55 protein-coding genes (2 of these 55 running past the window's edge) are annotated in these 56,909 nt (G+C 70.9%); 35 read left to right on the top strand and 20 right to left on the bottom strand.

Annotated features, from left to right (window positions below):
• The 9 genes from E0500_RS38045 to E0500_RS38005 form a co-directional block, all read left to right on the top strand.
• Positions 1-922, top strand: the 3' portion of a protein-coding gene (locus E0500_RS38045) for a family 43 glycosylhydrolase (protein ID WP_131560917.1). It extends 593 nt beyond the left edge of the window; 922 of the gene's 1,515 nt are visible here — the last part of the coding sequence; its start codon lies beyond the left edge, outside the window; its stop codon occupies positions 920-922.
• A 174-nt stretch (positions 923-1,096) separates the two neighbouring features.
• On the top strand, positions 1,097-2,014 hold the full coding sequence (gene ltnD, locus E0500_RS38040; RefSeq protein WP_131560915.1) for an L-threonate dehydrogenase: 918 nt from the start codon (positions 1,097-1,099) through the stop codon (positions 2,012-2,014).
• Position 2,015: 1 nt separating this feature from the next.
• A complete protein-coding gene (gene otnK, locus E0500_RS38035; RefSeq protein ID WP_131560913.1) occupies positions 2,016-3,296 on the top strand; it encodes a 3-oxo-tetronate kinase in 1,281 nt (426 codons plus the stop codon).
• Positions 3,293-4,039 (top strand): aldolase, encoded by a 747-nt coding sequence (locus E0500_RS38030; protein ID WP_258573759.1) that lies wholly within the window; start codon positions 3,293-3,295, stop codon positions 4,037-4,039. Before otnK ends, E0500_RS38030 begins: the two co-directional genes overlap by 4 nt.
• Before the next feature lie 75 nt (positions 4,040-4,114).
• Complete coding sequence (locus E0500_RS38025) at positions 4,115-5,422, top strand: MFS transporter (RefSeq protein ID WP_131560911.1); 1,308 nt, start codon at positions 4,115-4,117, stop codon at positions 5,420-5,422.
• 121 nt (positions 5,423-5,543) lie between these two features.
• Positions 5,544-6,347 (top strand): 2-oxo-tetronate isomerase, encoded by an 804-nt coding sequence (otnI, locus tag E0500_RS38020; RefSeq protein WP_131560909.1) that lies wholly within the window; start codon positions 5,544-5,546, stop codon positions 6,345-6,347.
• Positions 6,344-7,390: a D-erythronate dehydrogenase gene (denD, locus tag E0500_RS38015; protein ID WP_131560907.1), complete on the top strand. Its 1,047-nt coding sequence runs from the start codon at positions 6,344-6,346 to the stop codon at positions 7,388-7,390. The genes otnI and denD overlap by 4 nt, the downstream gene beginning before the upstream one ends.
• Before the next feature lie 10 nt (positions 7,391-7,400).
• Positions 7,401-8,153 carry a FadR/GntR family transcriptional regulator gene (locus E0500_RS38010; RefSeq protein WP_131560905.1) on the top strand — a complete coding sequence of 251 codons (753 nt, stop codon included), beginning with the start codon at positions 7,401-7,403 and terminating at the stop codon, positions 8,151-8,153.
• Positions 8,154-8,366: 213 nt separating this feature from the next.
• Positions 8,367-8,990 (top strand): hypothetical protein, encoded by a 624-nt coding sequence (locus E0500_RS38005; RefSeq protein ID WP_131560903.1) that lies wholly within the window; start codon positions 8,367-8,369, stop codon positions 8,988-8,990.
• 96 nt (positions 8,991-9,086) lie between these two features.
• Here the strand turns inward: E0500_RS38005 and E0500_RS38000 are convergent, their stop codons facing one another.
• A complete protein-coding gene (locus E0500_RS38000; protein WP_131560901.1) occupies positions 9,087-10,214 on the bottom strand; it encodes a sorbosone dehydrogenase family protein in 1,128 nt (375 codons plus the stop codon).
• 353 nt (positions 10,215-10,567) lie between these two features.
• Here E0500_RS38000 and pqqA point away from each other — a divergent pair, with 353 nt between their 5' ends.
• Genes pqqA through pqqE form a run of 5 tightly spaced genes read left to right on the top strand, consistent with a single transcriptional unit; the run spans position 10,568 to position 13,789 of the window.
• Positions 10,568-10,705, top strand: a complete 138-nt coding sequence (pqqA, locus tag E0500_RS37995) for a pyrroloquinoline quinone precursor peptide PqqA (protein WP_131560899.1) — start codon at positions 10,568-10,570, stop codon at positions 10,703-10,705.
• Positions 10,706-10,714: 9 nt separating this feature from the next.
• On the top strand, positions 10,715-11,623 hold the full coding sequence (gene pqqB / locus E0500_RS37990) for a pyrroloquinoline quinone biosynthesis protein PqqB (protein WP_131560897.1): 909 nt from the start codon (positions 10,715-10,717) through the stop codon (positions 11,621-11,623).
• Positions 11,620-12,333 carry a pyrroloquinoline-quinone synthase PqqC gene (gene pqqC / locus E0500_RS37985; RefSeq protein ID WP_131560895.1) on the top strand — a complete coding sequence of 238 codons (714 nt, stop codon included), beginning with the start codon at positions 11,620-11,622 and terminating at the stop codon, positions 12,331-12,333. The genes pqqB and pqqC overlap by 4 nt, the downstream gene beginning before the upstream one ends.
• Positions 12,330-12,632 carry a pyrroloquinoline quinone biosynthesis peptide chaperone PqqD gene (gene pqqD / locus E0500_RS44570; protein ID WP_309505286.1) on the top strand — a complete coding sequence of 101 codons (303 nt, stop codon included), beginning with the start codon at positions 12,330-12,332 and terminating at the stop codon, positions 12,630-12,632. The genes pqqC and pqqD overlap by 4 nt, the downstream gene beginning before the upstream one ends.
• Positions 12,629-13,789, top strand: a complete 1,161-nt coding sequence (pqqE, locus tag E0500_RS37975) for a pyrroloquinoline quinone biosynthesis protein PqqE (protein WP_131560893.1) — start codon at positions 12,629-12,631, stop codon at positions 13,787-13,789. The genes pqqD and pqqE overlap by 4 nt, the downstream gene beginning before the upstream one ends.
• Positions 13,790-13,826: 37 nt before the next feature.
• Here the strand turns inward: pqqE and E0500_RS37970 are convergent, their stop codons facing one another.
• A complete protein-coding gene (locus E0500_RS37970; protein ID WP_131560891.1) occupies positions 13,827-14,528 on the bottom strand; it encodes a FadR/GntR family transcriptional regulator in 702 nt (233 codons plus the stop codon).
• 256 nt (positions 14,529-14,784) lie between these two features.
• Between E0500_RS37970 and E0500_RS37965 the strand changes: the two genes are divergently transcribed.
• The 4 genes from E0500_RS37965 (at position 14,785) to E0500_RS37950 (ending at position 19,239) form a co-directional block, all read left to right on the top strand.
• Entirely contained in the window at positions 14,785-16,026 is a 1,242-nt protein-coding gene (locus E0500_RS37965; protein WP_131560889.1) for an aminotransferase class V-fold PLP-dependent enzyme, read from the top strand.
• 62 nt (positions 16,027-16,088) lie between these two features.
• A complete protein-coding gene (locus tag E0500_RS37960; protein ID WP_131560887.1) occupies positions 16,089-17,390 on the top strand; it encodes a sugar ABC transporter substrate-binding protein in 1,302 nt (433 codons plus the stop codon).
• Between the two features lie 2 nt (positions 17,391-17,392).
• Entirely contained in the window at positions 17,393-18,406 is a 1,014-nt protein-coding gene (locus tag E0500_RS37955) for a carbohydrate ABC transporter permease (RefSeq protein WP_131560885.1), read from the top strand.
• Positions 18,403-19,239, top strand: a complete 837-nt coding sequence (locus E0500_RS37950; protein WP_131560883.1) for a carbohydrate ABC transporter permease — start codon at positions 18,403-18,405, stop codon at positions 19,237-19,239. The genes E0500_RS37955 and E0500_RS37950 overlap by 4 nt, the downstream gene beginning before the upstream one ends.
• 34 nt (positions 19,240-19,273) lie before the next feature.
• On the opposite strand, the gene E0500_RS37945 is transcribed toward E0500_RS37950, so the two are convergent.
• On the bottom strand, positions 19,274-20,776 hold the full coding sequence (locus tag E0500_RS37945) for an alpha/beta hydrolase (protein ID WP_131560881.1): 1,503 nt from the start codon (positions 20,774-20,776) through the stop codon (positions 19,274-19,276).
• An 84-nt stretch (positions 20,777-20,860) separates the two neighbouring features.
• The gene (locus tag E0500_RS37940; protein ID WP_131560879.1) at positions 20,861-21,619 is read right to left on the bottom strand and encodes a class I SAM-dependent methyltransferase; all 759 of its coding nucleotides are present in this window, start codon (positions 21,617-21,619) and stop codon (positions 20,861-20,863) included.
• Between the two features lie 165 nt (positions 21,620-21,784).
• On the opposite strand from E0500_RS37940, the gene E0500_RS37935 reads away from it, so the two are divergent.
• Complete coding sequence (locus E0500_RS37935) at positions 21,785-23,857, top strand: discoidin domain-containing protein (RefSeq protein ID WP_220141732.1); 2,073 nt, start codon at positions 21,785-21,787, stop codon at positions 23,855-23,857.
• A gap of 91 nt (positions 23,858-23,948) precedes the next feature.
• Complete coding sequence (locus tag E0500_RS37930; protein ID WP_131560875.1) at positions 23,949-24,545, top strand: TetR/AcrR family transcriptional regulator; 597 nt, start codon at positions 23,949-23,951, stop codon at positions 24,543-24,545.
• Here the strand turns inward: E0500_RS37930 and E0500_RS37925 are convergent.
• The 7 genes from E0500_RS37925 to E0500_RS37895 all read right to left on the bottom strand — a co-directional run bounded on the left by E0500_RS37925 (position 24,535) and on the right by E0500_RS37895 (position 33,366).
• Entirely contained in the window at positions 24,535-25,143 is a 609-nt protein-coding gene (locus E0500_RS37925) for an ATP/GTP-binding protein (RefSeq protein WP_131560873.1), read from the bottom strand. The genes E0500_RS37930 and E0500_RS37925 overlap by 11 nt on opposite strands.
• Positions 25,130-25,486, bottom strand: coding sequence for a DUF742 domain-containing protein (locus E0500_RS37920; protein ID WP_131560871.1), 357 nt, complete (start codon positions 25,484-25,486; stop codon positions 25,130-25,132). Before E0500_RS37920 ends, E0500_RS37925 begins: the two co-directional genes overlap by 14 nt.
• 1 nt (position 25,487) lies before the next feature.
• Complete coding sequence (locus E0500_RS37915) at positions 25,488-25,919, bottom strand: roadblock/LC7 domain-containing protein (RefSeq protein WP_131560869.1); 432 nt, start codon at positions 25,917-25,919, stop codon at positions 25,488-25,490.
• 14 nt (positions 25,920-25,933) lie between these two features.
• Complete coding sequence (locus tag E0500_RS37910; RefSeq protein WP_131560867.1) at positions 25,934-28,432, bottom strand: nitrate- and nitrite sensing domain-containing protein; 2,499 nt, start codon at positions 28,430-28,432, stop codon at positions 25,934-25,936.
• 216 nt (positions 28,433-28,648) lie between these two features.
• Complete coding sequence (locus tag E0500_RS37905; protein WP_181587361.1) at positions 28,649-29,680, bottom strand: substrate-binding domain-containing protein; 1,032 nt, start codon at positions 29,678-29,680, stop codon at positions 28,649-28,651.
• Positions 29,681-29,944: 264 nt separating this feature from the next.
• Complete coding sequence (locus tag E0500_RS37900) at positions 29,945-32,038, bottom strand: 3-hydroxybutyrate oligomer hydrolase family protein (protein WP_131571374.1); 2,094 nt, start codon at positions 32,036-32,038, stop codon at positions 29,945-29,947.
• A 14-nt stretch (positions 32,039-32,052) separates the two neighbouring features.
• The gene (locus E0500_RS37895) at positions 32,053-33,366 is read right to left on the bottom strand and encodes a CitMHS family transporter (protein ID WP_181587360.1); all 1,314 of its coding nucleotides are present in this window, start codon (positions 33,364-33,366) and stop codon (positions 32,053-32,055) included.
• A 143-nt stretch (positions 33,367-33,509) separates the two neighbouring features.
• On the opposite strand from E0500_RS37895, the gene E0500_RS37890 reads away from it, so the two are divergent.
• The 7 genes from E0500_RS37890 to E0500_RS37860 all read left to right on the top strand — a co-directional run bounded on the left by E0500_RS37890 (position 33,510) and on the right by E0500_RS37860 (position 41,253).
• The gene (locus tag E0500_RS37890; protein WP_131571379.1) at positions 33,510-34,532 is read left to right on the top strand and encodes a LysR family transcriptional regulator; all 1,023 of its coding nucleotides are present in this window, start codon (positions 33,510-33,512) and stop codon (positions 34,530-34,532) included.
• A gap of 56 nt (positions 34,533-34,588) precedes the next feature.
• Positions 34,589-35,812 (top strand): CaiB/BaiF CoA-transferase family protein, encoded by a 1,224-nt coding sequence (locus E0500_RS37885; protein WP_131571382.1) that lies wholly within the window; start codon positions 34,589-34,591, stop codon positions 35,810-35,812.
• A 25-nt stretch (positions 35,813-35,837) separates the two neighbouring features.
• Positions 35,838-36,803: a CoA ester lyase gene (locus tag E0500_RS37880; RefSeq protein ID WP_309505285.1), complete on the top strand. Its 966-nt coding sequence runs from the start codon at positions 35,838-35,840 to the stop codon at positions 36,801-36,803.
• Between the two features lie 464 nt (positions 36,804-37,267).
• Positions 37,268-38,176, top strand: a complete 909-nt coding sequence (locus tag E0500_RS37875) for a 5-dehydro-4-deoxyglucarate dehydratase (RefSeq protein ID WP_131561943.1) — start codon at positions 37,268-37,270, stop codon at positions 38,174-38,176.
• Positions 38,173-39,441, top strand: coding sequence for a glucarate dehydratase family protein (locus tag E0500_RS37870; protein WP_131561941.1), 1,269 nt, complete (start codon positions 38,173-38,175; stop codon positions 39,439-39,441). The genes E0500_RS37875 and E0500_RS37870 overlap by 4 nt, the downstream gene beginning before the upstream one ends.
• A gap of 173 nt (positions 39,442-39,614) precedes the next feature.
• Positions 39,615-39,947: a DUF779 domain-containing protein gene (locus E0500_RS37865; protein WP_131561953.1), complete on the top strand. Its 333-nt coding sequence runs from the start codon at positions 39,615-39,617 to the stop codon at positions 39,945-39,947.
• Positions 39,948-40,023: 76 nt separating this feature from the next.
• Positions 40,024-41,253, top strand: coding sequence for a phosphodiester glycosidase family protein (locus E0500_RS37860; RefSeq protein ID WP_131561939.1), 1,230 nt, complete (start codon positions 40,024-40,026; stop codon positions 41,251-41,253).
• 13 nt (positions 41,254-41,266) lie between these two features.
• Here the strand turns inward: E0500_RS37860 and E0500_RS37855 are convergent, their stop codons facing one another.
• The 6 genes from E0500_RS37855 to E0500_RS37830 all read right to left on the bottom strand — a co-directional run bounded on the left by E0500_RS37855 (position 41,267) and on the right by E0500_RS37830 (position 46,690).
• On the bottom strand, positions 41,267-41,461 hold the full coding sequence (locus E0500_RS37855) for a hypothetical protein (RefSeq protein ID WP_131561937.1): 195 nt from the start codon (positions 41,459-41,461) through the stop codon (positions 41,267-41,269).
• Positions 41,462-41,587: 126 nt separating this feature from the next.
• The gene (locus tag E0500_RS37850) at positions 41,588-42,451 is read right to left on the bottom strand and encodes a phosphatidylinositol-specific phospholipase C/glycerophosphodiester phosphodiesterase family protein (RefSeq protein ID WP_131561935.1); all 864 of its coding nucleotides are present in this window, start codon (positions 42,449-42,451) and stop codon (positions 41,588-41,590) included.
• A 244-nt stretch (positions 42,452-42,695) separates the two neighbouring features.
• Positions 42,696-43,781 (bottom strand): acyl-CoA dehydrogenase family protein, encoded by a 1,086-nt coding sequence (locus E0500_RS37845; RefSeq protein ID WP_309505335.1) that lies wholly within the window; start codon positions 43,779-43,781, stop codon positions 42,696-42,698.
• Between the two features lie 59 nt (positions 43,782-43,840).
• Entirely contained in the window at positions 43,841-45,025 is a 1,185-nt protein-coding gene (locus tag E0500_RS37840) for an acyl-CoA dehydrogenase family protein (RefSeq protein ID WP_131561931.1), read from the bottom strand.
• 20 nt (positions 45,026-45,045) lie between these two features.
• On the bottom strand, positions 45,046-46,023 hold the full coding sequence (locus E0500_RS37835) for an NADPH:quinone oxidoreductase family protein (RefSeq protein ID WP_131561929.1): 978 nt from the start codon (positions 46,021-46,023) through the stop codon (positions 45,046-45,048).
• Between the two features lie 79 nt (positions 46,024-46,102).
• A complete protein-coding gene (locus E0500_RS37830) occupies positions 46,103-46,690 on the bottom strand; it encodes a helix-turn-helix domain-containing protein (RefSeq protein WP_131561927.1) in 588 nt (195 codons plus the stop codon).
• 78 nt (positions 46,691-46,768) lie between these two features.
• Between E0500_RS37830 and E0500_RS37825 the strand changes: the two genes are divergently transcribed.
• The 5 genes from E0500_RS37825 (at position 46,769) to E0500_RS37805 (ending at position 51,482) form a co-directional block, all read left to right on the top strand.
• Positions 46,769-47,722, top strand: a complete 954-nt coding sequence (locus tag E0500_RS37825; RefSeq protein ID WP_131561925.1) for an NAD(P)/FAD-dependent oxidoreductase — start codon at positions 46,769-46,771, stop codon at positions 47,720-47,722.
• A gap of 29 nt (positions 47,723-47,751) precedes the next feature.
• Positions 47,752-49,290 (top strand): ATP-dependent DNA ligase, encoded by a 1,539-nt coding sequence (locus E0500_RS37820; protein WP_131561923.1) that lies wholly within the window; start codon positions 47,752-47,754, stop codon positions 49,288-49,290.
• Entirely contained in the window at positions 49,287-49,763 is a 477-nt protein-coding gene (locus E0500_RS37815) for an NUDIX domain-containing protein (protein WP_131561921.1), read from the top strand. Before E0500_RS37820 ends, E0500_RS37815 begins: the two co-directional genes overlap by 4 nt.
• Before the next feature lie 71 nt (positions 49,764-49,834).
• The gene (locus E0500_RS37810; RefSeq protein WP_131561919.1) at positions 49,835-51,220 is read left to right on the top strand and encodes an NADP-dependent succinic semialdehyde dehydrogenase; all 1,386 of its coding nucleotides are present in this window, start codon (positions 49,835-49,837) and stop codon (positions 51,218-51,220) included.
• Positions 51,221-51,245: 25 nt separating this feature from the next.
• Positions 51,246-51,482, top strand: coding sequence for a DUF6213 family protein (locus E0500_RS37805; protein WP_131561917.1), 237 nt, complete (start codon positions 51,246-51,248; stop codon positions 51,480-51,482).
• A gap of 19 nt (positions 51,483-51,501) precedes the next feature.
• Here E0500_RS37805 and E0500_RS37800 read toward each other — a convergent pair whose 3' ends face one another.
• Complete coding sequence (locus E0500_RS37800; RefSeq protein ID WP_131561915.1) at positions 51,502-52,173, bottom strand: transcriptional regulator; 672 nt, start codon at positions 52,171-52,173, stop codon at positions 51,502-51,504.
• Between the two features lie 189 nt (positions 52,174-52,362).
• Complete coding sequence (locus E0500_RS37795) at positions 52,363-53,589, bottom strand: acyl-CoA dehydrogenase family protein (RefSeq protein ID WP_131561914.1); 1,227 nt, start codon at positions 53,587-53,589, stop codon at positions 52,363-52,365.
• A gap of 169 nt (positions 53,590-53,758) precedes the next feature.
• Between E0500_RS37795 and E0500_RS37790 the strand changes: the two genes are divergently transcribed.
• Positions 53,759-54,400, top strand: a complete 642-nt coding sequence (locus E0500_RS37790) for a TetR family transcriptional regulator (RefSeq protein WP_131561912.1) — start codon at positions 53,759-53,761, stop codon at positions 54,398-54,400.
• A gap of 145 nt (positions 54,401-54,545) precedes the next feature.
• Here the strand turns inward: E0500_RS37790 and def are convergent, their stop codons facing one another.
• The gene (gene def, locus E0500_RS37785) at positions 54,546-55,085 is read right to left on the bottom strand and encodes a peptide deformylase (protein ID WP_131561910.1); all 540 of its coding nucleotides are present in this window, start codon (positions 55,083-55,085) and stop codon (positions 54,546-54,548) included.
• Positions 55,086-55,232: 147 nt separating this feature from the next.
• Between def and E0500_RS37780 the strand changes: the two genes are divergently transcribed.
• Together E0500_RS37780 and E0500_RS37775 are read left to right on the top strand one after the other, a co-directional pair.
• Positions 55,233-56,471, top strand: a complete 1,239-nt coding sequence (locus E0500_RS37780) for a MurT ligase domain-containing protein (RefSeq protein ID WP_131561908.1) — start codon at positions 55,233-55,235, stop codon at positions 56,469-56,471.
• Positions 56,472-56,509: 38 nt separating this feature from the next.
• On the top strand, positions 56,510-56,909 hold the 5' portion of the coding sequence (locus tag E0500_RS37775) for a type 1 glutamine amidotransferase (RefSeq protein ID WP_131561906.1). 329 nt of this gene lie beyond the right edge of the window; the window shows 400 of its 729 coding nt (coding positions 1-400); its start codon is at positions 56,510-56,512; its stop codon lies beyond the right edge, outside the window.

Raw genomic sequence — 56,909 nt, 5'->3', positions numbered from 1 at the left:
CGACCCCTGGCTCACGTACTACGACGGCTACTACTACCTCGCCACGACGACCTGGAACTCGACGATCACCATGCGCAAGGCCAGCACACTGGCCGGGCTCGCCACGGCCACCGACCAGGTGATCTTCAACCTCACCCGGCCCAACGGGGCCGGCACGATGTGGGCCCCGGAGTTCCATCTGCTCGACGGCCCGAACGGGAAGCGGTGGTACTTCTACTACACGGCCGGGCGCGAACCGTACGACCTGGGCACCCAGCGGATCCACGTCCTGGAGAGCGCCGGCCTGGACCCGATGGGGCCGTACAGCTTCAAGGCCGACCTGCTCGACCCGACCCAGGACAACACCTGGGAACTGGACCCGAGCATCCTTCAGCTGAACGGCAAGCTCTACCTCCTCGGCACCTTCTACAACGGCTCGCAGCCCATGTTCATCCGGCCGCTGTCCAACCCGTGGACCGCGAGCGGTACCCGCCGGGTGCTGTCCACCCCGACCTACGGCTGGGAGACGGTGGGCGGCGCGGTCAACGAGGGCGCCGAGGTCCTCCAGCGGGGCGGCAAGACGTTCATCATCTACTCCGCCAGCCACTGCTCCACGCCCGACTACAAGCTGGGGATGCTCACATACAACGGCGGCGACCCGCTCAGCTCCTCCTCCTGGGTCAAATCGCCGAACCCTGTCTTCCAGAGGTCCAATGCCAACGGCGTGTACGGGCCCGGCCACAACGGCTTCTTCAAGTCGCCCGACGGGACCGAGGACTGGATGGTCTACCACGCCAACAGCTCCGCGGGTGGCGGCTGCGACATGAACCGCAGCACCAGGGTGCAGAAGTTCACCTGGAACGCCGACGGCACACCGAACTTCGGGACTCCGGTGGCTCTCGGCGTCCCGCTGGCTTCACCGTCCGGGGAGTCCGCAGAGTAGTTTCGCCGACCGGGAATTAGCTCTTTTCCGAGGCCGACGATCATCAGCGGGGCATCGGCACGATGACCCGCTGATGATCCACACCCCCACCCAATGTGATGCACATCACAGCATCCAGTTCCGTGTCCTCAGGTCATCATATGACCTGATCTCCCAAGCGAACGAAGGGTGCGCATGAACGACCAGCACAGGACCGCACGGCCACGCGTGGGTGTGGTGGGACTAGGAGCCATGGGTCTCGGCATGGCCCGCACCCTGCGGAACGCCGGCTACGACATGGGGGTCCACGACCTGCGGCCTGATGCGGCCGACGACTTCGCGCGAGCCGGTGGGACGGCGTTCGCCTCCTGTGGCGAGCTGGCGGCGGCGGTGGACGTCCTGGTCAGCGTGGTGGTCAACGCGGCGCAGGTCGAGTCCGTGCTGTTCGGCGCCGACGGAGCGGTCGACCGGCTCCGTCCGGGCGCCGTCTTCGTGATGTGCTCCACGGTCGACCCCGGCTGGTCCGCCGCGTGCGAGGGACGCCTGGCCGAGAAGGGGGTGCTCTACCTGGACGCCCCCATCTCGGGTGGCGCCGCACGTGCCGCGACAGGTGAGCTCACCATGATGACCTCGGGCCCGGCCGAGGCGTACTCACTAGCCGACCCGGTGCTCGAAGCCATGAGCAGCACCGTCTACCGCCTGGGAGACCGCGCCGGACTCGGCTCGAAGGTCAAGATCGTGAACCAGCTTCTCGCGGGCGTGCACATCGCCGCGGCCGCCGAGGCGATGGCCCTCGGCATCAAGGCCGGCGTTCCCGCCGAGGCGCTCTACGAGGTCATCACGCACAGCGCCGGAAACTCCTGGATGTTCGAGAACCGCATGGCTCACGTGCTCGCCGGTGACTACACGCCCCTTTCCGCGGTCGACATCTTCGTCAAGGACCTGGGACTCGTGCTGGACTCCGCCAGACCGGAGCGGTTCCCGCTCCCCCTCGCCGCCACCGCCCACCAGATGTTCCTCCAGGCATCGGCGTCCGGACTGGGCGCCGAGGACGACAGCGCGGTCATCAAGATCTTCCCGGGGGTCGACCTGCCCGAGCCGGTGGAGGCCTGACATGGGAGTCCGCCTCGGGTGCATCGCCGACGACTTCACCGGCGCCACGGACCTGGCCAACAACCTGGTGCGCGCGGGCATGCGCGTGGTCCAGCTGATCGACGTACCGCCGGCCGGCACCGAGCGTGCGGTGGACGCGGACGCCGTGGTCATCGCCCTCAAGTCGCGGACGGTCCCGGCCGCAGACGCCGTCAAGATGTCGCTGCGGGCACTCTCCTGGCTGCGGTCCCAGGGTGCCGAGCAGATCTACTTCAAGTACTGCTCCACCTTCGACTCGACACCGGCCGGCAACATCGGGCCGGTCACCGAGGCGCTGATGGACGCGCTGGGCACCGACTTCACGATCGCGACGCCCGCGTTCCCCGACAACGGGCGCACGGTCTTCAAGGGGCATCTCTTCGTCGGGGACGTGCTGCTCGGCGAGAGCGGCATGCGCCACCATCCGCTCACCCCGATGACGGACTCCAACCTGGTCTCCGTCCTCGGCGCGCAGACGACGCGAGCGGTCGGTCTGATCGACCACACGGTGGTCGCCGACGGAGCGGAGGCGATCAGGGCCCGCATCGGCGCCCTGCGCGAGGACGGCTGCGGGATGGCCGTCGTCGACGCCGTCTCCAACGACGATCTCGTACGCCTGGGTGCGGCGGTCCGGGGGCTGCCCCTGGTGACCGCAGGTTCGGGCCTGGCGATCGGTCTGCCCGCGAACTGGGGGTTCAAGCCGTCCCGCGCGGCGGCACAACTGCCGCCACCCGGCGGCCACGGGGCCATCGTCTCGGGGTCGGTGTCCGTCGCCACCAACGGTCAGGTCCTCCAGTACCTGGGCGGCGGCCAACCTGCGTACAGCGTGGACCCGTTGCGTGTCGCGGCCGGTGAGGACGTGGTCGGTCAGGCCCTGGCCTTCGCCGAGTCGCACCTGAACGACGGCCCGGTCCTCGTCCGCTCCACCGAGTCACCCGACACCGTCCGGGCCGTCCAGGGCCGGCTCGGCGCCGCCGAGGCCGGTGAGCTCGTGGAGCGGACCCTCGCCCGTATCGCACAAGGGCTCGTGGATCGAGGCGTCCGGCAACTCGTCGTCGCGGGCGGCGAGACCTCGGGAGCGGTCGTCCGGGCGCTCGGCGTCACCGCGCTGCGGATCGGACCGCAGATCGACCCCGGTGTGCCGTGGTGCGCGGCGGCCCTGCCCGACGGAGACACGCTCCACATCACGCTCAAGTCCGGCAACTTCGGCGGCCCCGACTTCTTCACCGCCGCGTTCGCCGCCCTGGACGAGGAGACCTCATGACCCGGCACGCGGGCACCGCCCCCGAGACGGCGGACGGCAGGGCCGACGACCGGACACACGCAGGGGCCGCCGACGAGACACACGGCAGGGCCGTCGCCGAGGCACGCGACGAGATCGTCCGCGTGGGCACGAGCCTGTTCGCCCGGGGCTATGTCCACGCCAGCGCCGGCAACATCAGCGCCAAGGTCGGCGACTCCCATCTGATCACGCCCACCGACGCCGCCCTGGGGTTCCTCGAACGCGACCGCCTCGCGCTGGTCGACGCCCGTGGTGAGCAGATCGCGGGCGACCGCGCCAGCAAGACCCTGACCCTCCATCGACGTATCTGTGCCGCCGACCCCACCGCCCGGTTCGTCATCCACACGCACTCCACGCACCTGGTCGGCCTCACCCTGGCCGGCGTGTGGAGCCCGGACGATGTGCTCCCGCCCATCACGCCGTACTACGTGATGAAGGTCGGGCACGTCCCGCTCATCCCCTACCACCGGCCCGGCGACCCGCGCGTGGCCGACCTGGTGACCGCCCGCATCGCCGAGCACGCGGCGAGCCGAACGCCGATCAGGGCCGTGCTGCTCGACCGGCTGGGCCCCGTGGCGTGGGGCCCCGACGCGGCCACCGCTCTCGCCGTCCTCGAAGAACTCGAGGAGACGGCACGCCTCTGGCTCCTGACCGATCGTCGCCCCGAGCCACTCCCCACCCACGCGCTCGACGAACTGAGGTCCGCCTTCGGCGCCGCGTGGTGACCCGCTCCCCGCACCTCAGAGTGACCCGCTCCCCGCACGTCAGAGAACTCCCCAGAGCCGCACAGAAGGATCGCCATGTCCATACCAGTATCGGCGTCCGACGTCCCCGCCCTCGACCGTGAGAACGCCGTCTACCGCAAGGTAGTGCGCCGTATCGTCCCCTTCCTCATCCTCTGCTACGTCGTCTCCTACCTGGACCGGGTCAACGTCGGCTTCGCGAAACTGCAGATGTCCGACGACCTCGGGTTCAGCGAGGCGGCGTACGGCCTCGGTGCCGGCCTGTTCTTCATCGGCTACTTCTTCTTCGAGGTCCCCTCGAACCTGATGCTGCAACGCGTCGGCGCCCGCAGGTGGATCGCCCGGATCATGATCACCTGGGGTCTGGTCTCGGCGTCGTTCGTGTTCGTCACCAACGAGGCGACGTTCTACGTCCTCAGGTTCCTCCTCGGTGCGGCCGAGGCAGGGTTCTACCCAGGAGTGATCCTGTACTGCACCTACTGGTTCCCGTCGCACCGTCGTGCCCGGGTGATCGCGATGTTCATGTCCGCCATCCCGGTGGCCGGCATCTTCGGCAACCCGCTCTCCGGCTGGATCATGGACCGGTTCCAGGGCGTGAGCGGCTGGCAGGGCTGGCAGTGGATGTTCCTGCTGGAGGCGATACCCGCCGTCGTCATCGGGGTGGCCACCCTGTTCTACCTCGACGACAGCGTGCGCGGCGCGAAGTGGCTCACCGACGAGGAGAAGGCCGTGGTGGAACGGGCGGTCGCGGAGGACAACGCGCACCAGACCGTGCACGGCCGGGTCTGGGACGCCTTCCGTGAGCCCAAGGTGTGGCTGATGTGCCTCATCTACTTCTGCTTCGTGATGGGGCAGTACGCCCTGACCTTCTGGATGCCCACGTTCGTCGAGTCCACCGGCATCGAGGGCGGCCTCGCGATCGGCGTGCTCAGTGCCGTGCCGTTCCTGGCCGCGCTCGTCGCGATGAACCTGTTCGGGCGCTCGGCGGACAAACGCCGCGAGCGCCGCTGGCATCTCGTCGTCCCCAGCCTCATGGGTGCCGTCGGCTTCTCGCTGGCGGCGGGCTGGACCGGGTCGACCGCGCTGTCCCTGACCGCGCTGTCCTTCGCCGCGGCAGGGGTGCTGACCTGCGCACCGCTGTTCTGGTCGCTCCCCACCGCGTTCCTCGGCGGCACCGCCGCCGCGGTCGGCCTCGCCGCGATCAACTCGGTGGGCAACCTCGCCGGCTTCGTCAGTCCCTACATGATCGGCGCGCTCAAGGACGCCACGGGCTCGACGTCGCTCCCGATGTACGTCCTCGCGCTCACCCTCGTCGCCGGCGCCGCCGCCGTGCTCACCACCAACAAGCAGGTCGTCAACCGCTGACCGGACCCGTCCTGGTCTACTGGCCGGGGCGGCCCCGGGACCAGTCCCGGACCAATCCCGGACCAATCCGGGACCGACCCGGGACCGACCTGGACCGAAGTTTCCGAAGTCAGGAGCCAGCATGCCGAGGTTCGCCGCGAACCTGTCCATGATGTACACCGAGCACGACTTCCTCGACCGCTTCGCGGCGGCCTCGGCGGACGGCTTCGACGCCGTCGAGTACCTCTTCCCCTACGCGTACGACGCCTCCGAGCTGCGCCGCCGACTCGACGACCACGGCCTGCGGCAGGTGCTCTTCAACGCGCCCCCCGGAGCGTGGGAGTCCGGGGAGCGCGGGATCGCGGCACTGCCCGGCCGTGAGGCGGAGGTCCGCTCCGGGGTCGACCGCGCGCTGGAGTACGCCGCCGCGCTCGACTGCCCGCGGGTGCACGTGATGGCCGGGCTGGTGCGGCCGGACGCGACACCGAAGGAGCTGGCCGAGCACCGCGACACCTACCTGGCCAACCTCGCCCGGGCCGCGGAGCGAGCCGCCGCGGTGGGCGTCGACATCCTGGTCGAGCCGATCAACGGCCGTGACATGCCGGGCTACTTCCTGTCCCGGCAGGAAGAGGCCCACGCCGTGGTGCAGGAGGTGGGAGCCGCGAACCTGAAGGTGCAGCTCGACCTCTACCACTGCCAGATCGTCGAGGGCGACCTCACCACGACTCTGCGGCGCGACCTGCCGACCGGGCGGGTCGGTCATCTGCAGATCGCGGGGGTACCCGACCGCCACGAGCCCGACAGCGGCGAGCTCAACGTGAGCCATCTGTTCGGCGTCGTCGACGAGTTGGGCTTCGACGGGTGGATCGGCTGCGAGTACATCCCCCGTGCCGGTACGAGCGAGGGTCTCGGCTGGCGACACGACTACCGAGGAGACAGCGCATGAGGATCGTCATCACGGGTGGCTTCGGCTTCCTGGGACGACAGGTCACCGCCACCCTGCTCAGCAAGCGGACATTCCGTGATATGCCGATCGATCGCCTGGTGCTCGCCGACCGGATCGTGCCGGCCGAGTCGCAGGCGGCGGCCGATCCGCTCGTGGAGATCGTGCGGGGCGACCTCGTCGACTGCCTCGACGAGGTGTTCGCCGAGCCGGTGGACGTGCTGATCCACCTCGCCGCCGCCGTCTCGGCCGAGTGCGAGGCCGACTTCGACCTCGGCATGAGCGCGAACCTGGACACCACCCGCGCGCTCCTCGAAGCCGCCCGCGCGCAGTCGGCCGCCGGCGGGCCGACGCCGTGCGTGGTGTTCTCCAGCAGCGTGGCGGTCTACGGTTCGGACCCGGCGCTCCCGCTCCCGCCCGTGGTCAGCGAGTCGACCCTGCCCACCCCGCGATCGAGCTACGGGATCCAGAAACTCATCTGCGAGCAACTGGTCGCGGACTACACCCGCCGGGGTTTCATCGACGGCCGCGTCGCCCGCCTGATGACCGTCTCGGTGCGGCCGGGCAAGCCGAACGCGGCCGCCTCCGGCTTCCTGTCCGGCGTCATCCGCGAGCCGCTCGCGGGCCTTCCGGCCGTCTGCCCGGTGCGTCCCGGCCTGCGCGTCGCCCTGGCCTCGCCACGGCGCACGGTCGAGGCGATCCTGCGCATCGCGGAAGTCGAGCGCGGCCCCGGGAGGGGCCGGCTCGACGGCGCACTGCCGGTCAACCTTCCGGCCCTCACGGTCTCGGTCGCCGAGATGCTGGCCACGCTGCGACGGGTGGCCGGTGACACCGCCGCCGACCTGGTGACGATCGCGCCCGACCCCGACGTGGAGGCCATCGTGGGCTCGTGGCCCTCCACCTTCGACAACGCGAGCGCCGCGGCGCTCGGGCTGGAGCCCGATCCGACCTTCGAATCAGTGGTGTGGGACTACATCGGCGACCACCCTGACGCCGTCCTGGCCGGCACCTCACTCGCGAAGGGGCGACCCGGCACGGGTCTATAGACTGACAAGCATGTTTTCCAAGGTGAGCGGTCCCGTCCGGCTCGCGGACCAGGTCGCCGCGATCCTCTCGGAGGAGATCGAGTCGGGGCGGCTGGCCGAGGGGGACCAACTGCCCACCGAGGTGGCTCTGGTCAAGCAACTGGGCGTCAGCCGCACGGTGGTGCGCGAGGCCCTGTCACGGCTGCGCAACGCGGGCCTGGTCGAACCGCGGCAGGGTCTCGGCGTGTTCGTCCTGCCCCGGCGCACACGTCCGCTCGACCTTGAGGCCGAGACCGCCGACACCAAGGCGCGGGTGCTGCAGATCGTGGAGGTACGCCGCGCCATGGACGGCGAAGCGGCCTGTCTGGCGGCCACCCGGGCCACGCCCCGCGACCTCGCCCGGATGCGTCAGGCCCTGGACGCGATCGACTCGGCGGTCGCGGCGAGCGGCGACGGTGTGGAGGAGGATCTCGCCTTCCACCGGTCCATCGCCGAGTCGACCGGAAACGCGGTGATGGTCTCGACGGTGCGCTACCTGGGCGAGGTGATGCGCGGCGGTATCCGCATCACGCGCGCCAACGAGGCACGCCGGGACGACTTCATCGAGGCGGTCCGGCAGGAGCACCACGCCATCCTGGCCGCCATCGAGGCAGGCGACGCCGAAGGGGCCCGCGCCGCCGCGCGCCGCCACATGGAGCACGCCGCCTCCCGTCTCCAGGACGCGGACGACGGGTTCTGGAACCGGGCCGAGGACCTCGACGTGGATCTCGACCCCACTCCTTGACGACCGCCGCCCGCCTGCCCGCCCCGGCGTGCGATGTGTACGTCTCGTTGGCTGTGGCGGCCGAGGACAGAGCTGTGACAAAGGCGGGCACAACGAATGCGGGCGGTGGCGGGTCGTATGAAGCGTAGGGGCGGGAAGGCCGGTCGACGGTGTGGCTCGTGGGGACGGCCGCGCCCGCCATCGCAGAAGCGCCGATCACCACATGGGGGAATCATGAACGTCCGTGCTCGCGGTACCCGACGTGTCGTGGCCGCTGTGGCCGCCATGGCGGCCGGAGTCGCCGTCGCCGTGGCTGCCGTCCCGGCCGCCGCCGCATCGGCCTCCGGCACACCCCGGTTCCTGGCACCCGACGAGCTGCCGCCACACCCGACCTCGCCCTGGTACGCCGGTCCCGTCACGGCCGGGCAGCCCGATCCGCTGCCGGCCTGCGGGGGCGACCCGCTGCCGTCGATCGCTGCCCACCGTGCGTACTGGACCGAGTACGACACCAACGCCCTGCAGGTGACGGTGGTGGAGCGCAGCGAACAGCGGGCCAAGGACTTCGCGGCCCTGCTGCGCAAGGACCTCGCCGGCTGCGCGGAGAAGCTGATGCGGGAGTACCCCGACGTCACCGCGACGGAGAAGTACTACGGCAAGCTGAACGTCGAGGAGGGCGCGTACGTCTACGGCGTCCACACCACGACCACGTGGGGGGCCTCCGACATCGGCCTGTACTCGGTCGGCCGGGACGGCGCGACCGTGACCCTCGTCCGGTGGGCGCAGATGGGCAACTTCCAGCACGCCCAGGTCGACGACTTCAAGAACACCACCGTCACGGCCGTGAACAAGCTCTACTGACCGGTGCCGGCGCCGCGGCCGGGCCACCGTGCCGCGGCGCCGACGCCTGCCGGTCCCATGCCGTCGGCGCCGCCATGACGGCCGCGCCGGCCGGCACTACCCCAGATCGACCTGGAACACCTTGTCCGCGCCGTCCGGCTCGCCCCCGTTGTTGTCGGCGTTGGTGGTGGACAGCCACAGAGCGTTCCTGCCGGGGATCTTCTCCACGGTCCGGAGTCGGCCGTACTGGCTGGTGTAGTAGGCGACAGGGGTGCCCGCGCTGGTACCGCTGACCGGAACGCGCCACATCCGTTCGCCGCGCAGTGCCGCCAGATAGAGGGCGCCATCGGCGTAGACGACCGCGCTCGGGGAGGCCTCGCTGACGGGCCACTGCTGTTTGGGGCTGGTCATTCCGGACGTCGAGCAGCTGCCCTCGCAGACCGGCCAGCCGTAGTTCTTGCCGGGCTCGATCAGATTGAGCTCGTCGTACCTGCTGTTGCCGAACTCGGCCTCCCACAGCCTGCCTTGTTCGTCCCAGGTGATGCCCTGGGGGTTCCGGTGTCCGAGCGAGTAGACGAGCGTGCCGAACGGGTTGCCGGGCGCGGGCCTGCCGTCCTTCGTCATCCTCAGGATCTTGCCGTTGAGGGAGTTCTGGTCCTGGGCGAGGGCGGTGTTCTGCGCATCGCCCGTGGTGGCGTAGAGGTAGCCGTCCGGGCCGAACTTGATGCGTCCGCCGTTGTGGTACCTGTTCTTGGCGATGCCGGTCACGAGGACCGTGTAGCCGCTGAGCGAGGACCCGTCGTACGTCATCCGGACGATGCGGTTGTCGGTGGCCGCCGAGTGCATGAGATAGATGTAGTGGTCGCTGTTCCAGTTCGGTGAGACCGCGATGCCGAGGAGGCCGCCCTCGCCGCCGGTCGTCACGACGTTGGGCACCGTACCGACCTGGCTCCTGGTGCCCGACTGGGTGAGCTTGAAGATCTTGAAGGAGTCCCGTTCGGTGAGGAGCGCCGACCCGTCGGGCAGCCAGCTCAGGCCCCAGGGAACGGTCCAGCCGGACGAGACGGTACGGATGGACGAGGGGACGGACTCGATGCCGCGGTCGCTGCCTCTCTCGCTGCGGACCGTGGCGCTTCCGGTACCGGCCGCCGCGCCGAGGAGACCGGCGGCGAGTGCGACCGCCGTCGCCGCCGCGGTCAGGGCAGGGGGCAGCAGTCGTGCGGTGATGTGGGGGTGGCGTGCCATGGAACGGCCCTCCTGGCCAGTCAATTTGGCAGGGACATGACGGTGCGTCAGTCCACCGAGAAGGTAGGAGGTGTGCCGCGGGGAGGTCAAGTGCAGTTAAAGCCAAAGGTCCGTACCGGGTCGAGGACCTCAAGTCTTACCTCTCTCACCAGGACGCATACCGGCACATCCACCGGCAGATACCCGTGAGGTGCTGCGGCCTGCCACCAGAAGAGATCGGAGCACTTCCCTGCCTGCCCCATTGACCCGGATGGCTCGACTCGCGATTCTGCAACAGAGTGCGCCTCGTGGGCCGGCGTGGCACCCAACCACCGGGCGCACCGGTCCCCCCACACAGAGAGGCAGGTCTGTTCATGACCGAACCCGTACAGCAGGCGACGGAACACCAGGCCCAGGCCGGCACCGAGGAGTCGCCGGTCTGGCAGACACCGGACTACGTGGTCGTCGAGACCGCGCTGGAAGTCACCGCCTATGCCCTGAGCAACCGTTAGCCCGGCGCCGTGCTGCTGCAGGTGCTCGGCACCGCGGCGGGCGGCGGCGTCCCTCAGTGGAACTGCGCGTGTCCCGGCTGTTCCGGGGCACGCGCCCACCCGCACTGGCGCCGCCGCCACGCCTCACTCGCCGTTCAGTCGTCCCAGGACCGCTGGTATCTCGTCAACGCCACCCCGGACATCGGGGACCAGATCGAGGACTGTCCGGCACTCCACCCCGGCCCGGGATCGCGGCGCACGCCGATCGCGGGGCTGGTCCTGACCGACGCAGAACTCGACCACACCCTCGGCATCGCCCGGCTGCGCGAAGCCGGAGCCGGCGGCCTGGAGTTGCTCGCCACCGGCGCCGTGCGCGAGGCACTGCTCACCCGGCTGCGGCTGGAGGCCGTCATCGGCCCGTACACCCCCCTCACCTGGCGGGAACTGCCCCGCGAAAAGCCCGAACCGCTCACCGCGGACTCGGAGGTCTCGATCAGCGCGATCCCCGTCTCCGGTAAACGCCCGCGGTACGCGGCGGACTCACCCGGCACCGGCTCGGATCCCTGGGTCGTCGCCCTGCATCTGACGGACCGTGCCACCGGAGCGACCGCGGTCTACGCCCCGGCGCTGGGGGCCTGGCCGGACGCCCTGCAGTCCGCTGTCGCTGAGGCCGACTGCGTGATCGTCGACGGTACGTTCTGGGACGACGACGAGCCCCGGCGCACCGGCATCTCCACGCGCACCGCGACCGGTATGGGACATCTGCCGATCGACGGGCCGGACGGCACCGCGGAGCGCCTGGAAGCGTTGGGCGGCCGCTGTCTCTACACCCATCTGAACAACACCAATCCCCTCGTCGATCCCGGCGCGCCCCAGCACAAGCGGCTGGCCGACCGGGGCATCGACGTGGCCGCCGACGGAATGGTGATCAATCTGTGAGCACCAGTACCAGCACCGCTACCAGGGCAACGGCGTTCGAGGAGCGGCTGAGGGCCGTGGCCCGGGAGCGCTACCACGACCGCCACCCCTTCAACGTACGTATGCACCGGGGCGAGCTGACCCCCGACGAGCTGCGCCGCTGGATCCTGAACCGCTTCCACTACCAGCGGTACATCCCGGTCAAGGACGCCCTCGTCCTGGCCAAGCTGGACACGTCGCGGCTCCGCCGCATGTGGCTGCGGAGGATCGAGGAGCACGACGGCCGGGCCGAGGGTGAGGGCGGCATCGAGCGGTGGCTGAGACTGGGTGAGGCCGCGGGACTCGAACGGGACCGGCTGCTGTCCGGCGAGGAGGTGCTCCCCGGTGTACGGCTGGCGGTGGACGGATACGTCAACTTCTGCCGGCTCCGCTCCCCTCTGGAAGCCGTCGCCGCGTCCCTCACCGAGCTGTCCGCCCCGGGCATCATGCGCACGCGCATCGCCGCGTTCGAACACCACTACCGGTGGATCGACGCCGACGGGCTGGCGTACTTCCGCTCCCGCGAGACCCAGGGCCGCCAGGACAGCCGGGAGGCGCTGGGCCTCGTCCTGGACTGGGCGCGCACCGAGGCCGAGCGGGAGCGTGCCGTGGCGGCCCTCGCCTTCAAGTGCGACGTGCTGTGGTCCCTGCTCGACGCGATCGACCACGCCGACGAAAAGGAGCGGCCGTGAAAGGAGCGGCCGTGAAGGGAACGGCGGTGAAGGGAACGGCCGTGACCGGATGGCGGCCTGCTCTGGCGCGCTCGGTCGTGCTCCGCCACGACCGGGTGCGCCGGGCTGACCTGCTGATCCTGCCGGAACGGGTGGTCGTCCTCGGCGGCCGGGCCGCGGACGTCCTCCGGCTGTGCGACGGCCTTCGGGAGGTAGGTGAGATCGTCGACGAACTGGCGGCCCGCTTTCCCGGCGCCCCCGTGGCGGCCGAGGTGCCCCGGTTCCTCGACCGGGTACGCGAGGAGGGGTGGCTGCGATGACGAGCCCACCGTCACCGACCGCCTCCTCGCCACCGCCGCCCTGGGCCCTGCTGGCCGAACTCACCCACGGGTGCCCTCTGCACTGTCCCTACTGCTCCAACCCGCTCGAACTCGTCAGCCGTTCCCGTGAACTCTCCACCGAGGAATGGGAGGACGTGCTGCGGCAGGCCGGGGAGCTCGGCGTCGTGCACACCCATCTCTCCGGTGGCGAGCCCCTGCTCCGCCGCGATCTGGAGGCCATCGTCGCCGCGGCCGAGTCGGCCGGGATCTACACCCAACTGGTCACCAGCGGAAGCGGCCTGAGCGCGGCGCGGATGGCGGCGCTCGTGTCCGCCGGGCTGCGCAGCGTCCAGCTGTCGGTGCAGCACGCCGATCCGGCGGCATCCGACCGGATCGCCGGACACCGCTCCTTCGCGGCCAAGGAGCGGGCCGCCGCCGTCGTCCGTGACGCCGGGCTGCCGCTGGGCCTCAACGTGGTCCTGCACCGCGACAACCTCGACGCCGTCGACGACATCGTGGACCTCGGCGTGGCCTGGGGTGCCGAGCGGATCGAGCTGGCCAACGTCCAGTTCTACGGGTGGGCCCTGCGCAACCGCACCACCCTGCTGCCCACCCGCGACCAGCTCTCCCGCGCCGGGGAGACGGTCGAGCGCCGGCGGACGCAGCTGGCGGGCATCACCGAACTGGTGTGGGTGGTACCGGACTACTTCGACGGTGTGCCGAAGCCCTGCATGGGAGGCTGGGGTGCGGTGTCCCTGACCGTCGCCCCGGACGGCGGCGTGCTGCCGTGCCCGGCGGCGGGGACCCTGCCTGACCTGGACGTACCGAACGTACGCGACCGGACCCTGGAGTGGATCTGGCGCAGTTCCCCGGCCTTCAACCGCTATCGCGGCACCGAGTGGATGAGTGGACCGTGCAGTGGCTGTCCCCGTCGCGAGACGGACTTCGGGGGCTGCCGCTGCCAGGCCCACGCACTCACCGGGGACCCCGCCCGCACCGACCCCGCGTGCGCGTTGTCCCCCGACCACGCCCTCGTCCGCGCCCTGGCGGAGGCACCACCCGCCGATCCCCCGCCGGCCGGTGCCCCGCGCTACGTCTACCGCGGCCCCGTCCGGCACGCAGCGAACGAACCGGCGACTCGGCGGCCCGCCTCGTGACAGCCCGACCGGGCCGCCGGGCACGCGCCACGCGCCGTCAGCCCTTGCTGTCGTCCTCCTCCACGGGCGGCATGAAGGCGCGCAGCCACCGCTCGGTCTGGGCGACATGGGCCTGCGCGGCGCCGGCGGCGGCGACGGGGTCGTGGTCGGCGATGGCGGTGGCGAGCACCCGGTGGTCCTCATCGCTCTTGCGGCGCAGCTCCGGGCCTTCGGGGAGGGTGAAGACCTGGTACTTGCGGGAGCGGGCGCGGAAGACCGACAGCAGGGAGGCCAGGGTGGGGTTGCCGCCGATCCTCGCGATCTCCAGGTGGAACCGGTGGTCGAGTTCGGAGGCCTTGGTGGGGTCGTCGGTGGCCTCCATGGCCTCGATGAGCGCGAAGAGCGTCCCCACCGCCTCCGGAGTGCAGCGTGCCGCGGCCTGGGCGGCGACATGGGCCTCCAGCACGCGACGGATCTCGTAGACCTCCAACAGGCCGGTCAGCGGCAGGAGTTCCAGGGTCAGCGACAGGCTGCCGATCACGTCCTCCGGCCTGAGCTGGGAGACGTACGTGCCGGAGCCGTGCCGCGGCTCGATCACGCCCAGGGCGGCGAGCATGCGCACGGCCTCGCGCAGCGACCCTCGCGAGACGCCCAGTTCCTCGCAGAGCTCCCCTTCGGGCGGAATGCGCTCGCCCGCGCCGAGGCGACCCGTGGCGATCATGTGCCGTAGACCGTGAAACGCCCTGTCGACTGCGGACATCGATCTCCTCCCCTGACGGTCCGGCGGCACGGCCAGGACCCTCGCGGTGCACTGTATCGAGGCCGAGTCATCAGATGTCTTCCACGTATCGACCGCGAGTCATCTGATGACTTTCCTTGCCGACCCCTTGTATGCCTGAAATCGGCGTGCCAACATTCCCAGTCATCATACGTGTCCTGGTGCGGAATCCGATGTCCCGATGTCTCGATGACTCGATACCGGCCAGGGCGCCCACGTCCCGCAGAAGTGGAGTCTTGTGAGCGAGACCGAGGTCACCACCGCGCCCAGCCCTCTCCTGCTGGCCGACGGCCGACCCGCGGCCGGAGCATGGTCGTTGGACCCTGCCCTGCGGCACCTGAACCACGGTTCGTTCGGAGCGGTTCCCCTGGTGGCTCAGGAGCGGCAGAACGAGCTGCGCTCGGAGATGGAGCGCTCCCCCGTGGTGTGGTTCCCGGCGCTGCCCGAACGGCTCGCCGCCACCCGGGTCGACCTCGCGGCCTTCCTGCGGGTCGCCCCGGACGACCTCGCGCTCGTGCCGAACGCCAGTGCCGGCGCCAGCGTCGTGTACACCTCCCTCGACCGCCGCCGGGGCGGGGAGATCGTCGTCACCGACCACGGCTACGGCGCCGTCACCATGGGCGCCGAGCGGCTGGCCCGGCGCTGGGGCGGACGCGTCCGCACGGCCCGGGTGCCGCTGGACGCGGACGCTCAGCAGGCCTACGAGGCCGTGGTCGCCGAGGTGAGCGAGGCCACCGACCTGGTCGTCGTCGACCAGATCACGTCAGCGACAGCACGCCGGATGCCGGTGGATCTCATCGGCGCGGAGTTGCGGCGACGTGGCATCCCGTTCCTCGTGGACGGCGCCCACGCCCCCGGTCTGATCGCCGCCCCGCTCGCCGGCGTGACGGCCGACTTCTGGGTCGGCAACCTCCACAAATGGGGCTGCACACCGCGCGGCACCGCGACGCTGCTCGCCGGCGGCCCCCTGCGGGAGCAGCTCTACCCGCTGATCGACTCATGGGGCGCCCCCGATCCGTACCCCGACCGCTTCGACCAGCAGGGGACGCTGGACGCCACCTCCTATCTGGCGGCGCCAACGGCACTCGACTTCATCGGGCACACCTGGGGCTGGGACACCGCCCGCCGCTATATGGACGACCTGGCCGACTACGGCGAGCAGGTCATCGGCGCCGCCTTCGCCGAGCTGACCGGGGCGAGCGGCACCGTGGACGTCGGCATGCCGGTGCCCGGCATGCGGCTGGTGCGGCTGCCCGCGGGGCTGGGCACCACCCGCGTCGAGGCCGACGCGCTGCGCGACCGGGTCGCCCAGGAGCTGGACGTCGAGGCGGCCTTCACCAGCTTCGGCGGCGTCGGTTATCTGCGGCTGTCCGCACACGTCTACAACACCCCCGCCGACTACGAGTACTTCGCCGACGCCTGCGTCCCCGTCCTCGGCGAGTGGGCCCGCGCGGCCCGCGAGCAGCACGACGCGCGTTAGCGGCACCCCCCACGCCACCTTTCCCTGTCCACGGACTTCCCCATCCACGGAAGGTCAGCACGATGAGAACAAGGACGGCAGCCCTCGCCCTCGGTACCGCCGCCGTGATGGTCCTGACCGGCTGTTCCACCATGAGTCCGGGCGCGAACGGAACAGTCACGCTCAACATGGTCGAGAGCCTGACCAACCCCGCCCGCACCGACCTGCTCAAGGGCCTCATAGCCGATTTCGAGAAGCAGAACCCGAAGATCAAGGTCAATCTGGTCTCGCCGCCCACCGAGCAGGCCGACCAGAAGATCCAGCAGATGCTCCAGTCCGGCAGCGGCGTGGACACCCTTGAGGTGCGTGACATCACCGTGGGGCCGTGGTCCAACAACGGCTGGCTCTACGACATGAAGAAGGACCTCGACGGCTGGCAGGGCTGGCAGGCCATGACGGAGAACGCCGTCAACGCCTCCAAGGACGCGGAGGGCCGCACCTACTTCGTGCCCTACGGCTTCTACGGGCTGAGCCTCTTCTACCGCACCGACCTGACCCAGGACGCCGGTTTCAGCAAGCCCCCGGCCACCTGGGACGAGCTCCTCAAGCAGGCCTCCGCCATCCACGACCCGGCCAAGCGCCGGTACGGCTACGCCTTCCGCGGCGGGGCCAACGCCAACAGCAACGCCACCGCGATCATCGAGGCATACGTCGCCGACAGGATCGACCCCGCGAACGGCTTCAAGCTCACCGACGGCAAGACCATCTTCTCCGCGCCCGAGGCCCAGGACGCCATGGAGACGTACCTCAAGCTCTTCAAGGAGGCGTCCCCCAAGTCGTCGGTCTCCTGGGGCTACCCGGAGATGGTCGAGGGCTTCTCCAACGGTTCCACGGCCTTCCTGCTGCAGGACCCCGAAGTGATCGCCACGGTCTCGGAGTCCAAGTCGGTCTCGAAGGACCAGTGGGACACCGCCCCGCTGATCGCCGGACCCAGCGGCAAAACCGTCCAGCCGCTGGCCACCGCCGGGTGGGGCGTGGCAAAGGGCAGCAAGCACAAGGCCGAGGCCGTCAAGCTGGTCGAGTTCCTCTCCGAGGGCGAGGCGTCGACGGCCTTCACCAAGAAGAACAGTCTGGTGCCGATCCTCAAGTCGGCCACCGAGGACCCGTTCTACCGGACGGGCCCCTGGTCGAGCTACGTCACCATGACGGAGAACCCGGAGAAGTACCAGGTCGTCACCCAGCCGCGCGGCGTCGACTGGTGGACCGAGTGGCAGCAGAAGTCCGATGCCGACGTGCAGAAGCTGATCCTCGGCAAGACGACTCCCAAGGAGCTGCTCGCCACCTGGGACGCGTACTGGACCGAGAAGTGGCAGCAGGAGAAGTAGGCATGGCCGGCGCGTCCGCAACGACGAATACGACAAAGAAGACGCGCGCGACGGCCCCGGGGGCGGGAGGCACCACCCGCGCTTCAGGTCCCGCGCCCGCCCCCGGCGCTCGGCAGGGCCGTCGCAAACGGGAGTTCACCACCCGCCGCGGCCTGCTCATCGCCGCCTTCATGGCACCGGCCGCGGTCTTCGTCGCCGTCTTCACGTACTACCCGGTGATCGCGGGAAGCCAGATGGCCTTCCGCAACTGGAAGCTGACGGATCTCACCGACACCTCCTGGGTGGGCCTGAGGAACTTCCGCGATGTCTTCGCCGACCCCGCCTGGGGCACCGTGCTGGCCAACACCGCGCTCTGGGTGTTCGGTTCGATCATTCCCCAGCTGGTGATCGGCTTCGCGCTCGCCCTGTGGCTGCGCCGTCGCTTCCGCCTCCGCGGTGTCTACCAGGCGCTGATCTTCTTCCCCTGGGCGATCTCCGGGTTCCTCATCGGGATCCTGTTCCGCTGGCTGTTCAACAGTGAGTTCGGCGTCGTCAACGACCTGCTGCAGAAGGCCGGGCTGATCGACGAGCCGGTCGCCTGGCTCGCCGATCCGGACACGGCGATGGCCGCCGTGCTGGTCGCCAACGTCTGGTACGGCGTCACCTTCTTCGCGATCATGATCCTGGCCGCGTTGCAGTCGATCCCGGACGAGTTGTACGAGGCGGCGGCCCTGGACGGCGCGGGCAAGGTTCGCACGCTCTTCCGGATCACCATCCCGTACATCCGCACCACGCTGGCGCTCACCGTGCTGCTGCGGGTCATCTGGATCTTCAACTTCCCCGACCTGATCTTCGGGATGACCGGCGGCGGCCCCAACAACGAAACGCACATCGTCACCACCTGGATGATCAAGATCACGCAGCAGGGCGACTACGGCAGGGCCTCCGCGCTCGGCCTCCTCGTGGTGGCGGGGCTGCTGCTGTTCGCGACGTTCTTCCTGCTGGCCACGCGAGAGAAGCGAGAGGTGAAGTCGTGATCGGCAAGGAGAGCGCGACCGGGCGGGTCGTCAAGTTCACCTTCCTCGGGCTGTGGCTGGTCTTCACCGTCTTCCCCCTCTACTGGATCACGGTCACGTCCCTCAAGGCGCCGGGTGACATCTTCGCGTTCCCGATCGCCTACTGGCCCGAGCACTTCTCGCTGGAGAACTACAGCGGACTGTTCGGCACGGCCGACTTCGGGACCTACCTCACCAACAGCCTCGTCGTCGCGACCGTCGCGGGCGTGGTGGCGACGGCGATCTCGATGCTGTCGGCGTACGTGCTGGCACGGTTCGAGTTCCGCACCAAGTCCGCCCTGCTGATGGCCGCGCTGGTCACCCAGATGATCCCCACCTTCATCGCGCTGGGACCGCTGTACCTGCTGATGACCGACCTCAGGCTGGTCGACAACCGCCTCGGGCTCGTCCTCGTGTACATCGCCGTGTGCATCCCGTTCTGCACGGTGATGCTCCGCGGTTTCTTCGAGAACATCCCGGACGCGCTGGAGGAGGCCGCCATGATCGACGGCCTGTCCCGGTTCGGGGCGCTGTTCCGGGTGCTGCTGCCGGTGATGCGCCCCGGGATCGTGGCCGCGTTCATCTTCAACTTCGTCAACTGCTGGAACGAGCTGTTCCTTTCGGTGACGCTGATGAACAGCGACACCAACAAGACCGTCCCCACGGCCCTGAACGGGTTCATCTCCAGCTTCAACATCGACTGGGGCTCGATGTCCGCGGCGGCCGTGCTCACCATCCTGCCCACGATGGTCCTGTTCGCCTTCGCCAGCCGCCACATCGTCCAGGGCCTCACCTCCGGCGCGGTCAAGGGCTGAGCGCGGAGAGGGAGAGAGGGGAAGGGGGGTGCGGTCAGCGCTCGCTCTGGTCGCAGGTGACGTCCCCCGCCGGCCGCTCCCCCGTCGCCAGGAAGCGGGAGACGGTGCGGTCGCCGCAGGCGTTGCCGTTGTCGAGGTAGGCGCCGTGGCCGGTGGAGTTCACGGTCACCATGACGGCGCGGCGGCCGAGGGCCTCGCGCATCTTGAGTGCGCCACTGAGAGGGGTGGCCACATCACGCCGGTTCTGGACGAGGAGGACGGTGGAGGGGCCGCGGTCGGTGATCCGTACGGCGGGTTCCTTCGGAGCCCACGGCCAGGCGGCGCAGAGCATGGCGTTCCTCGGCAGGCCCGCCGTCAGCGGGTACTTGGCGCGGCTCTCGGCGACCCCCTTCTCGTACACGGCCGCCGACCTGGGCCAGGCGATGTCGTTGCAGATGGCCACTCCGGAGGCGAAGCCGTTCTGCAGGACGGAGTCGGGCGGCGTCTGGGGCGCGGACGGCACGGTGCCCTTCCGGGCGGCCAGGATCAGCCGGGCCAGAACGGGGTAGTCGTCGGGGTCGTAGAGGCTGTCCAGCATGGTCTGGCGCAGCACGTTGCCGTTGAGCTCCTCCGGGTTGGCGCCGGGCCAGGGGATGGGCTCGCGGTCTAAGCGTGCGGCGAGGCGGAGGAAGGGCGGGCGCACCTCGGCGGCGGTGCGGGCCACACGGTCGGGGTTGCCCGGCTGCGACGCCCACTTGGCGAACTCGGGGAAGTTGTCCTCGACCCCCTCCTCGAACCTGGCGAGCCAGCCGCGCACCACCCGGGTGGGGTCGGGGTCGTCGTTGCTGTCCAGCACGATGCGGTCGGTGCGCTGCGGGAACAGCTCGCTGTAGACGGCGCCGACGTAGGTCCCGTACGAGACTCCCCACGCGGAGATCTTCCGCTCGCCGAGCGCGGCACGGATGCGGTCGAGGTCGCGGGCCTCGTTGGCGGTGCTGATGTGCTGGACCAGCTCGCCGCCGTTACGTGCGCAGGCGTCCGACATGCGCCGTGCGGTGGCCATGTTCTCGGTGACGGAGCCGTCGGGGGCGGGCCAGGGCCGCGTCTTCGACGGGGCAAGGTCACCGTGTTCGAAACCGCAGCTGACCGGCGTGGACCGGCCGTACCCGCGGCGGTCGAACCCGATCAGGTCGTAGGCGTCCCGTACCTCCTGCGGCAGCTTCTGCCCCTCGTCCGAGGGCTGGTCGAGGCTGCCGCCGCCGGGACCGCCCGGGATCAGGAACAGCGCACCGCGGCGCTTCTCCGGGTTCTCGGCCGGTATACGGGAGAAAGCCACGATGATCTTCTTGCCGTGCGGGGCGGCGTAGTCCATCGGCACCTCGACGCTCGCGCACCGCTGCCGCGGATCGAGCCCCGTCCCCTCGCACTTCGTCCAGTCGAGGGGCGGCGGCTCGGGTGCGGCGGCCGGCGAGGCAGTCGCGGTGGTGAGGGGTACGGCGAGGCTCAGGACTGCGGCGGAGGCGGCGAACAGGGCGGTGTGTCGCTTGATCTTCGTCATGGGAACGAGCTTCGCCCACCTCGCGCGTCACTGACATCCGACCAACGGGCCACTGTACCCGGGGGTTTACCCCCCGGGGTTCCCCTAGTCGACGGCCTTCTCCCAGACGGAGACGTGCCCGCGGCTCTCGCTGGTGAACGGCTCGCGCTGCCACCCCTCCCACCGGTCGCGCAGCCGCAGTCCGGCGAGTCGCGCCATCAGGTCCAGTTCCGCGGGCCAGGCGTACCGGAACGGGACGGAGGTGTACGAGGCCTGCCCGTCGACGATCCTGACGTGGTGGGAGCTCGTCGCCTGGGTGGCGACGTCGTACGTGTCGAACCCCAGCCGGGTGGAACTGACGGTGAACGGCACGGCGTTCTGCCCCGGCGGCAGCCTGCGCAGGTCCGGCACCATCACCTCGATGACGAAGCAGCCGCCGGGCCGGAGGTGGGCGGCCGCGTTGCGGAAACAGTCCACCTGGGCGTCCTGGGTCGTGAGGTTCATGATGGTGTTGAAGACGAGGTACGCGACCGCGAACTCGCCGGGCACGCGCGTGGTCGCGAAGTCGCCGATGGCGACGTCGATCGCGTCGCCGCCCGGCTTGGCGCGCAGCCGGGACACCATCGCCCGGGACATGTCGATGCCGTGCACCGGAACCCCGCGGCGGCTCAGCGGCAGTGCGATCCGGCCGGTGCCGATGCCCAGTTCGAGCGCCTGCCCCTCACCGGCGAGCCCGGCGAGCAGGTCCACCGCCGGTTCCACCGCCTCGGGCCGGAACATGTCCGCTGACGACTCGTCGTACGTGGCCGCGATCTCTTCTCCGAAGTAGCCGTCCTCATCGAGTTCGGTATCGAGTTCGGTCATGCCGGGGACCGTAGCGGCTGCGAAGCAGTCCGCGCACGCGGTTTTCCGGCGGCCGGCACGGCCATCAGGTCAAGCGTCCCGGACCCTTGACTCAGTACCTGCGGGTAGCGATTCTCGTCCCATCGCTTGTGCGAGTCATGACAACCGAGGACGTGACCGATGACCATGGTTCGCCGCCCGCACCCCACGATCCCCCACCGCGGACGCAGGCACCTCGCGCTGCTGTCCCTGCTCCTCGTCGTGCTGTCCATGACGCTGGGCCCGACGCCGAGTTCGGCGGCGGCCGGCACCGACTGGTGGACGCCGAGCGCACGGCCCTCGCCTGACTCCGGGATCAACGTCACCGGTGAGCCCTTCAAGGGCACGAACTCCGCGGACGAGGTGCGCGGGTTCGTCGACGCGCACAACCACATCATGGCCAACGAGGCGTTCGGCGGCCGGCTCATCTGCGGCAAGCCGTTCTCCGGGACGGGCATCGCGGACGCGCTCAAGGACTGTCCCGAGCACTACCCCGACGGCTCGCTCGCGATCTTCGACTACATCACCAAGGGCGGTGACGGCAGGCACGATCCGGTCGGCTGGCCGACGTTCGAGGACTGGCCCGCGTACGACTCGATGACCCACCAGCAGAACTACTACGCGTGGATCGAGCGCGCGTGGCGCGGCGGTCAGCGCGTGCTGGTCAACGACCTCGTCACGAACGGCGTGATCTGCTCCGTCTACTTCTTCAAGGACCGCGGCTGCGACGAGATGACGTCCATCCGGCTCCAGGCCAGGCTGACGTACGACATGCAGGACTACATCGACAAGCAGTACGGCGGCACGGGCAAGGGCTGGTTCCGGATCGTCACCGACAGCGCGCAGGCCCGCGAGGTCATCGAGCAGGGCAAACTCGCCGTCGTCCTCGGCGTCGAGACCTCGGAACCGTTCGGCTGCAAGCAGATCCTCGACATCCCGCAGTGCGACAAGGACGACATCGACGCCGGGCTGGACGAGCTGTACGACCTGGGCGTGCGCAGCATGTTCCTGTGCCACAAGTTCGACAACGCCCTGTGCGGGGTCCGCTTCGACGAGGGCGGACTCGGCACGGCGATCAACGTCGGCCAGTTCCTGTCCACCGGCACGTTCTGGAAGACGGAGAAGTGCACCGGTCCGCAGAAGGACAACCCCATCGGCGGCGCCTCGTCCGGGGCCGAGGAGGACCTGCCGGCGGGCACCGAGGTTCCGGAGTACGACGAGGACGCCCGGTGCAACGTCCGAGGGCTCACCGATCTCGGTGAGTACGCCGTGCGCGGCATGATGCAACGCAAGATGATGCTCGAAATCGACCACATGAGCGTCAAGGCCACCGGCCGGGTGCTCGACATCTTCGAGGCCGAGCAGTATCCCGGCGTGCTGTCCTCGCACAGCTGGATGGACCTGAACTGGACCGAGCGGGTCTACTCCGTCGGCGGCTTCGTCTCCCAGTACATGCACGGCTCCCAGGAGTTCAGCACGGAGGCGAAGCGCACGGACGCGCTGCGCGACAAGTACGGCGTGGGGTACGGCTACGGCACCGACATGAACGGCGTCGGCGGCTGGCCCGCGCCCCGCGGCACCGGCACCTCGAACCCCGTGACGTACCCCTTCACCAGCGTCGACGGCGGCGCCGTCATCGACCGGCAGACCACCGGCCGACGCACCTGGGACCTCAACACCGACGGTGCCGCGCACTACGGTCTCGTGCCGGACTGGATCGAGGACATCCGGCTCGTCGGCGGGCAGGACGTCGTCGACGACCTCTTCCGCGGCGCCGAGTCCTACCTCGGCACGTGGGGAGCGTCCGAGAGCCACCAGGCCGGGGTCAACCTCGCCAAGGGCCGCTCGGCGACGGCCAGTTCGTCGGAGTCCAACCCGTTCACCAGTTACGCGCCCGGCCGGGCCGTGGACGGCGACACCGGCACCCGCTGGGCCAGCGACTGGAACGACGACCAGTGGCTGCGGATCGACCTCGGGTCCACGCAGACGGTCCAGCGCGTCACGCTCGACTGGGAGCGGGCGTACGGGAAGTCGTACCGGATCGAACTCTCCACGGACGGCACCGCCTGGAAGACGGCGTGGTCCACGGCCTCCGGTGACGGCGGCCTCGACACGGCCCGGTTCGGCGCGGCCCCGGCCCGGTACGTGCGCGTCCACGGGCTGGACCGCGGCACCGACTGGGGCTACTCACTCAACGAGGTGGGCGTGTACAGCCGCTGACCAACGGTGCCCCGCCCTGGCCTGCCCGCCGGGCGGGGCACCGTTACGCTTCCCGGCGGGCGGAGCCGGTACGAGCACGAAGGACAGGTTCATGGCACGGATGCCGTCGGCCGAGCGGCGCCGGCAGCTGACCGAGGCGGCGATCAGGGCGATGACCCGGGACGGGGTGGCCCGGACGACGACCCGGTCCATCTGCGCCGAGGCGGGCGTCAGCCTGAGCGTCTTCCACTACTGCTTCGACTCCAAGCAGGCCCTGGTCGAGTCCGTCATCAGGGCCATCACCGACGACTACGTCACGGTGGTGAGGGAGGCGATCCGGCCCCGGGCCACGCTCCAGGAGACCGTCCGAGCCGGGTTCCAGGCGTACTGGGACCATGTGTCCGACCGTCCCGGCGAGCACATGCTGACGTACGAGCTGACGCAGTACGCCCTGCGCGAGCCGGGGTTCGGGCATCTCGCGCGCCGGCAGTACGAGCTGTACCGCGACACCTACGCCGAGCTCATCGAGCAACTGCGCCGGGACATGGGGTTCGAACTCGGCGTCCCCGTTCCCGTGCTGGCCCGCTATCTGGCCGCGATGACGGACGGGCTGACCCTGAACTTCCTCGTGCTCGGCGACGACACGTCGGCGGCGGACGTACTGGACATGATCGCCGAACACGTCGCCGGGCTCGTGGTCACCCCGTAGGGGCAGGGTGGCCGCCTCCACGGGTCGTGGTGGCGATGAGCTGGTCGATCAGGGCGATCAGCACGTCCCGGCACGATCCGCGCTCGCGTGCGTCGCAGAGCAGCACCTGGGCGCCCTCCGGCAGCGCGAGGGACTCCCTGATCTCCTCCGGATCGTACGGATGCTCACCGTGGAAGCCGTTGACGCCGATGACGAACGGGATCTTGCGGCGCTCGAAGAAGTCGATGGCGGCGAAGCTGGTCTCCGGCCGGCGCACGTCGACGAGGACCACGGCGCCGAGGGCACCGACGGCGAGGTCGTTCCACATGAACCAGAACCGCTGCTGCCCGGGCGTACCGAACAGGTACAGCACGAGGTCCTGGCTGACGGTGATACGGCCGAAGTCCAGGGCCACCGTGGTGGACTTCTTCTCCTCGATGCCGTTGAGGTCGTCGATGCCGAGGCTCGCGGTGGTCAGCGGCTCCTCGGTGCGCAGCGGGACGATCTCGCTGACCGATCCGACCATGGTCGTCTTGCCGACGCCGAAGCCCCCGGCGATCAGGATCTTGACCGTGTCGGGTGCCGAGACCTTCTGGACGGTGGCGTCAGAGCCGGTCAAGGCCTTGCCTCACTTTCTGCAGCAGTTCCAGGTCCAAGGTGCGCGAGACAACCCGCGGCGGCTGGACGACGATCCGTTCCGCCTCCAGCAGGTCACAGAGCAGGATGCTGACCACACTCACCGGCAGGTCGAGTCGTGTGGCGAGCTCCGCCACCACGACCGGTTCCCCGCACAGCCGCAGGATCCGGGTGTGTTCGGGCTGCAGCCGGGCGCCGCCGCCGGGCGGCGGGGGCGCGGCGGTCACCATCGTGATGAGGGTGAAGTCGCCACGGTCCGGCTCGGTCCGGCCGCCGGTCAGGGTGAACGGCCGGACCAGACGACCGGCCGTATCGCCTCCGCTCACCTCACTCGCCGCTGTCCGCCGCGACGACGACACCGGCCCGCGGGGCGGCACTGAGGTGCTCGCCGATCTTCTTCACCAGCATGTTCATCTGGTACGCCACCACACCGACGTCCGCGCCCTGACTGGTCAGCACCGCGAGGCTGGCGCCGGGGCCCGCGTTGGTGAGGAGCAGGTAGGAGTTGCCCATCTCGATCAGCAACTGGCGCACCGGGCCGCCCCGGAAGTCCATGCTGACGCCCTTGCTGAGGCTCATCAGGCCGGACGCGGTGGCCGCGAGCCGCTCGGCGTCGTCCCGTACGAACGCGGTGGACTTGCTGACGACGAGTCCGTCCTCGGAGAGCACGACGGCGTGGTTCACCTCGGCGACCCGGTCCACCAGTCCGGTGAGCAGCTGGTCGAGCTGACTGTGCGTGGCGGGGATGGGGCGTGTCATTTCTGTGTCCTTCATCAGCGGTCGGCGGGCGGAGCGGCGGTGACGGGCGTGCCCGAGGCAGAGACCTTCTCGTCGGCGTCCTCGGGTGCGGTCTCTTCCGTCTGGTCGGCACTCTCCGCACCGTCGTCACGGGCCTGGAGGGTGCCGCGTTGGAAGCCGGCCAGTGAGGAGGCCGCGCGCTCCGCGGTGAAGTCGTCGAAGTCGAAGGGATCGTCGTCCTGGACGGGTGAGGTGTCCTCCCGCAGCTCGGCGGCCAGGCTGGTCTGCGGTACCCGGCGGGGCAGCGGGGTGAGACCCGGGCGCCGGCCCGCGGCCCGCCCGGCCGTGGGCGTGCGGGGCACGGGCCGTGCGGTGGCCGCGGCCGGGGTGGCGCCGTTCGTCCGCGCGGGGGCCTCGGCGGGCTGCGGTTCGCGGGCGCGTTCGTGGCTCCGCGCGCCGTCGTCGGGGCCCCCGGCGGAGGGCCGTTCGTCGGCGACCTCCTCGTGCGCGAGCGCCTTCACCGGGCCCGTGGGCCGGTCGTTCTCGGCCGCGGCGTCGGTGGCGGCAGTGTCCTTGGTGTCCTTGGCGGGCGCGTCGGCGGACTCGCTCACCACGATGTCGTGTGGGATCAGCACGATCGCCGTGGTGCCGCCGTACGGCGAGGAGCGCAGCGTGACGGCGATGCCGTGCCGCGTGGCGAGCCGGGCGATCACGAACATGCCGAGCCGGAGGTCGTCGGCCAGCGCGACCACGTCGAACTGCGGAGGCACCGCCAACTGGGCGTTGAACGCGGCGTAGTCCTCCTCCGACATGCCGAGGCCGCGGTCCTCGATCTCCACGGCCAGGCCTCTGGCCACCATCCCGGCCCGCACACTCACCGGGCTGGGGGCGGGCGAGTACGCAGTCGCGTTGTCGATGAGCTCCGCCAGCAGGTGGATGACGTCCGCGACGGCGGGCGGGGCGACGGACACCTCCTCCTCGGTGTGCACCTCAACCCGCTGGTACTGGGCGACCTCGCCGACGGCGCTGCGCAGGATGTCGATCAGCGCGACCGGCCGGGTCCAGGTGCGGCCGGGCCGCTCACCGCTGATGATGACGAGGTTCTCCTCATAGCGACGCAACTGGCTGGCGGTGGAGTCGAGTTCGTACAGGCCCTGGAGGATGTTCGGGTCCTGGTGCTCGCGTTCCAGCTTGTCGAGCTTGCTGAGCTGGAGGTTGACCAGGTTCTGGCTCTGCCGGGCGATACCCAGGATGACCTTCTGGAAGCCACGCCGGGTGTCGGCGAGTTCCACCGCGGTGTGCACGGCGGTGCGCTGCGCGGCGTTGAACGCCTGGGCGACCTGGCCGAGTTCGTCGCGGCCGTAGTCGAGCGGCGGGGTGGCGGACTCCACGTCGACCTTCTCGCCGCGATCGAGGCGCGCGACCACGTCGGGCAGCCGCTCCTCGGCCAGGCTGAGGGTGGCCATGCGCAGTCCGCGCAGCCTCCGGGACAGGGAGCGGGTGATGCGCCAGGACATCACCGCGCATACCAGCAGGGCGATGAATCCGGCGGCGCTCAGGACGGCGGCCTTGAAGAGGAGCGCGTCCGCTTCGCTGCCACTGCGTTCCAGCAGGGCGCGGGTCTGCTGCTGGATGAGCTTCGTGTACTCGCCCGCGAGGGCGTCGTACCCGCCGGCCCACCGCTTCTCCACGCCGGCGGGCAGAGCCGTCGTGCGGTCGTCGGCGCCGCCCGTCGTGCGTGCCTTGAGGAGCCGGTCCTCCATGGACTCCAGAGCCTGCCAGCCCTGGCCCTGGAGGATCTGCTCGGTCTGGGTCTTCAGGTCCCCGTCCAGGGAGGGAACAATCTGGTCCTCGACGAGCCAGCGCCGGGCGCTGACCAGTTCCGAGAACCGGAAACGTGTCTCGTCGTCCAGGTGCCCGGACGGCCAGGCGAGAGTGAGCAGCGCGTCCTCCTGGGCGACCATCTCCCCCGCCCGTTCCAGCGATACGAGCGGGTCGGCCTGGGAGGTCAGGTCGCCGTCGTCGACCTGGGAGAGCTCGTGGAAGGCGGTGATCTGGGTCTCGATGATCGAGGTGAACTGGTCCAGCGTCTGCTGCGGGGTGATGTCGACGGGCTTGTCGACCTGGTCCCGGTAGTACTCCAGGCTGGCCACCGCGCCGAGGACCGAGTTCAGCCGGTCGCTGATGCGGGAGGGGGCGCTGTCGATCGCGTCCGACTGGCGGACCAGTTTCCCGATCGCCGCGTCCGTCTCCTTCCGCTGCTCGTCGAGGGCGGTCCGGTCGCCGTTGGGGTTCGCCAGCCACGCGGCCGACAGCCGGCGCTCCCGCTGCAGGGCGAGCGTCGCGTCGGTGCCCATGGCTCCGGTCGTCTTGCTCAGCTCCGTCTGCTCGCGCAGCCGCAGCCCCTCGGAGAACATCTGAATCGTCGTCACGCTCCACATGGCGGCGAGGGTGACGCTGGGGATGAGCGCGAGGAGGATCAGCGAGAGACGTATGGAGCCGAGACGGCGCCGGGCACCTGTCCGTGAAGGCATCGTCGTCCTTGGGCGATTGACGTGATCGGGGGGGTGATTGGGGAGAAACGGTCGGGGAGGGAGGGGCTCAGGGGGACGAGCGCGGTGGGTGGCCGCGTGTCCGGTTACGCACAGGGGATGGCCAGAATGCTATCCGTACAAGTGATCGCACGCATGGTGAGGGGCCAAAACCGTGGCGTCCCTGTTATCTCGCGGACGTTATCTCGCGGAACAGGATCAGCGGGTCCCGTTCGCCGCGAACTTCGCGACCTTCTCGACATTCTGTTTCGTGACGAAGGCGGGGCCGGTGAGCACCGGGGCCTCTCCGCCGCCGCTGACGTTGCCGTTGAACCTGTAGAGCCAGAGCGCGTCGACCGCGAGGTAGCCCTGCAGATAGGGCTGCTGGTCCACCGCGAACTGCACCTTTCCGTCCTGCACGGCCTTCACGAGGTCGTCGTTCAGGTCGAACGTGGCGATCTTCGCCTTGCTGCCGGACTCCTTCACCGAGTCGACGGCGGCGAGCGCGAACTGGGCGCCGTTGAGGATGACTTCGTCGATACCGGAGTCCTGCCTGAGCTTCGCGGCGATGACGGAGGTCACGGCGTCCATGTTGGTTCCGTCGACGTAGAGGTTCTCGGTCTGGCCGCTGAAGGTCTTCTTCACTCCGGCGCAGCGGGCCTCCACGGCGACGTTGCCGCGCTCGTGGACGACGCACAGGGCGCGCTTGGCCTTCAGGTCGTCCAGCTTGTCGCCGAGGGCGCGGCCGGCGACGCTCTCGTCCTGGCCGAAGTACTCCAGCAGGCCCTGTGACCGCCAGGCGTCGATACCGGAGTTGAGGCCGACCACCGGTATGCCGGCCGCCTGGGCCTGGTCGACGGCGGCCTTCATGGCGTCCGGCCTGGCGAGGGTGACGGCTATGCCGTCGACGCGCTCGCCGATCGCGTCGCGCACCAGCCCGGCCTGCCCCGCCGGGTCGGCGTCGCTGGCGTACGTCAGCTCGATGTTGCCCTTGGCGGCCGCGGCTTCCGCGCCCTTCTTCACACGCTCCCAGAACTCGTCGCCCTCGGCCCCGTGGGTGATCATCGCCACCTTGATCCGGGCTGTGCCCGCCTTGCCCGCCGTGTCGGCGCTGTCGGAGGCCGACCCGCCGGATCCGGAGCAGCCTGCCGTGAGGAGGCCGACGACGACCACGGCGGACGCCAGGGCCGTGGCGCGGGGGTGTCTGGTCGAACCGTGGGGGTGGGGGACGTGTTCATGAAGGTGTGGCACCTCGCTGTGCGACCGAGCGGAGGAAAGGGGAGGGCAAAGCCGACACGCGCACCGAGTGACGCGTGTCGGCTTTCAGGCTTTCACTGGCCGTGAGCCAACCGTGTGTGACGCCTGGTAGTCAAGTGACCAATCAACTGGGATGACAGAGCCCGGCCAGCTCTCTGGCCTCACGGGATTCCCTCTGGCATGTGCCACTGTCGTCTACTGTGACATTCCAGGCGCGAGTGGCCCACGTTGCCCACGGCCGCGCCCCGGCCCCCCGCTTCACCCTCTGTCCGGAATCCGTACCGTGCCGCCGCTCACCCTGATCCGGTCTGCGGTGGCCGGAGTGGCCGCGACGGGCGGGACGTTGGCGGTCGTCAGAGCCGGAGCCCGGCCGGGCTCGCCGCCCCGGGGTGTGGTGCGCACGACCTGGCTGGGCGGCAGGGGCGTGCCGTCGCGCAGCCGTTGCCACATCAGGTCCAGGGCCTGCTGATAGTAGAACCCGAGGGGCACGTACCGGTTGTCGTACCCGGGTGCGGTCGAGTCGGCGTGATGGGCGTGGGTGACCTCCACATAGCTCACCGTGCCGTGCCCTTGCTCCGCCTGGGAGTTGAGGCCCAGGTACGGGCGTGAGCTGTGGTTGACGGGGACGCGGGCGTCGTCTCGGCCGTGGACGACCAGCGTGGGCTTGCCGTGCAGGTCGCCGGTGCGGCGGGTGGCGTCCAGTCCTTCGGCGACCCTGCGCGCCCACGCCCGCTCCTCGCTCGGGGCGTTCGCACGCGGGAAGGCAAGACGGAGGACGCAGCGCTCGCCGCGCAGGTTGTACTCGTGCGTGCCGTCCGGCCCCAGGGACTTGGCATCGGCGACGGGCCCGCCCGGCGAGTTCTCGTCGATCAGCACGCCGGGCGCGGGGGCCCGGCCCGGACTGGTGGCGAACGCGGCGGCGAGTTCCGCCCTGCTGTACGGGGCGGGCCTGCCCGAGGAGTCGGTGCGGGCCCAGCCGTAGCCGCACAGCGAGTCGGTGACCGAGGCGCGGGCGAAGCTCATGGCGTACGAGGCGGGGGTCCCCGGGTCGTAGTGGGCCGCCTGCAGGTAGGAGGATTGCGGTTGGAAACCGACACGGACGAGCGCTTCCTGGGCGAGTCGGGGCAGTCCGTCCTGGCCCGCCCGGGCGGCGTCGCGGCGCGTGATCAGGCGGGGGTCGTCGCCGACCAGGGCGGCGCAGCGGCGCCGCGCGGCGGCCGGGTCCAGGTTTCCGTACCCGGGAGCGGCCGGCTCGGTGAGAGCCGCGCACGGCTGGAGCAGGGAGGCCACGGAGTTGTACTGGAGCAGCGGCAGTCCCGCGGCGGGTACGCGCCGGTCACCCTCGCGGACCTCGACGCCGTTCAGCGGGGCGAGGTTCATCTGCGGCTCGGAGGCCACGACGGCGTCGACGAGACCGTGCCGGTCGTCCTCGCCCGCGGCGATCGCGGCGCCACCGCCGTTGGAGATCCCGGTGGCGAGGACGGTGGTGGTGGCCGGGGTGTAGCCGGCGGCGGGTGCTCCCCGGCGGTGGTCACGGTTCAGCAGGGCGAGCGTCAGTTCCACGGACCACAGCACGTCACGACCCCAGGTGGCCTGCGGATCGGTGCCGCTGTGCGCCATCTTGTACGCGACCCGGTAGGGGCGCTCGGCGTCGAACCGCGCCCGTTCCGCCGCGCTGAGGCCGGCGTCGAAGGCGGCGCGGCCGCCTACGCCCGTCCGGGGCCCGGTGGTGCCGTCGTACGCCATCACGGTCCCGGAGTGCAGGTCGTCGAAGGCGGGCCCCATGCCCTTGTCGGTGTAGGCGACGGCGCAGCGCCGGTGCAGGGCCCACGCCCCGGCCGTGCCCACCATGTTGTACACACCGCCCAGTCCGGAGGCGGGCGCGGCGACCACGCACGGGCGGGCCCGGTCGAAGGCGTCGGGCACCTGGACGACGAAGCTCACACTGCGCGCGCCCCGGCCCGCCACCGCGTGGTACTCGGTGCCCGCGACCTTGCCGTCCCCGGGCACGGGCCGCCCGCGGTCGACGTTCGCCCCGTACAGCCGCCCGAGGCCGCCGCCGTCGCCCGCAGACAGTCCGGCGGAGGTCCACAGGGCACGGCGGCGCAGTTCGGCGGGCGTCGGGTGGTCCGGATCGGCGAAGCCGGGAGGCGTGGTGGCGCGGAGTCCTGCGAAGCCGAGGCCACCGGTGAGCAGGTCATCGCCGCGACCGTCGTACCGTGTGGACGTCAACTCCGTTATATAGGGCGGAAGTTGAGGCGAGGGTGCGGCCACGGCCGGCGCGGCCGTGGCGATCGGGGCGGCGGTGACCGCCAGGGCGCAGGCGAGCAGCAGCGGAAGTCTGCGGGGCATGGGTGGGGTCCTCCTCACAGCGGCAGCGCACCCGTGGCGAGTGCCGCCGCCGTCATCACGAGCGTCGTGCCGAAAGCCCAGCGGAAGATGAAGCGCTGGTGTTCGCCGAGTTGTACGCCGGTCATGCCGACGAGGATGAACGTGGACGCCGTGAGCGGGCTGAGCGGGAAGCCGGTCGTCATCTGGCCGAGGACGGCGGCGCGGGCCATCTCGGCGCTGTCGGTGCCGAAGGCGTCGGCGGTTCCGGCGAGCACGGGCAGGATGCCGAAGTAGTAGGCGTCGGGGGTGAAGACGAGGCTGAGCGGCATGCTGGTGACGGCGACGAGGACCGGCAGGTGCCCGCCGAGTCCGTCGGGGATGACGCCGACCATCGCCTCGGCCATCTCCCCGATCATTCCCGTGCCGCCGAGGATGCCGGTGAACACACCTGCCGCGAAGATCATGGAGGTGACGAGCACGACGCTCTTGCTGTGCTTCTCCAGCAGGGCCTGCTGGTCCTCCCAGCGCGGATGGTTGACGAGCAGCGCGATGACGAAGGCGAGCACGAACAGCACGGGCAGCGGCATGGTTTCGAGGACGAGCAGGACCAGCAGAGTGAGGGTCAGCACCAGGTTGAAGACAGTCAGCGCGGGGTGCCGGGCGGCCGTCACACGGGGTGTGCCGGGGCCGTCGCCCACCGGTTCCGGGACCTCGGTGCGCTCCTCGGGCGCCAGTTCGCCGAGCCTGCGACGTTCCCGGCGGCCGATGAGGTACGCGGCGAACAGCACCCACGCGATGCCCGCGCCCAAGGCGGGCAGCAGGGGCGTGATGATGTCGGACGTGTCGAGCTTCAGGGCGGCGGCCGCGCGTGCGGTCGGGCCGCCCCAGGGCACCAGGTTCATCAGGCCCGCGCCGAGACAGACGATTCCGGCGAGCACCAGACGGCTCATCCCGAGGCGCCGGTAGACGGGCAGCAGGGCCGAGACGGTGATGAGGAACGTCGAGGCGCCGTCCCCGTCGAGCGCGACACAGATGGTGAGCACGGCCGTGCCCACCGCGATACGTACGGGATCTCCCTTGGCCGCCTTGAGGATGGCGCGGATCAGGGGTTCGAAGAGCCCGGCGTCGATCATCAGGCTGAAGTACAGGACCGCGAACGCGATCATGATGCCGGTGGGCGCGACCTGGGTCAGCCCCTTGAGCGCCATCGGCCCGATCTCGTCGGCGTGCCCGCTCCCCAGCGCGGCGAGCACCGGCAACAGCACCAGGGCCACCAGGACGGACACGCGTTTGGTCATGGTCAGGAGCAGGAAACCCCCGATGGTACAGAAGCCCAGTGCCGCCAGCATGATCCGCCCACTTCCTAGTCCGGCCGGTGTTGCCGATGAGTTTCGGAGCGGTGAAAGATCCGCGTCCAGCATTGAACACAGATCTGTCCATGCGTTTAGCGCATCAGTTCCCTACGGCGGCCGACACGCCTACGCTCCCGGCCATGGACGTCACCCTGCGCCAGCTCGCCGCCTACGCCGCGGTGGCCCGGGCCGTGAGCTTCACCGCGGCCGCCGCCGAGATGCACGTGTCCCAGTCGTCGCTGAGCCGGGCGGTCGCCGACCTGGAACGCACACTCGGCATGCGGCTGCTGGAGCGCGACACCCGTAACGTGCAGCTCACTCCGGCGGGCGCGGAGGCGCTGCGCGTGGCGGACCAGATCCTCGCCACCCATCGCGCCGGGCTCGCCCAGCTCGGCCGGTACGTGACCGGTGAACGCGGCACGGTGGCGCTGGCGACACTGCCCTCCCCCGCCGCCGTCCTGCTGCCCCCGGTGATCTCGGCCTTCCGGGACCGCCGCCCGGAGGTGACCATACGCATCCTGGACGGCCTGGAACGCTTCGTCCTGGAACGGGTCGTGGACGGGGACGCCGACTTCGCGGTGACGACGGTGGCCCGCCCCCGCACCCCCGGCATCGAACTCCGGCCGCTGGTCCGGGACCGTTTCGACGCCGTGCTGCCCGAGGGGCATCCGCTGGCCGAGCGGGACGAGGTGACCTGGCAGGAACTGGGCGGCGAGCCCTTCCTGGCGGTGGGCACGGACTCCAGCGTGCGCCGCATCACCGACGCGGCGTTCGCGCAGGCGGGCGTCGAGGCCAGTCCCGCGGCCGAGGCCGGGAGCGTGGCCACGGTCGGCGGCCTGGTCGCCGCCGGACTCGGGGTCTCGGCCATGCCCGCGCTCGTGCACCCGCTGGTGGCGCCCGGAAAGTGGGTACGGCGCCCGCTGGTGGACCCGGTGGTGGAGCGGCAGTTGTACGTCGTCCTGCCGGTACGGCGCAGCCTGCCGCCCGGGGCGCGCGCCTTCCTGGAACAGCTGGACGAGTTCCGGGCCTCGGGCCACGAGCTGCCGAAGGGGGTCTCGTGGGAGTCGGAGGAGGCCCCGGCTCCTTCCGGCCGCAGGGAGGCCCCGGCTCCCTCCGGCCGCGCGGGGACGCCGCCCCCGCCGACCGATGCGGTATCCGCATGAATTGATCCCCGTTCCTTGCTGGACGCGCATACGACCCACCCCGCAGCCTGAACTGCATGGACGACCGCAACGACGAGCGCGGCAGCGCACGGCAGGGACAGTTGACGGGCCTGAAGGTGGTGGAGTTCGCCCACGTCGTGGCCGGACCGCTCGCCGGGGCGATGCTCGCCGACCAGGGGGCGGACGTGGTGCACGTGGAGCCGCCCGGCGCGGGGGACGCGGCGCGGGCGATGGGGCCGAAACGGGACGGGGTCCCCCTCTGGTTCAAGGTCGCGGGCCGCAACAAGCGGTCGGTGACGCTGGACCTGCACCGCGAGGAGGGCCGGGAAGTCGCCCGGGACCTGGTGGCCTGGGCCGATGTGGTCATCGTGACCCTGCGGGCCGGGCGGCTGCGCAGCTGGGGCCTGGACTGGGAGGCGGTCCACGCGCTCAACCCGAAGGCCGTACTGCTGCAGATCTCCGGCTTCGGCGCCACCTCGTCGCGGGCGGACGCCCCCGGCTTCGGCAAGATGGGCGAGGCCCGCAGCGGGGTGGTGCACCTGACCGGCTTCCCGGACGGGCCGCCCGTGCACACCGGCTTCTCGCACGGGGACGCCGTGACCGGACTGATGGGCGCGTACGCGATCCTGGCCGCCCTGCACCGCCGCGCCACGGACCCGGAGTTCGACGGCGAGTGGATCGACCTCGCGCTCTTCGAGCCGCTGTTCCGGCTGGTGGAGTGGCAGGTGATCGCTCACGACCAGTTGGGCGACGCCCCGATGCGCGCGGGCAACCAGCTGGCTGTGGCCCCGGCCGCCGTCATCAACACCTACCGCAGTCGCGACGGCGACTGGCTGACCGTCACCTCCGCCACCCTGCGGTCCGTACGCAACGTGGCCCGGCTGCTGGGCCTGCCGGACGAGGCGTTCGCCACGACCGAGCAGCAGCACGCCAGCCGCGAACGCCTCGACGAGGGCCTGCGCGCCTGGATCGCCGAGCGTCCCACCGCCGAGTGCCTCGCGGAGTTCGAGCGCGCCGAGGTGGTGGCCTCCCGCGTCTTCGACGCCGCGGACATCGCCGCGGACCCCGTGTACGCCGAACGCGAGGACATCATCACCGTGGACGACCCCGACCTCGGCCCCGTACGCATGCAGGCGGTGATCCCGCACTTCCGCCAGGCCCCCGGCGCGGTGTGGCGCACCGGCCCGGCGCTCGGCGCGGACAACGACCTCGTCTACGGCGAGTGGCTCGGCATCGACGACAAGCGGCGGGCGAAGCTGGAGGAGTCGGGTGTCATCTGAGGCGGGGAGTGAGGTGAGGAACGAGGTGCGGACCAGGGCGAGCGGTGAGGTGGGGGCCGAGGGGTCGTACGACGGTCGCGTACCCGCCCGTGCCCCGCTGCGATCGCTCCTCTTCGTCCCCGGCAACCGCACGGGCTGGCTCGCCAAGGCCGAGGCGGCGGGCGCCGACGCGGCGATCCTGGACCTGGAGGACGCGGTACCGGACGACGCGAAGGCGGCGGCGCGGGCGGAGGTGGCCGAGGCCGTGTCCCGGTCGTACGACCGCGGAATGCGGCTCCTCGTCCGGGTCAACGCACTGAACACCACGGCTGGTTGGGCGAGCGCCGACGAACTGCGCGCGGTGGCCCGCCCCGGCCTGTACGGCATCGTGCTGCCCAAGGTGTCGAGCGCCGACGACATTCGGCTTGCCGACCGTCTCCTCTCCTGGTGCGAGCACGAACACGGCCTACCCAAGGGGCACTTCGCGCTCGTCCCGCTCCTGGAGACGGCACGTGCGCTGCGGGAGGCGTACGACATCGGCCGGGCCGCCGCCCGCGTGGCCCACCTCGGCGCGTTGACCGCGCCGGGGGGCGACGTCGAGCGTGCCGTCGGCTACCGGTGGAGCGCCGACGGCACGGAGACCCATGAACTCCGCGCCCGCGTCCTCCTCGACGCCCGCGCCGCGGGTTCCCCGCACCCGGTGTCCGGTCTGTGGGCCGACCTAGCCGACCTCGCGGGCCTGCGCCGCTTCGCCGAGCAGAACCGAGCGCTCGGTTACGAGGGAATGATGGTGATCCACCCGTCGCACGTCGCCATCGTCAACGACGTGTTCTCTCCGGGCGAGGACGAACTCGCGCGCCACGAACGGCTGATCGCCGCCGTGGAGAAGGCCCAGGCCGAGGGTTCCGGCGCGATCCGCTTCGAGGGCCGCATGATCGACGAGGCGATGGCGGCGGCGTCCCGCGACGTTCTCGCGCGGCATCGCGGCGTGTCCGGAAGCGCGGGAGCGTAGGGCGGGGGCCGAGCGGCCACCCACCCGGGTCTCCGCGGCGACGGTCTACGACGGCGCCGGCCTCGCCCAGGCTGACGGGTTGCAGGGGGCGGGGGCGGGTTGCCGGGTTGTTCGCCCCCGCCGCCCCTACCCGTCCCATCCCCAGGGGCTCCGCCCCTTCAACCCCGCCACGGGCTCCGCCCCCTGGACCCCCGCTCCTCAAACGCCGGAGGGGCTGGGTATTCAGCCCGTCCGGCGTTTGAGGACGAGGCCGTTCAGGCCGATGAGCGGGGGTCTGGGGCGGCAGCCCCAGTGGACGGGAATGGGTAGGGGCGGCGGGGGCGAAACCCAAAGATCTCGGACGCGCCTTGACACGTGACTGAATCGAAGTCTTAGCTTGCCTCCGGTCATTTAGATTCGTGAAGCTAGTTCATATACGTGGACGCGCCCGTGTCGCGAAGGGCCCTACCGCGTATGAGGGAGACATGAAGTTCCAAGGAGTGCTGTTCTTCCCGGTCACGCCGTTCGCCGCGGACGGCTCGCTGGACGAGGAACGGCTCGCCCAGCACATCGAGTCCGGCGTGACGGCAGGTGCGGGGGCCGTCTTCGTCGCCTGCGGCACCGGTGAGTTCCACGCGCTGTCCGCCGACGAGATCGAACGGGCCACGCATGTCGCGGTCACCACGACCGCTGGGCGCACACCCGTCCTCGCCGCCGCGGGCGGCCCCGTACCGGTCGCACGCGACCACGCCACCCGCATTGAACGCGCCGGCGCCGACGGCATTCTGCTGCTGCCGCCGTACCTGGTGAACGCACCGCAACAGGGCCTGGTCCGGTACGTGAGAGAGGTGACGGCGGCCACGAGCCTGCCGGTCGTCTTCTACCAGCGCGGCACGGCCCGGCTCACCGAGGCCACCGCCGCCGAGATCGCCGCGCTGCCGTCGGTCGCCGGCCTCAAGGACGGCCTCGGCGACATCGAGCGCATGCACCGCATCGTCCGGGCGGTACGTGCCGTACCGGGCACCGAGGACTTCCAGTTCTTCAACGGCCTGCCCACCGCCGAGATGACCGCACCCGCCTACCGCGGGATCGGCGTCGAGCTGTACTCCTCCGCGGTGTTCGCCTTCGCCCCCGAGATCGCGACGGCGTTCCACCGCGCCCTGACCGAGGGCGACGACACGCTGGTCGCGACGCTGCTGGACGAGTTCTACGGGCCTCTCGTCGAGCTCCGCGACGAGGTCCCCGGATATGCCGTCTCGCTGGTCAAGGCCGGAGTGACCCTCCGTGGCCTGGACGTCGGCGGCGTACGGGCACCCCTGCTCGACCCCACGCCGGAGCACATGGCCCGGCTGACGAAACTGATCGACCGCGGTCTGGAGGCGATTCACGCATGAGCAGCACCCTGGGGACCCCTGGGACCCGTATCCGCGAACTGGTCGTCACCCCGATCGCCTTCCGCGACCCGCCCCTGCTCAACGCGACCGGCGTCCACGAGCCGCTCGCACTGCGCTGCGTCCTCCAGCTCGTCCTGGAGGACGGCACGGTGGGCCTCGGCGAGTCGACGGGCGGCGAGGTACGCCTGGAACGGCTCCTGACCGCCGCGAAGGAAGTCGTCGGCATGGACGTCTTCGACACGACCGCCGTCTCCGCCGCGATCGACGCCGCACTCCTGCCCACCGTGCCCAGTTCCCACGAGCGCGGCTGGACCACCTCGGCCGTCGAGGTGGCCTGCCTCGACGCGCAGGGCAAGCTGCTCGGGCGCCCGGTCAGCGATCTGCTGGGAGGCACGGTCCGCGACTCGGTACCGTTCGCCGCCTACCTGTTCTACAAGTGGGCCGAGCACCCGGCGCTGGACGGCCGCCCGGCCGTGGGCGACGACTGGGGCGAGGCCCTCGACCCGGCGGGCGTCGTCGAGCAGGCCCGGCTGATGCAGCAGCGGTACGGCTTCCGCTCGTTCAAGCTGAAGGGCGGGGTGTTCCCGCCGGACGAGGAGATCGCCGCCGTCCGGGCCCTCGCGGAGGCGTTCCCCGGCCGGCCGCTGCGCCTGGACCCGAACACGGCGTGGACGGTGGAGACGTCGAAGTACGTCGCCCGCGAACTCGACGGTGTCCTTGAGTACCTGGAGGACCCGACCCCGACGATCCCCGGCATGGCCGAGGTCGCACAGGACTCCCCGATGCCGCTGGCCACCAACATGTGCGTGGTCGCCTGGGAGCACCTGAAGCCCGCGATCGAGCAGAACGCGATCCAGGTGCTCCTCACGGACCACCACTACTGGGGCGGGCTGCGGCGTACCCGCGAACTGGCCGCGGTCTGCGAGGTGTTCGGCATCGCGCTGTCGATGCACTCCAACTCGCACCTGGGCATCAGCCTCGCCGCGATGACCCACGTCGCCGCGACCATCCCCAACCTCGACCACTCCTGCGACACGCACTACCCGTGGAACTCGGCCGACGACGTGATCGTCCCTGGTGCCCTGGAACTGCGCGACGGAGCGGTCGCGGTCCCCACGGGTCCCGGCCTCGGCGTGGAGCTCGACCACGAGGCCCTCGACCGCCTCCACCGTCTCTACCTGGACTCCGGGATGCGAGGCCGCGACGACACCGGCTACATGCGCCGTATCCAGCCCGACTACGAGCTGAGGCTCCCCCGCTGGTGACCCGTGCCGGGCAGGCGGGGACGTGCAACCTCGGTGCAACGTGACTGCGGGTTGGCTGGACCCGCCGACCCGAGGAGTGATGCCCCGTGACCGAACCGGAGACCGCCCAGGGAACCACCCCACAGACCGCCCCGCAGGCCACCCCGCAGACCGACGTCGTCCCCCGCGTCGAACTGACCCCCGCGGCCGCCGACCTCGTCCGGCGGCTGCGTGCCGCTCACGGGCCGCTGATGTTCCACCAGTCGGGCGGCTGCTGTGACGGCAGCGCGCCGATGTGCTACCCGGAGGGCGAGTTCCGTACGGGCGGCTCGGACGTGCTGCTGGCCGAGTTGGAGGTCGAGGGCGTGGACGAGCCGGTGTCGTTCTGGATGTCGCGGAACCAGTACGAGGTGTGGAGCCACACACGGCTCATCGTCGACGTCGTCGAGGGCCGGGGCAGTGGCTTCTCCCTGGAGGCACCCGAAGGAGTGCGTTTTCTGATCCGTTCCCGAGTCGTCGGCGCCTAGCCACCGACACGGCGCCCGCCGTCTGGTGCACTGCCCTTGACTGCTGGGACAGTTGACGAGACATCAGGGGGGCGCCGTGACGCGTCGGATCGGACGGTTCAGAACGGCACTGACGGTTCTCGCGGTCTGGAACGTACTGGCCGGTGCCGCCCTCGTGGGCGCGGCGCCGGCCAGTGCCGCGTCCGCCGCCACCGAGGTCGCGCCGGGCGTCGAGTACACCGACTTCGACATCGTGGCGGCGAAAGGTGTGGCGCACGCCCATGTGCTGAGCGTCGATCTGCGCGCCCCGCACGTACGGGTCGGTCTCCTGTACCCCGGGGTCGTGGCGGCACGGGCCCCCGTCTCGCGGCTCGCCGACACGGCGGGTGCCGTAGCGGGGGTCAACGGCGACTTCTTCAACATCAGCGAGACGCAGCACCCGGGTGTCGAGGCCACGGGCGCGCCGGTCGGCCCGGCGATCGCGGCCGGGCGCCCGCTCAAGGCCGCCGTCCCGAACGGCCAGCGCTTCGGCCCGGCCCTGCCGCCCGGCACGACCACCGAGGAGGTGTTCGGCGTCGGGACCGACCACACGGCCCGCTTCGACCGGCTCGCGCTCGACGGCTCGATCGGGACGGACGAAGGGGCCCTGCCGCTGCGCGGCCTCAACCAGTACGCGCTGCCGGAGGGTTCCATCGGCGCGTTCACCTCGGACTGGGGCGACGTCTCCCGGGAGCGGGCGGTGTGCGGCACGGACACGGACCGGTCGGCGCCGTGCAGCACGGACACCTACGAGGTGACGGTCACCGACGGCCGAGTGGTGGCGACCACCGACTCCCCGGGCCGGGGCCCCATTTCCTCCGGCACCACCGTCCTGGTCGGCCGGGAGGCGGGCGCCCAGCAGTTGCGCAAGCTGTCGGCGGGCGAGCGGGTCGCGGTCCGGCACCGGCTGGTGGCCGCGAAGGCGCGCGTCCCGTACACCTTCGCGATCGGTGGCTCCCCGGTCCTCAGCGGCGGCCGGCCGCTGCCGGGCCTCGACGACACCGTCTCGGCCGTGCGCACCGCCGCCGGTATCGCGAACGGCGGGCGCCGGATGCTGCTGCTCGCCCTGGACGGGGCGCCCGAGTTCCGCACGGGGCTCACCATCGCCGAAGTGGCCGACACCATGCACCAGTTGGGCGCGACGGACGCGTTCAGTCTGGACGGCGGCGGTTCGAGCACACTGGTCGCACGCGAACCGGGCGCGACCGCCGTCTCCGTGTGGAACCACCCCAGTGGTGGCGCCGAACGCCCCGTACCGAACGGCATCGGGGTGTTCGCGCGCCCCTAGCGTCCAACGAACCTCACGGTTTGAGGCTGCTCACGATGTCCGCCGTGGCCGTGAGCCCGTTGTGGATGGTCGGGGCCATGCTCGAACTGGCCAGGTAGAAGCCGAGCAGCATGCAGACCACGGCGTGCGAGAGCTTCAGCGCGCCATTGCGCAGGAACACCACTGCCAGGACCAGAAGCAGCACTACCACCGAGATGGAAACGGCCATCGTCAACCTCCTCCGCCACGTCCGCTTCGCGGCGTTCGGCCGTAAGTGTGGCGTAGCGGAGGGTTGGTCCGGGCGGCTGACGTGTACTCCGAACGTGTGGTGTCCGCTTCCGCGGCCCTACAGACGCTACGGACGCTCGTGCACGTCCAGGAACGCCTGGAGTCCGGCGAGGTCATCGGTGTTGAGGTGGTCGACACCGGCGGCGAGGAGTTCGCCCCACAGCGCGTCACGGGCCGGACCCGGCTGGTCGGGCGTCGCCCAGAAGCGGATCCGCTGGCCTCGCGCGTGCGCCCTGGAGACGATGTCGCGCAGCTTCGCCCGCTCGGCTTCCGGGAACGTGCCCACGCCCTGCCAGGTGAAGTTGAGCGTCCAGTTGTCGCTGATCAGCGGGACGAACGACGCGGGGGCGGAGCTGCCGAGGTCGGCGAGGCGGCCGTCGTAGAAGGCGCGGCGCACGGTCTGCGCCGCCATGGGGGGCCGGGCGGCGCGGTCGCCGGAGATGACGGCGGTGACGGGGCCCGGGTACACGCGGCCGTGCGCGTACGTCGTGAACAGGTGCCGGTAGCACGCCAGATGGCGGTCGAGCTCCAGGTACGTCGACGAGCCCTCGGTCTTGATGTCGATGAGGAGCTGCAAGGGCCTTCGGTGACCGCGGTACACGGACCCCCGGTTGGCCTTCACCCGGGCCGCGAGCGGGTCAAGGTAGAGGGATTCGAGGGTGCGGGACGGGTCGAGGTCCTCGGGGTCGTGGGCGACGAGGAGCTGTCCCTCGACGAGGTAGATGTCGGCCTCGACGCTTCCGAAGCGGTGGTCGAGGGCGTCGAGGAGGGGCCGCGGGTGCTCGTAGTCGTTGTGCGCGTGGGCGCGCCACAGCGGGCGCGGGCCGTGCTTCCCGTCACCCGCCCACGCGTGGGCGGCGGGGAGGGCGACGGAACCCGCGAGGGCGGCGCCGAGGGTCGTGAGGGCTCTGCGGCGGGTGGTGAGGGCCATGCTCTGCCTCCCTGGAAGTGCCGTACGGGATGAATGGGGGTCCCGCACGGTCGAGCGAAGTCGGGGCTGGAGGAGAGTATGGGGTCCTGTACGCCCCAAAGAGCAGTGCTGTGCGGGGAGTTGGCCGGGCTGCCACTGTCTGTTCATTTCGTCCGTGTGGAGCTCACGAAAAGACCCGCCCCGGGTGGGGCGGGCTTCTCGTGGGCTTCTCGTGGGCTTTCCGCGGGCTTCTCCCAGGTGTACGTCAGGGTGCGGGCAGGTCGACCAGTTCGGTCAGGGCCGCGCGGTGGCCGCCGGCCGTGCCGTACACGAGCGCGTCGGCCTTGGCGCGCTTGAGGTACAGGTGCACGGGATGCTCCCACGTCATGCCGATCCCGCCGTGCAGTTGGAGGGCCTCCTCGGCGGCGTGGACCGCGACGGGCGCGGCGTAGGCCTGGGCCACGGCCACCGCCACGTCGGTGTCGTCGCTGCGGGTGGCCAGGGCGTCGGCGGCGTTGCGGGCGGCCGCCCGCAGGTTGACGAGCTCCAGCCACAGCTGGGCGAGGCGGTGCTTGAGTGCCTGGAAGCCGCCGACGGGCCGGTTGAACTGCTTGCGCTCCTTCAGGTAGCGGACCGTCTCCGTCAAAGCCCATTCGGCGAGGCCGAGTTGTTCGGAGGCCAGCAGTCCGGCTCCGGCGCGAAGGGCGCGTCGTACGGCGGGTTCGGCGTCACCGAGACGACGTCCCGGCGCCCCGTCGAGAACGACCCTCGCCAGGGGCCGCGTCAGGTCCAGGGACACCTGGGGCGTGACGGTGGCAGCGGAGGCGTCGACCGCGTACAGCCCGCCGTCGTCGGCGGGAACGAGCAGCACGTCGGCGACGGCCGCGTCCGCGATGGCGGTCAACTCCCCATGCAGTGTGGCGTTTTCGTACCGGACGACCTTGTAGGCGCCGCCCGGCGCGACATGCAGCGCGACGGCGAGGGCGCCGATCGTGCGTCCCGACGCCAGTTCGGCGAGCAGGTCGTCGGCCTCGCAGGCCAGCACGGCCTCGGTGGCGACGACGGCACTGGTGAGGTATGGCACGGGGGCGACCGCGCGGCCCAGCTCCTCCAGCACGACGGCGGCTTCACGGTGCGTGGCGCCCTGGCCGCCCCGCGCCTCGGGCACCAGCAGCCCCGCGAGGCCCATGCCGTGGGAGAGCGCCTTCCACAGCTCCAGGTCGTGCGGAGCGGCCGACTCGGTGCGCACGATCACGCCCGCCGCTTGACAGTGGTCGTCGAGCAGATCACGGACGGCGGCGCGCAGCGCGTCCTCCTCCTCCGTGTAGAGCAGGTCGGGCTGCGTGCCCACAGGATCCACAGGGCTCTCGGTGCTCTCCGTGCTCTCCGTGCTCTCCGTGCTCAACGGGCTCATCGGGCGAGGTCCTTCCACGCGACGTCCTTGTCGGTGCGCGGCTCGGCGGGCAGGCCGAGGACGCGCTCGGCGACGATGTTCAGCAGGACCTCGCTGGTCCCGCCCTCGATGCTGTTGCCCTTGGAGCGCAGGTATCGGTAGCCGGCGTCGCGGCCGGTGAAGTCCACGAGTTCGGGGCGCCGCATCGTCCAGTCGTCGTAGAACAGGCCCTCCTCGCCGAGGAGTTCGACCTCCAGACCGCTGATCTCCTGGTTGAGGCGGGCGAAGGCGAGCTTCATGCCGGAGCCCTCGGGGCCGGGCTGGCCCGCGACGAGTTGCTGGCGCAGCCGTTCCCCGGTGAGCCGGGCGACCTCGGCCTCGACCCACAGCGTCAGCAGTCGCTGGTGGAGGTCGTGTGTGCGCAGCTCGGGGCGTTCGCGCCAGGTCCTGGCGACCGGGCCGATCATGCCGCCCTCGCGCGGCAGCCGCATGCCGCCGATGGAGACGCGCTCGTTCATCAGCGTGGTCTGTGCGACTCGCCAGCCGTCACCGATCTCGCCGAGGCGGCGCGTGTCGGGGATGCGTACGTCGGTCAGGAACACCTCGTTGAACTCGGCCTCGCCCGTGATCTGCCTGAGCGGCCGGACCTCGACGCCCGGGTCGGTCATGTCGCAGACGAAGTACGTGATGCCCCGGTGCTTGGGCAGGTCCGGGTCGGTGCGGGCGATGAGGATCGCCCAGCGGGCCAGATGGGCGCTGGACGTCCACACCTTCTGCCCGTTGACCACCCAGCCGCCCCCGCTCTCCTGCACGGCACGCGTACCGAGCGCGGCGAGGTCGGACCCGGCGCCCGGCTCGCTGAAGAGCTGGCACCAGACCTCCTCGCCGGTCCACAGGGGCCGCAGAAAGCGCCGTTTCTGCTCGTCCGTGCCGAAGCCGAGGATGGTGGGCGCGGCCATGCCGAGGCCGATACCGATGCGCCGGGGGTCGTTGCCGGGGGCGCCCGCTCCCTCCAGCTCGGCGTCCACGACGGCCTGGAGGGAGCGTGGCGCGCCGAGGCCGCCGAGGCCCTCCGGGTAGTGCACCCAGGCCAGTCCCGCGTCGAAGCGGGCCCTGAGGAAGTCCAGGCGCCCGGTGGTGGCGGGTGGGTGCGCGGCCAGCAACTCCCGGCTGCGGCGGAGCAGTTCGGTCGCGTCGCTCATACCGCTCCCCCTTGCGTCGGTCATACCGCTCCCCCTTCGGCCGGGCCGGGGACCACGACGACCCGGCCGGTGGTGACGCCGTCGGCGACCCGCTGTACGGCGCCGGCCGCCCCGCCGAGCGGCACACGCTCGCTGACCAGCGGTTTGATCGCGCCCCGCGCGGCCAGTTCGGTGAGCTGCTCGTGGCAGCGCAGGACCAGCTTCGGGTTCCTGGTGTTGTACAGGCCCCAGTGCAGGCCCAGGATCGAGTAGTTCTTCACCAGGGCGTGGTTGAGTGCCGGGCTGGGGATCGATCCGCTCGCGAAGCCGACGACCACGATCCGGCCCTCGAAGGCGACGACCTTGGTGGACTGCGTGTACGCCTCCCCGCCGACCGGATCGTAGATCACGTCGGCGCCGCGTCCGCCGGTGGCCCCCTTCACCGCCGCGATGACGTCCTCGGTGCGCCGGTCGACGACGACGTCGCAGCCCAGCTCCCGTGCCACGGCCGCCTTGCCGGCCCCGCCGACGACACCGATGACGGTGGCGCCCGCGGCCTTGCCGAGCTGCACGGCCGCGCTGCCGACTCCTCCCGCGGCAGCGTGGACGAGCAGCGTCTCCCCGGCCTCAAGACGGGCCCGGCGGTGCAGAGCGAACCAGCCCGTCTGGTAACCGATGTGCAGCGCGGCGGCCTCGGCGTCGTCGAGCACCTCGGGCGCGGGCAGTACGGCCGTGGCGTCCGCGACGGTGTACTCGGCGAGTCCGCCGTACGGCAGCGCGGGGTTGGCGAGGACCCGGCGCCCGTCCTCGGTCTCGCCGCAGATCTCCACGCCGGGCGTGAACGGCAGCGGGGGCCTGACCTGGTAGTGCCCGCGGCACATCAGCGCGTCCGGGAAGTTGATGTTCGCCGCGCGCACCTTCAGCAGGACCTGGCCGTCGCCGGGCGTGGGCCGCTCGACGTCGGCGAGCCGCATCACCTCGCCCGGCTCACCGTTCTCGTGCACGTGCCATGCCTGCATGAGGGGCCTCCAGGGGACTACGTCGTCTGACCGTGGGTCGCCCCGCATACTAAGCGGTTGCTTGCCCGTCGGGGAACCGTCACGCTGGTCCCGGCCCCTTGGGGCGCGCCCGGACATGCATCCGCTCCCCCTGCGGCCCGAACAGGCTGAGGAACTCCACCGGCCCCTCCCCCGTCGACCCGAACCAGTGCGGCACCCGCGTGTCGAACTCGGCCGCCTCCCCCGCCGCGAGCACCACGTCGTGCTCGCCCAGCACGATCCTCAGCTTCCCGGCCAGCACGTACATCCATTCGTAGCCCTCGTGCACCCGCAGGTCCGGTTCGAGTTTCCGCTGCGGTTCGAACACCTTGAACGCCTGGAGCCCGCCCGGCTGGCGGGTCAGGGGCCAGTGGGTTCGGCCGTTCATCACGATCGGCTTGGCCCGGATCCGCGGATCACCCACGGGCGGGGCGCCGACCAGTTCGTCCAGCGGGACCTGATGCGCGCGGGCGATGGGCAGCAGCAGTTCCAGGCTGGGCTTGCGCAGGCCGGACTCCAGCCGCGAGAGGGTACTCACCGAAATACCGGTTGCCTCGGACAGACCGGCGAGGGTCGCACCCCGCTCCTTGCGGACGCGCCGCAGCCGGGGACCGACCTCGGCGAGAACCTCGTGCGTGTCGTCACTCATACGAACATTGCAGTTTCGGCAAACACGTTTGTCAACACGGGGGTACTCGGACGACTGTCTGGAGCGGAGGTGGTCACCATGACCGAGATGTACGGGACCGAGACGTACGAAGTGATCGTCATCGGCGGTGGCGCGGCCGGACTGTCCGCCGCGCTGGTCCTGGGCCGGGCCCGGCGCCGGACGCTCGTGGTCGACGCCGGCGAGCCGCGCAACGCGCCCGCCGCGCACATGCAGGGCTATCTGTCGCGGGACGGCATGCCGCCGACGGAGTTCCTCGCGGCGGGACGCGAGGAGGTGACGTCGTACGGCGTCGAGCTGGTCCACGACGTGGCGCTGGACGTGACGCGCGGTGAGAACCCCGATGGTTTCGCCGTGGAGCTGGCGAGCGGCCGGACCGTGCGCGCCCGGCGGCTGATCGTCGCCACGGGACTGGCCGACGAGCTGCCGCCCGTCCGCGGAGTCGCCGAGCGCTTCGGGCGGGATGTGCTGCACTGCCCGTACTGCCACGGCTGGGAGGTCCGCGACCTTCCCTTCGGCGTGATCGTCACCTCACCCATGAGCGTCCACCAGGCGCTGCTGGTCACCCAGTGGTCGAAGGACGTGACCCTGTTCCCGCACACCACGGACGAGGCGGACATCTCGGACGAGGACCTGCGCAGGCTTGCGGCCGCCGGTGTGCACGTCGTGCCCGGCGAGGTCGCGGAGATCGTCGTCGAGGACGACCGGCTGACGGGGGTACGGCTCGCGGACGGCACCGTCCACGCGCGGTCGGCCGTCTTCGTCGCGCCCCGCTTCGTACCGCGGACGGCGCTGCTGGATCGGCTGGGCGCGGAAACGAAGGAGACCCCGTTCGGCATGGCCCCGGAGGTCGACGAGACGGGACGCACGACGGTGCCGGGCGTGTGGGCGGTGGGCAACGCGACGCTCATGACCCAGCAGGTCGTGCACGCGGCCGGGGACGGCTACAAGGCGGCGGCCACGATCAACAACGAGCTGGTCATGGAGGACATCGAGGCGGCCGTCCGGGTGTAGTGCGGCCGCCCGCGTTGCACCATGGCTGCATGCTGTTCGCCCGGCTCGCCCGTGTGTCCCGGGAGATCGCCGCCAGCTCGGCGCGCTCCCGGAAGACGACCCTGCTCGCCGAGCTGTTCCGGGACGCGGAGGCGGACGATGTTCCGATCGTCATCCCGTATCTGGCGGGCCGCCTGCCTCAGGGGCGGCTCGGTATCGGCTGGAAGCTCATCGACCAGCACGTCGCGCCCGCCGTGGAACCCACGCTGACCGTGCGGGAGGTGGATGCCCGCCTGACGCGGATCGGTTCCGTCACCGGCGCCGGCTCACAGGCCGAACGCAGACGTCTGGTCGGCGAGTTGCTGGCCGCGGCCACCGACGACGAGCAGCGGTTCCTGTTCGGGCTCCTCACCGGTGAGGTCCGGCAGGGCGCCCTCGACGCGGTGGCCGTCGAGGGGCTCGCGGCGGCGACGGGGGCGCCCGCGGCCGACGTACGCCGGGCCGTGATGCTCGCGGGATCGCTCCAGGCGGTGGCCGAGGCGCTGCTCGCGGACGGCCCGCCCGCCCTGGACCGGTTCCGGCTCACCGTCGGCCGTCCGGTCCTGCCGATGCTGGCGCACACCGCGTCCTCGGTGGCGGAGGGCGTCGAGAAGCTCGGTGCCTGCGCGGTCGAGGAGAAGCTGGACGGCATCCGCGTCCAGGTCCACCGCGACGGCGACGCCGTGCGGCTCTACACCCGCACCCTCGACGACATCACCGACCGGCTCCCCGAACTCACCGCCGCCGCCCTGGAGCTGAGGGGCGCGCGGTTCATCCTCGACGGGGAGGTCATCGCGCTGGACGAGACCGGTCGGCCGCGGTCCTTCCAGGAGACCGCCGGGCGGGTGGGCTCCCGGACGGACGTGGCGACGGCGGCCCGGGAGGTGCCCGTCTCGCCGGTCTTCTTCGACGCGCTCTCCGTCGACGGCCGGGACCTGCTCGACCTGCCGTTCGCCGAGCGGCACGCGGAGCTGGCCCGGCTGGTGCCCGAGCCGATGCGGGTGCGGCGCACACTCGCGCACGGCCCCGACGACCTCGGCACCGCCGAGGAGTTCCTCGCCGAGACGCTGCGGCGCGGGCACGAGGGCGTCGTGCTCAAGGCCCTCGACGCCCCCTACAGTGCGGGCCGGCGCGGCGCGTCCTGGCTGAAGGTGAAGCCGGTGCACACCCTCGACCTGGTGGTCCTGGCCGCCGAGTGGGGCCACGGCCGCCGCACGGGCAAGCTCTCCAACCTGCACCTGGGCGCCCGCACCCCGGACGGCTCCTTCGCGATGCTGGGCAAGACGTTCAAGGGCATGACCGACGCGATGCTCACCTGGCAGACCGGACGGCTGAAGGAGCTGGCCGTCGAGGACAACGGCTGGGTCGTCACCGTGCGCCCCGAGCTCGTCGTGGAGATCGCGTACGACGGTCTGCAACGCTCCACCCGCTACCCGGCCGGCGTCACGCTCCGCTTCGCCCGCGTCGTGCGCTACCGGGAGGACAAGTCCCCCGCCGAGTCCGACACGGTCGAGGCGCTGCTCGCCGCGCACCCGGAGGTGACCCGGTGACGACGGCGAAGCGCAGCGCGGGCCTGCTGCTGTACCGGCGCGCGGCAGGTGGTCTGGAAGTGCTGCTCGGCCACATGGGCGGCCCGTTCTTCGCGCGGCGGAACGCCGGGGCGTGGACGGTGCCGAAGGGCGAGTACGAGTCCGGTGAGCCGGCCTGGGACGCGGCCCGCCGCGAGTTCCAGGAGGAGCTGGGCCTTCCGCCGCCGGACGGGGAGGCCGTGCCGCTGGGCGAGGTGCGGCAGACCGGCGGCAAGGTCGTCACCGCCTGGGCGGTCGAGGCCGACCTCGATCCGGCGGCCGTGGTGCCGGGGACGTTCCGCATGGAGTGGCCGCCGAAGTCGGGACGGGCCCAGGAGTTCCCCGAGCTGGACCGTGTGGAGTGGCTCGGCCTCGACCGGGCGCGCGAGGTGATCGTCAAGGCGCAGGCGGTGTTTCTGGACCGGCTGGCTGAGCACTCGGACAGCCCGGACTGAACCCGCGTGGCGTGCCCCGTCACCGCGTGGGAAGGCCGGGACACAGTCCGTCCGTCCTCAGGAGGCCGGCCATGCCCATCGCGACGGTGAACCCGGCGAACGGTGAAACGATCAAGAACTACGACGCCCTGAGCGAGGAGGAGATCGAGCGCAGGCTCGCGACCGCCGAGAGCACGTTCCGAACGTACCGGACCAGCTCCTTCGACGAGCGCGCCCGCCTGCTGCGCCGGGCCGCCGGTCTCCTCGACGAGGACACGGAGAGCGTGGCCCGCGTGATGACGACGGAGATGGGCAAGCCGGTCAGGCAGGCCCGTGCCGAGGCCGCCAAGTGCGCGAAGGCGATGCGCTGGTACGCCGACCACGCCGCGGAGCTGCTCGCCGACGAGGAACCCGACGAGTCCGATGTGAAGGACTCCGGCGCCCTGCGCGTCCTGGTGCGCTACCGGCCGCTCGGCCCGGTGCTCGCGGTGATGCCGTGGAACTTCCCGCTCTGGCAGGTGATCCGGTTCGCCGCGCCCGCGCTGATGGCGGGCAACGTGGGCCTGCTCAAGCACGCCTCGAACGTGCCGGGGACCGCGCTGTACCTGGAGGACCTGTTCCACCGGGCGGGCTTCCCCGAGGGCTGCTTCCAGACGCTGCTCATCGGCTCCGGCGCCGTGGAGCGCGTCCTGCGCGACCCTCGGGTCAGGGCCGCCACGCTCACCGGCAGCGAGCCGGCGGGCCGCTCGGTGGCCTCGACCGCCGGGGACGAGGTGAAGAAGACGGTCCTGGAGCTGGGCGGCAGCGACCCTTACATCGTGATGCCGTCGGCGGACATCGACCGGGCCGCGAGGATCGCGGTGATCGCACGCGTCCAGAACACCGGGCAGTCGTGCATCGCCGCCAAGCGGTTCATCGTGCACACGGACGTGTTCGACGCGTTCGCAGAGCGCTTCACCGCCGGCATGAAGGCGCTGAAGGTGGGCGACCCCATGGAGGAGGAGACCGACGTCGGGCCGCTCGCCGGCAAGCAGGGCCGCCGCGACCTGGAGGAGCTGGTCGTCGACGCGGTGGAGAGCGGCGCCACGGTCCTGTGCGGCGGCGTGCGCACGGAGGGACCCGGCTGGTACTACCCGCCCACGGTCCTCACCGACGTGACCCCCGGGATGCGCATCCACCACGAGGAGGCCTTCGGTCCGGTCGCCACGCTGTACCGGGTCACCGACCTGGACGAAGCGGTCGCGGTCGCGAACGACTCGCCCTTCGGACTGAGCTCGAACGTGTGGACGCGTGACGGGACCGAGGTCGACCGGTTCGTCCGGGACCTGGAGGCGGGCAGCGTGTACGTCAACGGGATGACGGCGTCCCACCCGGCATTCCCGTTCGGCGGTGCCAAGCGGTCCGGGTACGGGCGTGAGCTGTCGGGTCACGGGATACGCGAGTTCTGCAACATCACCACCGTGTGGCACGGGGCATGAGCGCTCCACGGTTACGATCCCCTTTGTGAACCGCGAAGTGACTCTGCCTCTGATCGTCGACAACCGCGGCACGTTGCAGGTGGCGGCCGCCGACGTCAGCAAGCTGCTGCGCACGGTGGGCGGCCGGTGGCTGCACCTGGTGGAGGCCGGTGAGGACGGGCTCGACGAGGAGACGGTGGCGACCCTCACGATCGAGCTCGCCAAGCTGGCCGACCGCATCGATGTGGCCTGCATCGCGCACAGCAGCGGCCCGGCCGGCTAGGACACCGAACGGACCTCGCTCAGCGCTGCTCCAGCTCCCACAGCGTGTGCCAGAACATCGTCTCGTAGCTCTGGAGCAGACGGCCGTAGCGGTGCACCAGGTCCTCGTCGATGCGTCCCGCCTCCAGCCCCGCCTGCACTGCCTCCCGGGCCCTCTGGTCCAGCTCCGGTGCGGGCTCGGCGAAGAAGTCGAAGAAACCGCAGGCCTCGTCGCTGAAGCCGTAGTGGCGTCGCAGGGCGTCCGCGATCGTCGCGCAGTAGCCGCCCCACGCCGAGAAGTTGGCGCTCAGCGCGAGCACGACATCGGCCGGTGTGCCGTCCAGCGCCAGCCGGGCCACGTACGAGGGATAGGCCTGGCAGCCCGGCAGCGGCTCGTACTCCATGGCCCGCGCCTCGTCCACGCCGCACGCTCCGGCGAACGTCCCCAGCCGCTGCGCCGCCAGTTCCTCACCCTCGGCGAGCATCTCGAAGAAGGGCGCGCTCGCGGGCTCCTCGGCGGCCGACCGTTCGGCCAGATGACGGAACGAGCGCCGGTCCGCGGCGATCACATGGCGTTGTTCGAGGGCCAGCGCGGCGAGCGTGTCGCGTCCTGCCGCGCCGCGGGCGATCAGCGGCAGCAGCCGGTTGGTGCCCGGATCCGGGGCGAGTCTTCCGGTGGTGGTGTCCAGAAGCTCCCTGGCCGTCAGCGTCATCGCGCACTCCCTCGTGGCTGCCGCGGGTCCGTCTCACTGCTCTTCGACCCTGACACGGTTGCCCGGTCCGGAGTAGTCGGGCGGGAGATCCTCACGCAGTCGGGTGATGGTGAGTGCTGATCGTGAGTGCGTCCCCACCGCCGACCGCAACGGACTCGCGGCCGGCGCAGGGGATGCACCCCGACGGCGCTACCGGATCGGCATTCCGGACAGCGTGCGAGCGATCACCAGCCGCTGAATCTCGCTCGTGCCCTCGAAGATGGTGTAGATCGCCGCGTCCCGGTGCATCCGCTCCACCGGGTACTCGCGCGTGTACCCGTTCCCGCCCAGGATCTGGATCGCCCGCGCGGTCACCTTCTTCGCCGTCTCGCTGGCGAACAGCTTCGACATCGAGCCCTCGGCCGCGGTGAACGGCTTCCCGTTGACCGCCATCCAGGAGGCCCGCCACACCAGCAGCCGGGCCGCGTCGACGGAGGTCCGCATGTCCGCGAGCTGGAACGCGACGCCCTGGTTGTCGATGATCGGCCGCCCGAACTGCTCACGGGTCATGGCGTAGTCGAGGGCGACCTCGTACGCGGCACGGGCCGTGCCCACGGCCATCGCGCCCACGGCAGGGCGGGACGCCTCGAACGTGGCCATCGCGGCGTTCTTCACACGCTCGCTGCCCGCCTTGGCCTTCTCGCGGGCGCGGGCGAGCCGCTCGTCGAGCCTCTCCTTGCCGCCGAGGAGGCAGGAGCCGGGGACGCGGACGTCCTCCAGGACCACCTCGGCGGTGTGGGAGGCGCGGATGCCGTGCTTCCTGAACTTCTGCCCCTGGGACAGGCCCGGCGTGTTCGGCGGGATGATGAAGGAGGCGTGGCCCTTTGAGCCGAGCTCGGGGTCGACGACCGCGACGACGACGTGGACGTTGGCTATGCCGCCGTTGGTCGCCCAGGTCTTTGTGCCGTTGATCACCCACTCGTCCTTGGCCTCGTCGTACACGGCACGCGTGCGCATGGAGGCGACGTCTGAGCCGGCGTCGGGCTCCGAGGAACAGAACGCGGCGACCTTGACGTCGCCCGCGTCGCCGTACATCTGGGGGATCCAGGTGCCGATCTGCTCCTCGGTGCCGTTGGCGAGGACACCCACGGCGGCGAGGCCGGTGCCGACGATGGACAGGGCGATACCGGCGTCACCCCAGAACAGCTCCTCCATGGCCATGGGGATGCCGAGGCCCGTGGGGTCGAAGTACTGCTGGGCGTAGAAGTCCAGGGAGTAGATGCCGACCTTGGCGGCCTCCTGGATGACCGGCCACGGAGTCTCCTCGCGCTCGTCCCATTCGGCGGCCGCGGGGCGGATCACATCGGCGGCGAACCCGTGGAGCCAGTCGCGGACCTCCTTCTGTTCCTCATTGAGCTCCATGGTGAACTCGGCCATGATCCCTCCTGCACTCCAATAAGGTGTTACCTGCGGTAACACTAGCCTGTTACTGGCCGGTAGGAAAAGTCAACGCCCACAGCGGGCTCGTCAGCCCGTTCGATCTGCACACGCCCATGAGTGCTAGTTTGCGCAAGCGTCACCGAATCGGAACGGGTGGGGAGAGCACATGGACACCACACAGCGGACGGATCAGGCACGGTCCGCCGACCGCCGCCGGCGCGAGCTCCTCGAGGCCGCCGACAGAGTGGTGCTCCGCGACGGCCCCGGGGCCTCCATGAACGCCATCGCCGCCGAGGCGGGCATCACCAAGCCGATCCTGTACCGGCACTTCGGCGACAAGGGAGGGCTCTACGCCGCCCTCGCCAAGCGCCACACGGACGCGCTCCTCGATTCGCTGCGGGCGGCACTGGACGCCCCGGCGGAGCGCCGTGAAAGGGTCGAGCAGACACTCGACACCTACCTGGCCGCGATCGAGGCACGTCCGCAGGTGTACCGCTTTCTGATGCATCCGTCGGAGGGCAGCCAGCAGACCGAGGGCTTCGACGTGGGCAAGCACTCCGCTCCTCTGCTGCGCCGCATGGGCGAGGAACTCGCCCAGGTCATCGGGGACCGGCTCGACCTCGGCCCGGCGGGCGAGCAGCTCGCGCGGGTGTGGGGCCACGGCATCGTCGGCATGATGCACGCGGCCGGCGACTGGTGGCTGGGCGAACGCCCCTGCACACGGGCCGAGTTGGTACGCAGCCTGGCGGACCTGCTCTGGGGCCGCCTGGCCGCGGCGGGGGACAAGGTCGGCGGGCCCGGGTTCTGATCTCCGATCAACCCTGCGGGGAACCATGCGTTCGCCACGGGAGCGGGGAACCGCGCGGCCTTCCGGGAGCGCGGGGCCGTGTTCTGTGGTCGGCTGCCGCCGCGTGGGCGCGATCAGTCGCAACGGATTCGCGCCCGCCAACGCGTCAGCGCCCCCAGGGCGCCCGCGCGGCCTGCCGTACCGCCCTCCACCTCCGCCACCCCGTGAGCCGGTCCATGTACACCCGGCCCTCCAGGTGATCGCACTCATGCTGCAGGCACCGCGCGAAGAAGCCGGTGCCCCGCACCCGCACCGGATCACCGTCCACGGTGAAACCCTCGACCACGGCCTCGTCGTACCTCTCGGTCCCCGCCTCCAGCCCGGGCAGCGACAGACACCCCTCGGGCCCGCGCAGCACAATCCCGCTCGCTTCGACGAGCCGTGGATTGACCACGTGGCCGACATGCCGCACCTCCTCGTCGTCCGGGCAGTCGTACACGAACACCCGCGACCGCTCGCCCACCTGATTCGCCGCCAGGCCCACACCTTGGGCCGCGTACATCGTGGCGAACATGTCCTCCACAAGACTTGCCAGTTCGGGTCCGAAATCCGTGACTTCTTCACACGGTGCGTGCAGAACGGGGTCCCCGAGCAGGGTCATGGGCCGTACACGCCCTCGGGCGCCGGGGATAGAGCCGTTTCGCATGGCCGCAAGGGTACGGTCCTCCCTGTCGCGCGAGCGCCGCGGTGGTGCCACGATTCGGGCGTGTGAGTGGATCTCGATAGGCTGAGGTCCACACCATGGTGCCGAGAGGCTCAGGCGAGGCGTGCTCGCAAGGAGGATCGAGATTTGATGGCAGGCAACTCGGACCCGCTCACGCCGCGGGCCAAGATCGCCGTGACCGCGGGCAAGGCGGTCGCGGCGGCGTCGCGCGCGGCAGGGCGCGGCAGCGGTTCGGTGATCGGCGGCCGGGTGGCGCTCAAACTCGACCCCGACCTCCTCGCCCGGCTCGCCCAGAACCTGGACGTGATCCTCGTCTCGGCGACCAACGGCAAGACCACGACCACCCGTCTGATCGCGGAGGCGCTGCGCGCCGCGGGCCCGGTCGTGTCGAACGCGCTCGGCGCCAACATGCCCGCGGGCATCACCTCGGCCCTGGCCGGCAGCTCCGACGCCCGATACGGCGTCATCGAGGTGGACGAGAAGTATCTCGCGGGAGTGGCGCGCGACACGGCCCCGAAGTGCATCGCGCTGCTGAACCTCTCCCGCGACCAGCTCGACCGCGCCGCCGAGACCCGCATGCTCGCGGAGAACTGGCGTGAGGGACTGGCCGGGTCGAAGGCGGTCGTCGTCGCCAACTGCGACGACCCGCTGGTGGTGTGGGCCGCGTCCTCCTCCCCCAATGTGATCTGGGTCGCCGCCGGACAGATGTGGAAGGACGACGCCTGGTCCTGCCCGTCCTGCGGCGGTGTGATGCAGCGCCCCGGCGACGACTGGTACTGCGCCGAGTGCGGCTTCCGTCGGCCCACGCCGAGCTGGGCGCTGTCCGGCGAACACGTCCTGGACCCGCACGGCTCCGCCTGGCCGATCCACCTCCAGCTGCCGGGCCGTGCCAACAAGGCCAACGCGGCCTCCTCGGCCGCCGTCGCCGCCGTCTTCGGTGTGCCGCCGCAGGTCGCTCTGGAGCGCATGTACCAGGTGCAGGCGGTGGCGGGGCGGTACGACGTCGTGCAGTTCATGCAGCGCGATCTGCGGCTGCTGCTCGCCAAGAACCCGGCGGGCTGGCTGGAGACGTTCTCGCTGATCGACCCGCCGCCGTCCCCGGTGATCCTCTCGGTGAACGCACGCGGGGCCGACGGCACCGACACCTCCTGGCTGTGGGACGTCGACTACACGCGTCTGACCGGGCACCCGATCTTCGTGGTCGGCGACCGGAAGCTGGACCTCGCGGTGCGTCTGGAGGTGGCGAACCAGCACTTCCAGGTCTGCGAGAACGTCGACCAGGCCGTGCAGATGTGCCCACCGGGCCGCATCGAGGTCATCGCGAACTACACCGCGTTCCAGGACCTGCGCCGCCGCGTCGGCAACTGAGCACCCGACCACGAACGACTCAGAGGGGCACTGACTTCATGAGCGACAACAGCCTGCGGGTCGTCTGGGTCTACCCGGACCTGCTCAGCACGTACGGCGACCAGGGCAACGTCCTCGTAGTGGAGCGCCGGGCCCGCCAGCGCGGGCTCGACGTGGCGCGGCTCGACGTGCGCAGCGACCAGCCGATCCCGACCTCGGGTGACATCTACCTGATCGGCGGCGGCGAGGACCGTCCGCAGCGGCTCGCGGCCGAGCGGCTGCGGCGCGACGGCCACCTGTACCAGGCCGTGCAGAACGGGGCGATCGTCTTCTCCGTGTGCGCGGGCTACCAGATCCTCGGCCACGAGTTCATCAACGACCTCGGGCAGCGCGAGCCCGGCCTCGGCCTGCTCGACGTGACCTCGACGCGCGGCGAGGGCGAGCGGTGCGTCGGTGACG

Origin of the sequence: Streptomyces sp. KM273126, from assembly GCF_004337435.2 — a bacterium.
GTDB lineage: Bacteria > Actinomycetota > Actinomycetes > Streptomycetales > Streptomycetaceae > Streptomyces > Streptomyces acidicola.
This window is presented reverse-complemented; position numbering and strand designations above follow the sequence as displayed.

Coding starts and splice junctions, on each gene's coding strand:
- ltnD (WP_131560915.1), top strand. CDS start 1,097: ATGAACGACCAGCACAGGACCGCACGGCCACGCGTGGGTGTGGTGGGA.
- otnK (WP_131560913.1), top strand. CDS start 2,016: ATGGGAGTCCGCCTCGGGTGCATCGCCGACGACTTCACCGGCGCCACG.
- E0500_RS38030 (WP_258573759.1), top strand. CDS start 3,293: ATGACCCGGCACGCGGGCACCGCCCCCGAGACGGCGGACGGCAGGGCC.
- E0500_RS38025 (WP_131560911.1), top strand. CDS start 4,115: ATGTCCATACCAGTATCGGCGTCCGACGTCCCCGCCCTCGACCGTGAG.
- otnI (WP_131560909.1), top strand. CDS start 5,544: ATGCCGAGGTTCGCCGCGAACCTGTCCATGATGTACACCGAGCACGAC.
- denD (WP_131560907.1), top strand. CDS start 6,344: ATGAGGATCGTCATCACGGGTGGCTTCGGCTTCCTGGGACGACAGGTC.
- E0500_RS38010 (WP_131560905.1), top strand. CDS start 7,401: ATGTTTTCCAAGGTGAGCGGTCCCGTCCGGCTCGCGGACCAGGTCGCC.
- E0500_RS38005 (WP_131560903.1), top strand. CDS start 8,367: ATGAACGTCCGTGCTCGCGGTACCCGACGTGTCGTGGCCGCTGTGGCC.
- E0500_RS38000 (WP_131560901.1), bottom strand. CDS start 10,214: ATGGCACGCCACCCCCACATCACCGCACGACTGCTGCCCCCTGCCCTG.
- pqqA (WP_131560899.1), top strand. CDS start 10,568: ATGACCGAACCCGTACAGCAGGCGACGGAACACCAGGCCCAGGCCGGC.
- pqqE (WP_131560893.1), top strand. CDS start 12,629: ATGACGAGCCCACCGTCACCGACCGCCTCCTCGCCACCGCCGCCCTGG.
- E0500_RS37970 (WP_131560891.1), bottom strand. CDS start 14,528: ATGTCCGCAGTCGACAGGGCGTTTCACGGTCTACGGCACATGATCGCC.
- E0500_RS37960 (WP_131560887.1), top strand. CDS start 16,089: ATGAGAACAAGGACGGCAGCCCTCGCCCTCGGTACCGCCGCCGTGATG.
- E0500_RS37955 (WP_131560885.1), top strand. CDS start 17,393: ATGGCCGGCGCGTCCGCAACGACGAATACGACAAAGAAGACGCGCGCG.
- E0500_RS37945 (WP_131560881.1), bottom strand. CDS start 20,776: ATGACGAAGATCAAGCGACACACCGCCCTGTTCGCCGCCTCCGCCGCA.
- E0500_RS37940 (WP_131560879.1), bottom strand. CDS start 21,619: ATGACCGAACTCGATACCGAACTCGATGAGGACGGCTACTTCGGAGAA.
- E0500_RS37935 (WP_220141732.1), top strand. CDS start 21,785: ATGGTTCGCCGCCCGCACCCCACGATCCCCCACCGCGGACGCAGGCAC.
- E0500_RS37930 (WP_131560875.1), top strand. CDS start 23,949: ATGGCACGGATGCCGTCGGCCGAGCGGCGCCGGCAGCTGACCGAGGCG.
- E0500_RS37915 (WP_131560869.1), bottom strand. CDS start 25,919: ATGACACGCCCCATCCCCGCCACGCACAGTCAGCTCGACCAGCTGCTC.
- E0500_RS37910 (WP_131560867.1), bottom strand. CDS start 28,432: ATGCCTTCACGGACAGGTGCCCGGCGCCGTCTCGGCTCCATACGTCTC.
- E0500_RS37900 (WP_131571374.1), bottom strand. CDS start 32,038: ATGCCCCGCAGACTTCCGCTGCTGCTCGCCTGCGCCCTGGCGGTCACC.
- E0500_RS37895 (WP_181587360.1), bottom strand. CDS start 33,366: ATGCTGGCGGCACTGGGCTTCTGTACCATCGGGGGTTTCCTGCTCCTG.
- E0500_RS37890 (WP_131571379.1), top strand. CDS start 33,510: ATGGACGTCACCCTGCGCCAGCTCGCCGCCTACGCCGCGGTGGCCCGG.
- E0500_RS37885 (WP_131571382.1), top strand. CDS start 34,589: ATGGACGACCGCAACGACGAGCGCGGCAGCGCACGGCAGGGACAGTTG.
- E0500_RS37875 (WP_131561943.1), top strand. CDS start 37,268: ATGAAGTTCCAAGGAGTGCTGTTCTTCCCGGTCACGCCGTTCGCCGCG.
- E0500_RS37870 (WP_131561941.1), top strand. CDS start 38,173: ATGAGCAGCACCCTGGGGACCCCTGGGACCCGTATCCGCGAACTGGTC.
- E0500_RS37855 (WP_131561937.1), bottom strand. CDS start 41,461: ATGGCCGTTTCCATCTCGGTGGTAGTGCTGCTTCTGGTCCTGGCAGTG.
- E0500_RS37850 (WP_131561935.1), bottom strand. CDS start 42,451: ATGGCCCTCACCACCCGCCGCAGAGCCCTCACGACCCTCGGCGCCGCC.
- E0500_RS37840 (WP_131561931.1), bottom strand. CDS start 45,025: ATGAGCGACGCGACCGAACTGCTCCGCCGCAGCCGGGAGTTGCTGGCC.
- E0500_RS37835 (WP_131561929.1), bottom strand. CDS start 46,023: ATGCAGGCATGGCACGTGCACGAGAACGGTGAGCCGGGCGAGGTGATG.
- E0500_RS37830 (WP_131561927.1), bottom strand. CDS start 46,690: ATGAGTGACGACACGCACGAGGTTCTCGCCGAGGTCGGTCCCCGGCTG.
- E0500_RS37825 (WP_131561925.1), top strand. CDS start 46,769: ATGACCGAGATGTACGGGACCGAGACGTACGAAGTGATCGTCATCGGC.
- E0500_RS37820 (WP_131561923.1), top strand. CDS start 47,752: ATGCTGTTCGCCCGGCTCGCCCGTGTGTCCCGGGAGATCGCCGCCAGC.
- E0500_RS37810 (WP_131561919.1), top strand. CDS start 49,835: ATGCCCATCGCGACGGTGAACCCGGCGAACGGTGAAACGATCAAGAAC.
- E0500_RS37800 (WP_131561915.1), bottom strand. CDS start 52,173: ATGACGCTGACGGCCAGGGAGCTTCTGGACACCACCACCGGAAGACTC.
- E0500_RS37795 (WP_131561914.1), bottom strand. CDS start 53,589: ATGGCCGAGTTCACCATGGAGCTCAATGAGGAACAGAAGGAGGTCCGC.
- E0500_RS37790 (WP_131561912.1), top strand. CDS start 53,759: ATGGACACCACACAGCGGACGGATCAGGCACGGTCCGCCGACCGCCGC.
- def (WP_131561910.1), bottom strand. CDS start 55,085: ATGCGAAACGGCTCTATCCCCGGCGCCCGAGGGCGTGTACGGCCCATG.
- E0500_RS37780 (WP_131561908.1), top strand. CDS start 55,233: ATGGCAGGCAACTCGGACCCGCTCACGCCGCGGGCCAAGATCGCCGTG.